Origin of the sequence: Tepidibacter sp. Z1-5 (assembly GCF_037844525.1) — a bacterium.
Taxonomy (GTDB): domain Bacteria; phylum Bacillota; class Clostridia; order Peptostreptococcales; family Peptostreptococcaceae; genus Tepidibacter_A.
In genome coordinates this window covers 173014-230684 of the sequence record NZ_JBBMMD010000035.1, presented here as the reverse complement: position 1 = coordinate 230684, position 57671 = coordinate 173014, and the positions used below count along the sequence as shown (strand labels likewise).

53 protein-coding genes (2 of these 53 only partly in view) are annotated in these 57671 nt (G+C 28.0%); 46 read left to right on the top strand and 7 right to left on the bottom strand.

The features are described 5' to 3' along the window. From WJW32_RS08370 to WJW32_RS08345, 6 genes are all read left to right on the top strand, one after another. Positions 1–558, top strand: the 3' portion of a protein-coding gene (locus WJW32_RS08370; RefSeq protein ID WP_340257274.1) for a 2-hydroxyacyl-CoA dehydratase family protein. Its footprint begins 627 nt before the window's first position; 558 of the gene's 1185 nt are visible here — the last part of the coding sequence; the start codon falls outside the window, past its left edge; its stop codon occupies positions 556–558. Then, positions 559–2004 (top strand): 2-hydroxyacyl-CoA dehydratase family protein, encoded by a 1446-nt coding sequence (locus WJW32_RS08365; RefSeq protein WP_340257272.1) that lies wholly within the window; start codon positions 559–561, stop codon positions 2002–2004. Positions 2005–2025: 21 nt separating this feature from the next. Next, the gene (locus WJW32_RS08360; protein WP_340257271.1) at positions 2026–2829 is read left to right on the top strand and encodes an acyl-CoA dehydratase activase; all 804 of its coding nucleotides are present in this window, start codon (positions 2026–2028) and stop codon (positions 2827–2829) included. 14 nt (positions 2830–2843) lie between these two features. Then, positions 2844–2999, top strand: coding sequence for a hypothetical protein (locus WJW32_RS08355; RefSeq protein WP_340257269.1), 156 nt, complete (start codon positions 2844–2846; stop codon positions 2997–2999). Beyond that, positions 2999–3718: a hypothetical protein gene (locus WJW32_RS08350; RefSeq protein ID WP_340257267.1), complete on the top strand. Its 720-nt coding sequence runs from the start codon at positions 2999–3001 to the stop codon at positions 3716–3718. Before WJW32_RS08355 ends, WJW32_RS08350 begins: the two co-directional genes overlap by 1 nt. A gap of 419 nt (positions 3719–4137) precedes the next feature. Then, on the top strand, positions 4138–5856 hold the full coding sequence (locus WJW32_RS08345; RefSeq protein ID WP_340257265.1) for a methyl-accepting chemotaxis protein: 1719 nt from the start codon (positions 4138–4140) through the stop codon (positions 5854–5856). A 198-nt stretch (positions 5857–6054) separates the two neighbouring features. On the opposite strand, the gene WJW32_RS08340 is transcribed toward WJW32_RS08345, so the two are convergent. Together WJW32_RS08340 and WJW32_RS08335 are read right to left on the bottom strand one after the other, a co-directional pair. Then, a complete protein-coding gene (locus tag WJW32_RS08340) occupies positions 6055–6279 on the bottom strand; it encodes a helix-turn-helix domain-containing protein (protein ID WP_340257263.1) in 225 nt (74 codons plus the stop codon). Positions 6280–6293: 14 nt separating this feature from the next. After that, entirely contained in the window at positions 6294–6782 is a 489-nt protein-coding gene (locus tag WJW32_RS08335; RefSeq protein ID WP_340257261.1) for a DUF2975 domain-containing protein, read from the bottom strand. A gap of 459 nt (positions 6783–7241) precedes the next feature. Here WJW32_RS08335 and WJW32_RS08330 point away from each other — a divergent pair, with 459 nt between their 5' ends. After that, on the top strand, positions 7242–7451 hold the full coding sequence (locus WJW32_RS08330) for a heavy-metal-associated domain-containing protein (RefSeq protein ID WP_340257259.1): 210 nt from the start codon (positions 7242–7244) through the stop codon (positions 7449–7451). Positions 7452–7520: 69 nt separating this feature from the next. Here WJW32_RS08330 and WJW32_RS08325 read toward each other — a convergent pair whose 3' ends face one another. After that, on the bottom strand, positions 7521–7946 hold the full coding sequence (locus WJW32_RS08325; RefSeq protein ID WP_340257257.1) for a SoxR reducing system RseC family protein: 426 nt from the start codon (positions 7944–7946) through the stop codon (positions 7521–7523). Positions 7947–8253: 307 nt separating this feature from the next. Between WJW32_RS08325 and WJW32_RS08320 the strand changes: the two genes are divergently transcribed. From WJW32_RS08320 to WJW32_RS08295, 6 genes are all read left to right on the top strand, one after another. Beyond that, positions 8254–8484, top strand: a complete 231-nt coding sequence (locus WJW32_RS08320) for an SHOCT domain-containing protein (protein WP_340257255.1) — start codon at positions 8254–8256, stop codon at positions 8482–8484. A gap of 116 nt (positions 8485–8600) precedes the next feature. Beyond that, the gene (locus WJW32_RS08315) at positions 8601–9359 is read left to right on the top strand and encodes a tRNA threonylcarbamoyladenosine dehydratase (RefSeq protein ID WP_340257253.1); all 759 of its coding nucleotides are present in this window, start codon (positions 8601–8603) and stop codon (positions 9357–9359) included. 14 nt (positions 9360–9373) lie between these two features. Continuing rightward, complete coding sequence (larE, locus tag WJW32_RS08310; protein ID WP_340257251.1) at positions 9374–10195, top strand: ATP-dependent sacrificial sulfur transferase LarE; 822 nt, start codon at positions 9374–9376, stop codon at positions 10193–10195. A 329-nt stretch (positions 10196–10524) separates the two neighbouring features. Next, positions 10525–10878, top strand: a complete 354-nt coding sequence (locus WJW32_RS08305) for a NusG domain II-containing protein (RefSeq protein WP_340257249.1) — start codon at positions 10525–10527, stop codon at positions 10876–10878. A gap of 124 nt (positions 10879–11002) precedes the next feature. Continuing rightward, positions 11003–11764, top strand: coding sequence for a peptidoglycan-binding domain-containing protein (locus WJW32_RS08300; protein WP_340257247.1), 762 nt, complete (start codon positions 11003–11005; stop codon positions 11762–11764). Between the two features lie 81 nt (positions 11765–11845). Next, positions 11846–12382 (top strand): TIGR01906 family membrane protein, encoded by a 537-nt coding sequence (locus tag WJW32_RS08295; protein ID WP_340257245.1) that lies wholly within the window; start codon positions 11846–11848, stop codon positions 12380–12382. Between the two features lie 104 nt (positions 12383–12486). Here the strand turns inward: WJW32_RS08295 and WJW32_RS08290 are convergent, their stop codons facing one another. Continuing rightward, entirely contained in the window at positions 12487–12690 is a 204-nt protein-coding gene (locus tag WJW32_RS08290) for a DUF1657 domain-containing protein (RefSeq protein WP_340257243.1), read from the bottom strand. A 170-nt stretch (positions 12691–12860) separates the two neighbouring features. Here WJW32_RS08290 and WJW32_RS08285 point away from each other — a divergent pair, with 170 nt between their 5' ends. From WJW32_RS08285 to WJW32_RS08195, 19 genes are all read left to right on the top strand, one after another. Continuing rightward, positions 12861–13313 (top strand): spore coat protein, encoded by a 453-nt coding sequence (locus WJW32_RS08285; RefSeq protein WP_340257241.1) that lies wholly within the window; start codon positions 12861–12863, stop codon positions 13311–13313. Positions 13314–13381: 68 nt separating this feature from the next. Next, positions 13382–14080 (top strand): YetF domain-containing protein, encoded by a 699-nt coding sequence (locus WJW32_RS08280; RefSeq protein ID WP_340257239.1) that lies wholly within the window; start codon positions 13382–13384, stop codon positions 14078–14080. Positions 14081–14091: 11 nt separating this feature from the next. After that, complete coding sequence (locus WJW32_RS08275; protein ID WP_340257237.1) at positions 14092–14805, top strand: DUF421 domain-containing protein; 714 nt, start codon at positions 14092–14094, stop codon at positions 14803–14805. Positions 14806–14819: 14 nt separating this feature from the next. Further along, positions 14820–14990: a YgaP-like transmembrane domain gene (locus WJW32_RS08270; RefSeq protein WP_340257235.1), complete on the top strand. Its 171-nt coding sequence runs from the start codon at positions 14820–14822 to the stop codon at positions 14988–14990. 224 nt (positions 14991–15214) lie between these two features. Then, positions 15215–15499 (top strand): hypothetical protein, encoded by a 285-nt coding sequence (locus WJW32_RS08265; RefSeq protein WP_340257233.1) that lies wholly within the window; start codon positions 15215–15217, stop codon positions 15497–15499. 54 nt (positions 15500–15553) lie between these two features. Beyond that, the gene (locus WJW32_RS08260; RefSeq protein WP_340257231.1) at positions 15554–17011 is read left to right on the top strand and encodes a two-component system sensor histidine kinase NtrB; all 1458 of its coding nucleotides are present in this window, start codon (positions 15554–15556) and stop codon (positions 17009–17011) included. After that, positions 16986–18332, top strand: a complete 1347-nt coding sequence (locus WJW32_RS08255) for a sigma-54-dependent transcriptional regulator (protein WP_340257229.1) — start codon at positions 16986–16988, stop codon at positions 18330–18332. Before WJW32_RS08260 ends, WJW32_RS08255 begins: the two co-directional genes overlap by 26 nt. Before the next feature lie 395 nt (positions 18333–18727). Continuing rightward, a complete protein-coding gene (locus WJW32_RS08250) occupies positions 18728–20479 on the top strand; it encodes an urease accessory protein UreH domain-containing protein (protein WP_340257226.1) in 1752 nt (583 codons plus the stop codon). A gap of 80 nt (positions 20480–20559) precedes the next feature. Beyond that, the gene (locus WJW32_RS08245; RefSeq protein WP_340257225.1) at positions 20560–20838 is read left to right on the top strand and encodes a metal-sensing transcriptional repressor; all 279 of its coding nucleotides are present in this window, start codon (positions 20560–20562) and stop codon (positions 20836–20838) included. Positions 20839–20899: 61 nt separating this feature from the next. Continuing rightward, a complete protein-coding gene (locus WJW32_RS08240) occupies positions 20900–23344 on the top strand; it encodes a heavy metal translocating P-type ATPase (RefSeq protein WP_340257223.1) in 2445 nt (814 codons plus the stop codon). Positions 23345–23697: 353 nt separating this feature from the next. Next, positions 23698–24753 (top strand): ACR3 family arsenite efflux transporter, encoded by a 1056-nt coding sequence (gene arsB / locus WJW32_RS08235; RefSeq protein WP_340257220.1) that lies wholly within the window; start codon positions 23698–23700, stop codon positions 24751–24753. Between the two features lie 86 nt (positions 24754–24839). Next, positions 24840–25151 carry an ArsR/SmtB family transcription factor gene (locus tag WJW32_RS08230; protein WP_340257218.1) on the top strand — a complete coding sequence of 104 codons (312 nt, stop codon included), beginning with the start codon at positions 24840–24842 and terminating at the stop codon, positions 25149–25151. A 15-nt stretch (positions 25152–25166) separates the two neighbouring features. Further along, a complete protein-coding gene (locus WJW32_RS08225; protein ID WP_340257215.1) occupies positions 25167–25877 on the top strand; it encodes a metallophosphoesterase family protein in 711 nt (236 codons plus the stop codon). 164 nt (positions 25878–26041) lie between these two features. Beyond that, entirely contained in the window at positions 26042–27190 is a 1149-nt protein-coding gene (locus WJW32_RS08220) for an aminotransferase class V-fold PLP-dependent enzyme (protein ID WP_340257213.1), read from the top strand. A gap of 26 nt (positions 27191–27216) precedes the next feature. Beyond that, positions 27217–27747, top strand: coding sequence for a (Fe-S)-binding protein (locus WJW32_RS08215; RefSeq protein ID WP_340257212.1), 531 nt, complete (start codon positions 27217–27219; stop codon positions 27745–27747). A 146-nt stretch (positions 27748–27893) separates the two neighbouring features. Beyond that, positions 27894–29153: a PocR ligand-binding domain-containing protein gene (locus tag WJW32_RS08210; protein ID WP_340257210.1), complete on the top strand. Its 1260-nt coding sequence runs from the start codon at positions 27894–27896 to the stop codon at positions 29151–29153. A gap of 12 nt (positions 29154–29165) precedes the next feature. Continuing rightward, positions 29166–29810 (top strand): corrinoid protein, encoded by a 645-nt coding sequence (locus WJW32_RS08205; protein WP_340257208.1) that lies wholly within the window; start codon positions 29166–29168, stop codon positions 29808–29810. Between the two features lie 173 nt (positions 29811–29983). Further along, entirely contained in the window at positions 29984–31423 is a 1440-nt protein-coding gene (locus WJW32_RS08200; RefSeq protein WP_340257206.1) for a trimethylamine methyltransferase family protein, read from the top strand. Positions 31424–31461: 38 nt separating this feature from the next. Beyond that, positions 31462–32370, top strand: a complete 909-nt coding sequence (locus tag WJW32_RS08195; protein ID WP_340257204.1) for a DMT family transporter — start codon at positions 31462–31464, stop codon at positions 32368–32370. A gap of 56 nt (positions 32371–32426) precedes the next feature. Here WJW32_RS08195 and WJW32_RS08190 read toward each other — a convergent pair whose 3' ends face one another. Beyond that, positions 32427–32879 (bottom strand): L,D-transpeptidase, encoded by a 453-nt coding sequence (locus WJW32_RS08190; protein WP_340257203.1) that lies wholly within the window; start codon positions 32877–32879, stop codon positions 32427–32429. A gap of 294 nt (positions 32880–33173) precedes the next feature. Here WJW32_RS08190 and WJW32_RS08185 point away from each other — a divergent pair, with 294 nt between their 5' ends. The 3 genes from WJW32_RS08185 to WJW32_RS08175 are packed head-to-tail and all read left to right on the top strand — an operon-like array spanning position 33174 to position 40239. Then, positions 33174–34946, top strand: coding sequence for a helicase-related protein (locus WJW32_RS08185; RefSeq protein WP_340257200.1), 1773 nt, complete (start codon positions 33174–33176; stop codon positions 34944–34946). After that, entirely contained in the window at positions 34939–37329 is a 2391-nt protein-coding gene (locus WJW32_RS08180; protein ID WP_340257198.1) for a sacsin N-terminal ATP-binding-like domain-containing protein, read from the top strand. Before WJW32_RS08185 ends, WJW32_RS08180 begins: the two co-directional genes overlap by 8 nt. Continuing rightward, complete coding sequence (locus tag WJW32_RS08175) at positions 37330–40239, top strand: sacsin N-terminal ATP-binding-like domain-containing protein (RefSeq protein WP_340257196.1); 2910 nt, start codon at positions 37330–37332, stop codon at positions 40237–40239. Between the two features lie 236 nt (positions 40240–40475). On the opposite strand, the gene WJW32_RS08170 is transcribed toward WJW32_RS08175, so the two are convergent. Continuing rightward, positions 40476–41951: a recombinase family protein gene (locus WJW32_RS08170; protein ID WP_340257193.1), complete on the bottom strand. Its 1476-nt coding sequence runs from the start codon at positions 41949–41951 to the stop codon at positions 40476–40478. A 335-nt stretch (positions 41952–42286) separates the two neighbouring features. Here WJW32_RS08170 and WJW32_RS08165 point away from each other — a divergent pair, with 335 nt between their 5' ends. After that, positions 42287–42472 (top strand): hypothetical protein, encoded by a 186-nt coding sequence (locus WJW32_RS08165; RefSeq protein WP_340257191.1) that lies wholly within the window; start codon positions 42287–42289, stop codon positions 42470–42472. On the opposite strand, the gene WJW32_RS08160 is transcribed toward WJW32_RS08165, so the two are convergent. Next, positions 42473–42883, bottom strand: coding sequence for a helix-turn-helix domain-containing protein (locus WJW32_RS08160; RefSeq protein WP_340257188.1), 411 nt, complete (start codon positions 42881–42883; stop codon positions 42473–42475). A 277-nt stretch (positions 42884–43160) separates the two neighbouring features. Between WJW32_RS08160 and WJW32_RS08155 the strand changes: the two genes are divergently transcribed. The 10 genes from WJW32_RS08155 to WJW32_RS08110 form a co-directional block, all read left to right on the top strand. Then, positions 43161–43964 (top strand): RecB family exonuclease, encoded by an 804-nt coding sequence (locus WJW32_RS08155; protein WP_340257186.1) that lies wholly within the window; start codon positions 43161–43163, stop codon positions 43962–43964. Between the two features lie 23 nt (positions 43965–43987). Then, positions 43988–44170, top strand: a complete 183-nt coding sequence (locus WJW32_RS08150) for a hypothetical protein (RefSeq protein WP_340257184.1) — start codon at positions 43988–43990, stop codon at positions 44168–44170. After that, positions 44151–45731 (top strand): recombinase family protein, encoded by a 1581-nt coding sequence (locus WJW32_RS08145; protein ID WP_340257182.1) that lies wholly within the window; start codon positions 44151–44153, stop codon positions 45729–45731. The genes WJW32_RS08150 and WJW32_RS08145 overlap by 20 nt, the downstream gene beginning before the upstream one ends. Further along, complete coding sequence (locus WJW32_RS08140) at positions 45649–47304, top strand: recombinase family protein (protein WP_340257180.1); 1656 nt, start codon at positions 45649–45651, stop codon at positions 47302–47304. Before WJW32_RS08145 ends, WJW32_RS08140 begins: the two co-directional genes overlap by 83 nt. A gap of 169 nt (positions 47305–47473) precedes the next feature. Continuing rightward, complete coding sequence (locus WJW32_RS08135) at positions 47474–47929, top strand: hypothetical protein (protein ID WP_340257179.1); 456 nt, start codon at positions 47474–47476, stop codon at positions 47927–47929. A gap of 637 nt (positions 47930–48566) precedes the next feature. Beyond that, positions 48567–48767: a helix-turn-helix domain-containing protein gene (locus WJW32_RS08130; RefSeq protein WP_340257177.1), complete on the top strand. Its 201-nt coding sequence runs from the start codon at positions 48567–48569 to the stop codon at positions 48765–48767. Between the two features lie 36 nt (positions 48768–48803). Further along, on the top strand, positions 48804–51974 hold the full coding sequence (locus WJW32_RS08125) for a helicase-related protein (RefSeq protein WP_340257176.1): 3171 nt from the start codon (positions 48804–48806) through the stop codon (positions 51972–51974). 10 nt (positions 51975–51984) lie between these two features. After that, positions 51985–52710: a DUF4391 domain-containing protein gene (locus tag WJW32_RS08120; protein WP_340257174.1), complete on the top strand. Its 726-nt coding sequence runs from the start codon at positions 51985–51987 to the stop codon at positions 52708–52710. Continuing rightward, on the top strand, positions 52703–54700 hold the full coding sequence (locus tag WJW32_RS08115) for a site-specific DNA-methyltransferase (protein ID WP_340257172.1): 1998 nt from the start codon (positions 52703–52705) through the stop codon (positions 54698–54700). The genes WJW32_RS08120 and WJW32_RS08115 overlap by 8 nt, the downstream gene beginning before the upstream one ends. 12 nt (positions 54701–54712) lie before the next feature. Beyond that, a protein-coding gene (locus WJW32_RS08110; RefSeq protein WP_340257170.1) for a restriction endonuclease crosses the window boundary here: on the top strand, positions 54713–57671 show its 5' portion. Its footprint extends 200 nt past the window's final position; only the first 2959 of its 3159 coding nucleotides appear in the window; it begins with the start codon at positions 54713–54715; its stop codon lies off the right edge, out of view.

The window sequence follows — 57671 nt, the reverse complement described above, 5'->3', positions numbered from 1 at the left end:
TGTCCAAAGCATCTTATTAAGAATTATTTAATAGAAACATTGGAAGAAATAAAACATCGTATTCCTGATGATAAAAAGTATAGAGCTAGAGTAGTAGTTGTAGGATCTGAAATAGATAATCCAGAGTTTATAAAATTAATAGAAGACCAGGGAGCTTTAGTTGTTGCAGATAGATTCTGTTATGGAGCTTATCCAGAAATAGAGCCTATTAAATTAACAACTGATGACCCATTTGAGGATGTTGTAAGACATTATATTGAAACCTGTCAATGTCCTAGAATGATGGATGGAGTTAAAAGAAGAGAAGCTTATACTCTAAAGCTTGTAAATGATTTTAATGCAGATGGAATAATTTATGAAACAATGAAATTCTGTGATTACTGGGGATATGAGAAATCTACAGCCTCTCACGACATGATAAATAAACACAATATACCAGCTGTTACAATTGAGAGAGAGTATACTATGAGTTCTGCAGGTCAGCTTAGAACTCGTGTTCAAGCATTCGTTGAGAGTCTTGAAATAAAAGAAATTCAAAAAAAAGGTAAGGTGAAATAGATGAGAGAATGGCGTGGTATTAAAGATACTATTGTAGATTATCACTATTGGCTTGCTAACTGGAAAGCATTGTTGGTTTTCGTTTTAAAGAGCCCAATTCAATTTTTAAAAGCACTTAGCAAATACCGTTGGTTATTTAGTTACTTGCATACACATGAGTTTGTTGATAGACATACTCAAGGATTAAGAGGAACAGCTTTAAAGGTAGCACATCTACATTATTCATCTATTGTAAAACATTTAACTGAAATTCTTCATAATACTTTCAATCACCAAGATGAGGTAGTAGTAATAGATGAATTAATTCCTCCTCAAATAGTTGTAGGTATGGGACTTAAAACATGTCCACTTGAGCTTGCTCCGTACTTTATATCTTCAATGGTAGACCAACAAATTACTAAGTATTATATAGATGCTGTTGAAAATTATGGAGTTCCAGCAGATGTATGTCCTCTTCCATCGGGAAGTGCAGGGGTTGCAATTGAGGATGATTATCCTAAAACTGGTAAATGTGCAGTGGTTAGTAACATGCCTTGTGATGGAAGTGCTGCTACAACAGCTATAATAGATAGAAGAATTAACCTTCCAACTCATATACTAGATGTTCCTTTAAGATATGATGAAGAAGGCGGTAAAGAAATAATGGTTGAAGAACTTAAGGAAATGATAGCCTTCATTGAAGAGAATACTGGAAAGAAAATGGATTGGAATAGGCTTAGAGAAGTATGTGAAACATATAATAAGCAGTCTGAATACGAGATAGAAAAGTGGGAAATAAATAGAACAGATTATCCACAGGTAACAGGAGCATCTTTATGGCTTTATAGAATTTACTATTATCAAATGGGTGCAGGCCATCCGTTGTTTGTAAAAACAGATAAAAAGGTTAATAAATTAATTAAAAAAGCTTATAAAAATAAAGAATTATGTACTAAAAATCCTAAATATAGAGCAATCTTATGGAACTGTCCTTCAAACTATTATACTCATTTATCCTTATGGACAGAAAATGCATGGGGAGTTAGTGTATTAAATGACCTAGAAACTCATACATCAGTAGATCTGATAGATACATCTACACCAGATACTATGTTAGAGGGAATTGCTCATCAGTATTCAAGAGCTACTATGCGTAAGCATACAAAAGGTGGATACCCACATGCACTTGATGAATTATGGCAGTTATGTGAAGAATACAATGCAGATTTCGTATTGATGACAGATCAAATTTCTTGTAAAGGAATGGATGCTTTAGGTGGAATTTACGAGGAAGAAGCTCGTAAGAGAAATATTAAAATATGTTGGGTACAGCATGACTTAATGGATCCAAGAACTATAAGTAGACAACAAATGAGAGATAGTGTAAATAAATTTATGTACAATATTATGCAAGCAGAGCCTGTAGACGAGAGCTTACTTGAGATAGAAGATCACCAAGCTTGGTAAATATAAAAGGAGGTATATGTTATGAGTAAATATTTTTGTGGTTGTGATGTAGGTTCAACTTATGGAAAATGTGTGATTTTAGATGAAAAGGGTAAACTGATTTCAAGCGCTATAGTTAGAAGTAAAATAGATCCAGAAGAAACCTCAAAAGAAACTATAAGACAAGCTCTTGAAAATTGTAATGGAATAGATAGCGTAGAAGATTTTAATTATCTTGTTGGTACGGGTTATGGAAGAAATAAAGTTCCGTTTGCAGATGAAAATGTTTCAGAAATAAGCTGTCATGCTATGGGAGTACATGTCACTAATCCTAAAATCAAAACTATAATAGATATTGGTGGACAAGATGTAAAGGGTATAAGTGTTGATACTGACGGAACGGTTAGAAACTTTGCTATGAATGATAAGTGTGCAGCTGGAACGGGAAGATTTTTTGAGTCAATGGCTAATGCTTTTGAGTTAAGTCTTGATGAGTTTTCAAAGCTTTCATTAACTACAGATAAAGTTATTCCTATAACTGCTCAGTGTAGTGTATTCGCAGAAAGTGAAGTTATAAGTCTTGTAGGAGAGAAAAAGCCTAAGAATGAAATAGCAGCAGGAATACAAGTTTCAGTTGCAAAGAGATGTTTCGTAATGTGCAAAAAGGCAGGTATGGAGCCTGAGTTTACTTTAACTGGTGGATGTGCTAAGAATATAGGACTTAAGAAAGCTATAGAAAAGGTTCTAAAGATAAAAATCACTGATTTAACTACAGACCCTCAATTAATGGGAGCATTAGGAGCAGCAGAATACGCTAGACAAAAAGGTTTGGCTCAAGGTAAATAAGGAGGGGGATTCATGTGGATATATTAATATCAATCATTAAATTTATTGTAGGTGCATATTTTACTTTATTCATAGTGTATATATTTAATTTAGATATGAAGCTTATAAAATCACTTCAACCTATTGCAGATAACTATTATGATAATATAAAAAGGGATAGGAAGTTATAATGAAAGTTTTTGATAATTTCATACAAAATATAAAGACTGATATAAAACGTTTTGAAAATAAAGAGTATGAAGTAAACAAAAATTCTAATTGGGATAAACTAAAATCGAGTGATTTAATACTACAATCAGATGTTGGTGTAGAACTAGGGCATCCTAAAACGAAATCTGCATCATATATAATGTGGACAAATAACGACAGTATAGTATGTGATAATAAAATTACAGTTATAGGTCAAGACTTAAATGAGATAAAAAACTCTCCAATAGATTATGCAAAAATAACTTTAATAAAAACCAAAGATTATGATGAAGAAAAAGCATATGAAATATTTCAAGAAATGGAAAGTCTAAGACTAAATATAAATCTTAAAGGATATATGTTAAGGGCTACTAATCAAAGAAATAGAGAGTGGTGTAGAGTAAGTAAAGAGGCTTTAAAAAAAGGTTTTTCTTTTAATACACTAGGTAGTGAGCTAATTAATGCTTATAAAGAGAAAGATTTTGTAGAAGAAGTAGAAATTATATTTATAGTAGGAAATAAAGAATTAATAAATAGTATTTCTCAAGTAGGCCTAAAGGTTACTGAAATAATTAAAGCTCTTAACACAATATTTGATGATATAGACTTTGATTGTCATTCATGCAATTTCAGTGATATATGTGATGAAATAGATGGAATGAAGGAAATGCACGGAAAAAAAGTACAAGGTAAGAAATAGAGTGAAAAGGGAATTGTATAAAAATATACAATTCCCTTTTTTGGTGTGCGCAGAATGTGTGATGACTTGGTTGTGAAAGTCCGGCTAATTCAACAAGCTATAGCATAAACTCTAACAAATATATTTGAGCGGTAATATTATTATTTGAAACTATATTATTTAATATATATACATAATTTGGACATTTATAGGAAAAAATAGTATAATATAGTAGATGATTACAGAGTTTGTAAAAATAACTTAGAATCTGTAGATAAAAAAACAAAGCACTATATAGTTTCATTTCTAATATGTTAAAATTCAGATAAGGTATTTGAATATGAATAAATATTAAAAAGTCTTTACTTTAAAGATTTTAATTGTAGACTTTTTTGAAATTCGTAACGGAAATTATAGAGGAAATAGGGAGGAATTTATAGGTGATAAATAACTTAAGAATTAGATTTAAAATCTTAGCATTTTCAATTACCATGATATTGATATTATGCATAATGGGGGCTACAGGATATTACTATCTTTTAAAGGCAAATAAAGAAATGACATCATTGTATGAAGATAGGTTGCTGGCAATACAGTACTTAAATGACAATCGAAATCAAGCGAGAGCTGTAGAGGCAGATATATATTGTATAATGCTAGATACGCAGGATAAAGAAGTTCAGAAAAAGAAAATAGAAGATATAGACAAAAGAATAAAGAAATCTTCTGAGAATTGGCAATTATACAAAAAAACTAAACTAGATCAATATGAAAAGGATAGAATTAGTATTTTAGAAAGTAATCTTGAAAAATACAGAGAAGGTAGATTAATTGCTATAAATTTGGCTTTAGAGGGAAAACAAAAGGAAGCATTAGAAGCATTTGATTCTATTGAAAATTTTGAAGTAGAGTTTCAAAAAAATTTAAGAGATTTAGCAAAATATAATATTGAGACAGCACAAAAAGTTAATGTACAAAATGATAAAAATTATTCTAAATCAATAAAATCATTTGGGATTCAATTATTATTTTCTATAATTATAGCAATTATTTTAACTTTAATTATTTCAAAATCTATATCAAATCCAATATTGTTAGCTATAAATCATTTACAAGTTGTTGCTGGAGGTGATTTTTCATTAGAAGTTCCAGAGCAATTTAAAAAAAGAAAAGATGAAATTGGAGATATTGCAAGGAGTATACATGGAATGCAAGCCTCTTTAAAGACTTTAATTATTAATGTTAAAAAAGAAGGTGATGACATTATAACAATAGTAGATCATATTTCGCGAAATATGGATAATCTAGATAGTAATATAGAGGGTGTATCTACTACAACAGAACAATTATCAGCAGGAATGCAGGAAACAGCAGCATCTTCAGAAGAGATGAATGCAACATCTGTTGAAATTGAAAATGCAGTCCAAGCTATCGCAGAAAGAGCCCAACAAGGCGCTATAGAAGCTGGACAAATTAGTAAAAGAGCAGAAAATATCAAAAACAATTTTACAGAATCTAATGAAAAAGCTTTAAATATATTTTTAGAAACAAAAGGTATTTTAGAAAAAGCAATAGAAGATTCAAGCGTAGTAAATCAAATAAATGTTTTATCAGAAGCAATTATGCAAATAACAGAAAAAACTAATTTGTTAGCTTTGAATGCAGCAATTGAAGCGGCAAGAGCAGGAGAGGCTGGTAAAGGATTTTCGGTAGTGGCAGATGAGATAAGAAAGCTAGCGGAACAGTCTAAGGAAACTGTAGTAGAGATAAAATTTATAACAGAAAAAGTAATGAAATCAGTAAATAATTTATCAAATAGTTCTAATGATATATTAAACTTTTTATCAAAGGATGTAGATAATGATTATAAGATAATGCTTAATGTAGTACAAAAATATAGTAAAGATGCAGAATTTGTAGATGCACTTGTAACAGAATTTAGTACAACTTCAGAAGAATTATTAGTATCTATTCATGGAGTATTAAAGACTATAGAACAGGTAGCACAGGCTTCAAGTGAAGGAGCAGAAGGTACAGTTGATATTGCTGGAAAAATAAATGATGTAACTAAACAATCATATAATATAATTGAGAAAACAAATGAAGCTAGAGAAAATGCAGATAAATTGAAAGAAGAAGTATCGAAGTTTAAGTTATAATAACTGATAAAAAAGAACATAGGAAATGAATAATATATTTTTAACATAATAAAATAAGTATATGAAGCCATGAAGTTATTTATACACTCTAATATTATAGATAAAAGTTATATCACAAAAGCAAAGACTTTAGTTATAAAGTCTTTGCTTTTGTAATAATAAGTAGGAAATTACATACCCTAATTGAGGATAAGTATATTATTTTAATCTTTCATCATCTTCATCTACATATTCTAGAATATCACCAGGCTGACAATCTAAGATTTTACATAATAATTCTAGTGTAGAAAAACGAACTGCTTTTGCTTTGTTATTCTTTAGAATAGAAAGATTAGCCATAGTTATTCCCATTTTTTGTGAAAGTTTGGTAGAATTAATTTTTCTTTTGGCCATCATTACATCTATATTTACTATAATTGGCATATCAACATCCCTTTCTAAATTGTTTTATCATTTTCTTCCTTAATTTCTATAGCTATCTCAAATAATTGTGATAATACTAGGCACAAAAAACCTATTGTTAGACAAACAACAGTTAATGCAAGCATTGGAAACGCTAATGGGATATTATTGAAGTCTTTAACTGAGTGGGTTAAATATGCTTTACATCCAATAACAAGAATAAGTTCACTAAAAGAACATATAGAAATAACTTTTAGTGATTTAACGCTTTCGATAGAAAAAGGATTATTTTTCACAACTAAACTAGAAAGTTTTTTTAGCTTAAATAAAGCGATAACATATGGAGCTTCAAGTAAATAAAGATAACTTGAAATAGTCATTACTAAGCCATGATCTAACAAAGAAAATTGACTTTTCAAAAATGCTGTAACAATAGGTGGAGTTCCTAAAAAAAGGATACATGTAATAGATACTCCTAATGTTACAATGATATTTAAAATTTTAGGACTAAAATTATTTTTCATTTTATCAACCTCGATTCTTTTTATTTACTAAGGGATTATAAAAAATTCGTTCTGTGGATAATATTGATGGAAGAACTACACTTGCAACTATTTTTGAGCAACGGAGCCTGTAGGGATCGTTGGCGATATGAGTCAGTGCGTTAGCGAGTAGACGAATTTTTTATTTGTATTATTATAATAAATGGAAATTTATCGTTTGTCAATAAAAAATAAAAATAATTCGATATGATTATTTAAAAACTATTTCATCATTATTCATAAATTTCAACTTAACATCTTCTATATTAGTAGAAATTATTCCTAAAAAAGTGCGAATTTACTAGTTGTAAAAAATATAGATTGATGAGTATAAAGTAACTTATTAAGAGAACAGTAAGAATGAAGTGTAATTTAATTCTTATAAAATTAAACAGAAATATAGTGTAAATAATTAGATAGTATTTAAAGGAGGTTATTTAAATGAAAAAAGTTATCAATATTGAAGGAATGAGTTGTGGGCATTGTTCAGGTAGAGTAAAAACAGAGTTAGAGGGTATAGTTGGAGTTAAAAGTGCTGAGGTGAGTGCTGATGAGAAAAAAGCAGTAGTAGAATTAGCGCATGAAGTAGATAATGAAACGTTAAAAGAAGCAGTTATTGAGGCTGGTTATGAAGTAGTATCAATAGAATAAAAGTTAAAAAGTAATAAATTTAAAAAAGATGCAGCTAATTTAAATCTTTAAATTAGCTGCATCTTTTTTTTATAATTTTTTTATCATTTTATACTGAAGTGTTCCTTTAGATTGATACATTAAGTCTATAATTTTAATTATTATATAGGATACACCCATAAACAGTAATCCAACTAGGAAACTAAATATTTCTGATGAGAAGGTGATGTTAAATTGTTTATAAATAAAAGAACTAGAGAAAATACCTAATATAAGCATAAATAAAGGAAATAGGTAGACTATAAATGCTACCTTCATAATAGATTTTGTTTCTGTTTCGATTTTGACAAAATCACCAGGTTTAGCGTTTATAGTATTGTCTATATTTATATATATTCCAGTAGTACTGCATCCACCTTTACAGCTAGAGCATTTTTCACCACATGCGCTTGTTCTTCTTACTTCTAGTTTTGCAAAATTATCTTTTGTTTCTATAATTTTTCCTATGTTTTCCATAAAAACACCCCTTTCTATATAAGTTTATATGCAAAAATTATACCAAGTCAATAAAATATAAAAAGAATGTATGGAATGAAGAATATACCACAAAAATTGTGTCAAAACCTACAATTATTAAAAATAATCTCAAGTGTTCATTTAATAACTAAAATATACTTACTTATTTTGACGGATTAATATAAAGATAATTAGCAATCGTAAAATTAAAATTTCAATTTATTGCTTGGTAAATTAAATATACTATAACATTTGGCATTATTATTGCTATGTATATAAAGTGAAACTAATATAAGGAGGATTAGATATGTTTGGATGTGGATTTGGATATACATTAGGAGGGCCATGGAGTTTTTTATATATGGGAATAAGATTTTTATTTATTATAGGAGTTGTTTGGTTTATTGCAGATATGATTAAAAAGAATTATAAAAAAAGCAATACTGGTATAGAAATATTAAATCAAAGATATGCAAATGGTCAAATAGATGAAGATGAATATAAAAGAAAGAGAGAAATTCTTAATGGGAAAAGGTAAGAATTAAATATAGGAATATAATTACGATGACATATTGTTGACTAAAGTAATTGAATATGATAATCTTTTTCTATCAAAATGATAAAAATACAGAAGTTAAGTTAAGAGGTGTTAAAATGTTACATGAATTTTCTAGAACAGAGATGTTAATTGGTACAGAAGAATTAGGTAAACTAAAGAAAAGTACTGTAGCTGTATTTGGAGTAGGAGGAGTAGGAACTTTTGCAATAGAAGGATTAGTTAGAAGTGGTGTTGGAAGATTTATATTAGTAGATGATGATGATGTTTGTCTTACAAATATTAATAGACAGATTCATGCTACGAGAAAGACTGTTGGAAAGTCAAAAGTAGAAGTGATGAAGGAAAGAATGTTAGAAATTAATCCTAAAGTAGAAGTGACAATATTTAAAGAATTATATAATAAAGACAGTGCTGAAAGGTTACTTTCTAATGAATATGATTATGTTATAGATGCTATAGATATGGTTTCTGCAAAATTAGATCTAATAGAAAGATGTAATAACAAAAATATACCGATTATAAGCTGTATGGGAGCAGGAAATAAGTTAAGTCCAACTAGGCTTGAAGTTACAGATATATATAAAACATCAATGTGCCCACTAGCAAAAGTTATGAGAAGTGAACTAAGAAAAAGAGGAATAAAGAAATTAAAGGTTATATATTCTAAGGAAAAGCCTATAACACCAAAAGTAGTAGGTGGAGATTGTAAAACAAACTGTATTTGCCCAAATAAAGATAGAACATGCTTAGAAAGAAGACAAATTCCAGGAAGTGTATCTTTCGTTCCGTCTGTTGCGGGGTTGATTATTGCATCAGAAGTTGTAAAAGACATAATAGGATATACAGAAGATTAAAGGTGGGGTAGACATTGAATTTAGAACAGAAATATACAAGACTTAAGGATATTATTAAAAACTTAGAAAGTGTAGCAATAGCTTTTTCTGGTGGAGTAGATAGCACTTTTTTATCTAAAGTATGTAAAGATGTACTAGGAGACCAAGCGATAGCTGTAACAGCAAAGTCATCCACTTATCCAGAAAGAGAATTCAAAGAATCACAAAAACTGGCACATGAAATAGGTATAAAGCAGATTGTAATTGTGTCAGAAGAAACTGAAATAGAAGGATTTACAAAAAATCCTTCAAATAGATGTTATTATTGTAAACATGAACTTTTTTCTAAAGTGGGAGAAGTAGCTAAAGAACATGGGGTAAAATATGTTCTGGATGGGTCTAACTTTGATGATTTAGGAGATTATAGACCAGGTATGAAGGCTGCAAAAGAATTAGAAGTAATAAGCCCTCTTAAAGAAGCAGGTTTAACTAAAGACAACATAAGAAATTTATCTAAGAGATTAGATTTAGCAACATGGGATAAACCAGCTTTTGCTTGTTTATCTTCTAGATTTCCATATGGGCAAGAAATTACTTTAGAAAAGCTTTCAATGGTAGATAAAGCTGAAAATTACTTAAGAGATATTGGATTTAAGCAATTTAGAGTAAGACACCATGGCGATATTGCTAGAATAGAGATAGCACAAGATGAAAGAGCAAAGATTTTTGATGTGAAAATAATGGATGAAATAGGTAATGAATTTAAAAATATAGGTTTTGATTATGTAACTTTAGATTTACTTGGTTATAGAACTGGTAGCATGAATGAAGTTTTAAAAGAAGAAGATAAAATATAATAATAAAAAGTCGTTAGTTATGTAAAGCTAGCGACTTTTTGATATAAAACACAAAATGGTATATATATTGCTTAATATAAATAATTATTTAATATATTTAGTACATAAAGGAGGCATTGGGATGCAATACCAAAAAGAAAGTAATTATAATAAAATCATAGGTCTTTTAAAATTCACATTATTAGCTACGGGAGTAATGATAACTTCTATTTTTCATTTTATGAGATAAAAAATATATTCAAAATAAGACTAGTCTTTATAGGGTGTGTAGGATATAAAACAATTAATGTTGGAAAACTTACAAACATAATAAAAAGGAGTTATACAGTATGAAAAAAGGAGATATAATTATTATTTTATTAGTGGTAATTATTAGTATTGGAGGGATGACATTTGTTAACAAAGTAAGTATAGATATGGATAAAAAATATGTAGTAATAAATGTAGAAAATAAAATTGTAGACAAAATTTTGATTGATAATAAAACAGAAGGAATATATAAGTTTGAGTTCAATAATGAGGATGGATATGTTGAAGTGAAAAATGGGAGGGCAAGGATGCTTGAGATGGATAAAAGAATATGTCCACGAAAAATTTGCTCTGAAATTGGCTGGATAGATAAAAAATACCAAAGTATTGTTTGTTTACCGAATAAAATTTTAGTAAAGATTGAGAGTGTATAAGAATGCTTTATAAGTAAGCATTCTTATTTTTTTTGTTATATTCAGAAAAATTGGCATAATAATTGCTTTAATTTAATTAGAAAAAACGACACAATTAAAATGAAATGTCAACAAGGAGGAAATAATGAATAAGAAAAAAATAATTACAGGAATTATAGGATTAAGTCTATTTATACAACCTCTAACCGGAAATAGTATTTATGCGGATAATGAAATTAGCATAACACAAACATTAAAAGCTGGAATGAGGGGTGAATCAGTTGTATCACTTCAAAAAAGGTTAGAAAATTTAGGTTATTTTAACTATAAGGCAACAGGTTATTTTGGAAATATAACTAAAGAGTCTGTAAAAAAATTTCAAAGAGATAGAAATCTCTATGCAGATGGAATAGCAGGAAAGAATACAATAGCTGAATTAAATAAAATAAAAGAAACAATAACTCCTGTGAGTAGAGGGGTTGTAGAGAATACTGTTTCTAATTGGACTTGGTTTGGAAAGATAACAAATATAATTCCAAGAGGAACTACTTTTAAAGTTATAGATGTATATACAGGAAAAGAATTTAATGCAAAGAGAACTTATGGAACTAACCACGCAGATACAGAAACATTAACCAAAGAAGATACAAGAATTATGAAAGAATTGTATGGGGGCAAATGGTCTTGGGATAGAAGACCTATTATTGTTGAAGTTGATGGTATAAAAATTCCAGCATCTATGGATGGTATGCCTCATGGATCAGATTTTATAAGTGATAATAATATGGAGGGCCATTTTGACATTCATTTTTTATTAAGTAAGACTCATGGTAGTAACAGAGTAGAACCTAATCACCAAAAGGCAGTTAAGATAGCAAACCAGTATTTAGGACAATACAATAAATAAGTAAAAAGGTATAGAGAGCAGTATAGAGTTAAATTTTGTAGTAGATACAACTACAAAGTTTAACTCTATACTACATATTATATGGACATTAAATATTTAGATATTGAAAAACAGTCCGATTTAAAAAAAGAAGAAATTATAGAAAATTATAATTATGTTATTGATTATTTGGAAAACAAAGAAAAGGAAGATTTTCATCTTCCATCATTGAGTTACTCTAAAAATGGAAAAATTCATTTTAAAGAAGTAAAAAAAATATTTCTTATATTAGAAAGACTGTTATGGGTTACTTTAGTTCTAAGTATTTTAGGAATATATATGAAATATAAAAAAAAGGAATTTTATTTTATAAAGCAAGTATCTACTATATTAATGACTACTCCTTTGGTATTATTGTTGATTTTTAATATTAATTTTGATATAAGTTTTACAATATTTCATAAAATATTCTTTGGAAATGAGTATTGGATTTTTAATCCAAAAACAGATCCTATTATAAGATTATTACCTCAAGAATTTTTCTTTCATTCAGCACTAATGATACTAATTCTATGTATAATGAGTGGGATTCTTTTAAGAATTATCTATGAAAAAAATTTAAAAAAGATAATAACGTAATAAAAAGACATTCTAATCTTTGCTCTTAACATAGAGGAGCATAAGAAGTACAAGATAAAATAAAGCAGTCCAATATTTGAATAATGGACTGCTTTATTTTATACTTATTCTCTATATTGAGGTTCTTCAGATTTTACAAAATCAAGTCTGCTTTGAAGTGATTGAGCTGTATTCTGAGTAGTTTGTGCTAATTGATTAAAAAGTTGTTTAGCTTGTTGATCATTTGTATCCATTGAAAATGTTTTAAGCTGTGCCGATAATCCTTGAGCACTTGCTAAAGCTTGTTCTAGTTTATTAACTGTAGCCATATAAAACCCTCCTATATAAATCTTATGATTATTATATGCAAATATAATTATTTGATTATTCAAAATGAGATGAAATTTATTACATGATAAACAGTTTCACTGCTGTTAAAATTCGCTGTACGAGAATAATATATTTGTTTTTGCTAAAAATATAATAAGGAGGTGTAATTATGCAAATACAACTTAGTCAAAAAGAAAGAATGTACTTAGAAGATGGAAAAATTCAAGAGGGGTTATGTGTTCAAAAATATCAAAAATATGCTCAACAAGCTCAAGGTCAGCAATTGAAACAGGTTTTCAATAAAATTGCTACAGAGGAGCAGCATCATCTTGACATGATTAATCAGTTACTTCAAGGTCAGCAGCCAAATATGGCACATCCTCAACAGCAACAAAATCAAACTGCTTCTCAAGATACTATGAATAATGAAAATGATAAAAATCTTTGTGGAGATTTACTATCTACAGAAAAATATGTTTCAAGTACTTATGATACAGCTGTTTTTGAATCTGCAAATCCAGCAGTTAGACAAGCTTTTCAACATATTCAACAAGATGAACAAAAACATGGAGAAGAACTTTTTAATTATATGAATAGCCATGGGATGTACAATGTTAAATAAACTTAAAGATAAGCTTAATATTTTTATTAAGCTTATCTTTAAATAAATTTTATACAAAAGGTGATTTTATGGATATACATACTATTTTCTTTGAAGGAGAAAAATTTGGTATATTAGAGTTATTTATCAGAACATCCATTTTATATTTTATGTTGTTTGGATCAGCTAAAATGATGGGGTTTCGACAACCAGGAATAGTAACTCCATATAATTTTTTAATGGCAGCTGGAATTAGCCATATTGCAGCTGCTCGTATGGTAAATCCAAAAGCAAGGTTAGTAGATGCAATTTTTATAATTATTGTATATACTTTGATTAATTTATTTATATCATATTTATATTTTAAATTGCCATCCATTGCTTCTCAAAAACCAACTATATTAATTAAAAATGGGAAAGTGATAAAGGATAATCTTTCAAAAACAAAGCTAACAATTGATAATATATTTTCTATATTAAGACAAAAAGATGCTTCTAATATTGAAAAAGTAGAATATTTGATATTCGAAGCAACAGGTGACTTTAGTATAGCATTAAATAACAATACTCTTCCTGTAATTAAAAAAGATATGGGAATAGAGCCGTCTCAAGATATTTTATCTGAAATTGTAATTTATAATGGAAAAGTAGATCAGAAAATTCTTAACAATAATAATCTGAATTATGATTGGATTATTGGTGAGCTTAAGTTTAATAATATAAATAACATAGAAGATGTTTATCTAGGGATTTTAACTCCAAATAAAAAGTTATATATAAATATATAGGAGGGAATTTAATGCCACAGATTTTTGGAGTTATAAAAGAAATATCATTAGTTGGATTTATTATAAGAACTTTTATAGTAGGTATTATAGTTTTTTTAGTAGGAAGAAATATACCAAAACGAACTATAAATCAGCTAACTGCATATGATTTTATACTTGCATGGATATTAGGTGCTCTTACAGTTGCACCTTTACTAGATGGAGAAATTTCATTTACATATATAATTATACCATTATTAACTTTATTTTTATGGCACTTTATATTTGATTATATATCTTTAAAAAATAGAAAAATATCTTTATATTTTAATGGGAAACCTGCTATTTTGGTAGATAATGGAAAGATAATGAGGAAAAATATGAAAAAACATTTTATAAATATTGATTTACTTTTGAGTGAATTACGAATTAAAAATATTTTTGATATCTCAGAAGTTAAGTATGCAATTTTAGAGCCAAATGGTCATTTTAGTATTATAAAAAAAGAATCACATAGGCATGTTACTCCAATAGATGTTAACTTATTTGCTAAACCTGTAGATTTACCTTTAGTTATTATAAATGATGGCAAATTATTTGAAGAAAATTTAGCTAGATCAGGAGTAGACAGAATGTGGCTTATGAATAATCTGATTATGTATAATATAGATGATATAAAAAATGTTTATCTTTGTACTATAGATAGTTTTAAAAAAATATATGTTGCTAAAAAGAATAATAACTAAAGAGGTGCAAAAATTTGAAATTAAATTTTAAAAAAAACTTAGGAAATACAGATAGAATTATAAGGACAGGATTAGGATTAGTATCAATATGGTTAATGTATTATAAAATAATAACAGGATGGATAGCTAATTTTGTTATAATATTTGGGGTATTACAATTTATAGAAGCGTATTTAGGATATTGAATCGTATATGATTTAATGGGGTGGTCAACTTCAAAAAGATAGATTTATATATTAAAATTCAGTTATGATTTTAAACAATAAAAATTAAGTAAAAATAAAAAATGCATTGATATGCATTTTTTTTATTTTATATTATATTTAAAATTTATATTTTTGGTTTTGTAATTATAGAAATGGCATGATTATTGCTTTAATTACAGATTATAGACTAGGGAGGGATAACTATGAAAAAAAGAAAATTTATAATAGGAATATTTATATGCATTATTTTATTATTTATATATTTGTATTATAATCAAAATAATTTTTTATATAGTAGGGGCATGTGCGGTAGTGGTATGCATGGATTGAGATATATGGGATTGTATTATTTAGCTGTAATGACGATTATAGCATTAGTCTTAATAATGTATTTTAAAAAAGAAGAAAAAAAATGTTCCTTTTGTAAATCAAATGTGCATGAAACATGGAAGGTATGTCCTTATTGTGAAAATAAGTTAGATAAGTAGACTTGTTCTAGTGATAAAATAGAAATAAATAGTAAATTTCAAGGAGATATAATTATGGTAAATGAAAATAATAGAAATGATATAATTTTTATTGGATTAAATATAGTTATTATAACATTACTTCATTATTTTACTACAGCTACAAAATGGGACATTCATGATTTTTATAGACGACTATATTACATTCCAATCATTGTATCAGCTTATAAATTCAGGCTAAGAGGAGGTATATTTGCTTCGTTAATTGTCTTCTTATTTTATGCTCCTCATATGCTGATTTATTTTACAGAGATTAATATGGCAAGTTTAAACCAAATTTTAGAAGTTGTAATGTTTGTTATTATAGGAAGTATAACAGGTTTTTTAGCAGAATCAGATTTCAAAAAGAAACTGATGCTACGAATTCAAATAAAAAAAGTAACAGATCTTGAAAAGTACACACAAAATATACTTAATAGTATAACGAATGGACTTATTGCTATAGATAGAGATTTAAAGATAAAATCTATAAATAAAGAAGGTGAAAAACTATTTAAATTAGATGAATACTATTTAGGAAAGACACTAGATGGTTTATTTATTGAGTATAAAGAAATTGAAAATTTTTTAATAGATGTACTTGAAGAAAATAAAAAAATGCTAAATATTGAAACTAAGTGTAAGAGTAAAAATGGAAATATTTTGGATGTGGAATTATTGGTGTATCCTCTTAAAAATATTACAGAAAAAATAGAGGGTTTAGTACTTATAATAGAAGATATATCAGAAATTAAAAAGCTTGAAAATCAAGTAAGAAGAGCAGATAAACTTTCGGCTGTAGGAGAGTTAGCATCTGGCGTAGCACATGAAATTAGAAATCCATTAGGTATTATAAAAACTATATCTCAAACAATTAATGAAGATATTAAAGCTAACAATATGGAAGAGGAAGAAATAAAAGAAGGTATTGGTATTATTATTCATGAGATTGATAGAGCCAACTCTGTAATTAAAGGGTTGTTAGATTTTGCAAAACCAAGTGTATGTCAAATCAAAATTCAAAGTATTGATAAATTACTAAAAGATATAGTATTAATTACTAATAAATATGCAAAGCAACAAAATGTGAAAATAAACTATATTTGTAAAGAAGATAAAAATATATTAATAGATGGAGAAAAACTAAAGCAAGCTTTTGTAAATATAATATTCAATTCTGTACATGCTATGCAAAGTGGAGGAAATCTCAATATAGATTTATGTATACAAAAGGATTGGGTCAAGATATCCTTTGAAGACGAAGGAATTGGTATACTTAAGAATAAATTAGAAAAAATATTTGAGCCTTTTTATACTACAAAAGATATAGGAACGGGACTTGGATTATCTATTACCCATAGAATTATAGAAGAACATAAAGGATATATAAATGTAGAAAGTGAAATTGGAAAGGGAACAAAGCTTGATATTTATATTCCGTCTAAGTATCAGGAAGGAGACGAAAAAATTGAAGAAGATATTAATTGCAGATGATGAACAAAATATGCTTTGGGCTATAAAAAGAGCATTAAAAGGGAAAGAATATAAAATTATTACAGCATCAGATGGACTAGAGGCACTAGAAAAATTTAAGACACATGAACCTGATCTTGTATTGTTAGATTTTAAAATGCCACAAATGGATGGTATGAACGTTTTAAAAGAAATAAAAAATATAAACTCAAAAATACCTGTTATTATGATCACAGCCCATGGCACAATGGAATCTGCTATTGAGGCTATGAAAATTGGAGCTCTAGATTACATTTCAAAGCCATTTGATATAGATGAGTTGAAAATTCAAATAAAAAAAGCACTCGAAATTGGAGATATGAAGGAACAAATAGATTTTTTTAAAGAAGAAATAAGAAATATTACAGGCAAACCAATAATAGGTGATAGCTCTCATATGAAAAGAGTAATGCAAATAGTAGAGCGTGTTTCAAAAACTAATGCAACGGTATTAATAATGGGAGAAAGTGGAACAGGAAAAGAGTTAATAGCAAGTGCTGTGCACTATAGTAGTGATAGAAGCGATAAACCATATATAACAGTAAATTGTGGAGCTCTTCCGGAAAACTTGATTGAAAGTGAGTTGTTTGGACATGATAAAGGATCTTTTACTGGAGCTGTAAGCAAAAAATTAGGAAGATTTGAAAGAGCAAATAAAGGAAGTATTTTTTTAGATGAAATAGGAGAATTAAGTCTATCTGTTCAAGTGAAACTTTTAAGGGTATTACAGGAAAAAGAGATAGAAAGAGTAGGTGGCACGGAAACTATCGATGTAGATGTTAGAATTATAGCTGCAACAAATAAGGATTTAAAAAAAATGGTTGAAGACGGTACATTTAGAGAGGATTTATATTACAGATTAAATGTGATACCTATACAACTACCTGCTTTAAGAGAACGAAAGGAAGATATTAAATTATTAGTTGAGTATTTTTTAGAAAAATACTGCAAAGAAATGGGTAGAGATAGTATGGACATCAGTACAGAAGCAATAAATATTTTTAGTAATTATAGCTTTAAAGGAAACATAAGAGAACTTGAAAATATAATTGAGAGATTGGTTATCTTGAGTGAAGGTACATTGATTGATAAAAATGATTTGCCTAGAGAAATACTATATGAAAGCAGTAAAGAGTTTCAATTCAAATTACCTTCAAACGGAATAAATTTAGAAAAAATAGAAAAAAGCTTTATACTGCAAGCTTTGAAAATATGCGATCATAATCAAACAAAAGCAGCTAAACTTTTAGGAGTTACAAGACATACCCTTATATATAGAATGGAAAAATATAATATAAATTAGAAATGAGAATTCTACTATTAGAATTCTCATTTTGATTTATAAGGAAATTATACAATTCTTAATTTGGGCTAAAAAACACATCTTGTGTAGCATATAACACATATCAAATTACAATCAAGTCAAACTTACTTAAAATAGATGTATGCTCTGAGCGATTATTCATACAAGATGAAAGTCTTAGAGTTATTTGTAATCGTATTAAAATGGATTTATACGAAAGCTAAAAGTTCTAAAACTCCATCTGAATTAAGTTTCACTTTATAAAGGGTGATAATCAAATTATTACAAAAAATTGGAACTATCTAAGTTAAAACTTAAAGGTTGGCACACAAATTGCTAATAATATTAAATATATAACAAATAGAAAGGATATTGAAAAATGAAGGAGAGAGGTTATGAAATTAATTAAGCTGTATGTAGATGGAATTGTTTGCAATAGCTGCGAAAACATTATACAAGATGCTTTGATACAAGTTGAGGGAGTTATTAAAGTAAATGTAATATTTAAAGATTCTAATGTTGAGATAACTTATGATGAAAGCAAAGTAAATGAGAATATTTTAAAGCAAACAATTAAAAATAAAGGATATGAAGTTGTTGAAAAATCAAATAGTTCAAGAAAATCTACTTTTGGACTATTAATATTAATTTTTAGTATTTTTTATATTATAAAAAATACAATAGGATTCAACTACATTCCAGAGGTAAATGAAGAAATGGGATATGGGTTGATTTTTATAGTTGGACTGTTGACTTCAATTCACTGTATTGCGATGTGTGGAGGAATTGCGCTCTCTCAAAGTGTGAATAGCAATTCAAAAAATAAATTAAGAAACTCTATACTTTATAATGCAGGAAGAGTAATTTCTTACACTTTAATAGGAGGTATAGTTGGTGGATTAGGACAAATAATAACGCCTTCAGGTCAACTTAAAGGCATTGTTGCTATTTTTGCAGGAATATTTATGATTTTATTAGGTATGAAAATGTTAAATATAATTCATATTCCTAGATTTTTTAAATTTAAACTAGTAACTCCTAAATTTATAAGTAACAATATAAAAAAGAATAATGCTTTAACACCTTTTTTTATAGGTATAGCTAATGGATTTATGCCTTGTGGACCTCTTCAAACAATGCAATTATATGCTTTAGGAACAGGAAGCTTCGTAAAAGGAGCTCTATCAATGTTTTTATTTAGTTTAGGAACAGTTCCTCTTATGCTTGGCTTTGGCGCGATAACTTCAATACTTGGAGCTAGACTTAATAAAAAAATATTAAAAATTAGTTCTGTATTAGTTATAGTATTGGGTATAATAATGGCAAATAGAGGGTTAGCTTTATCAGGAGTAGAATTAGAGGTGCCTATATTTGAAAATTCAACAAAAGATATGAAAGTAGCAAAAGTAGAAAATGGAAAACAAGTAGTTAATTTAACGGTTAAGAATAGTGAATATGTACTGGATTCTAAAGTTGTTAAAGTAGGAGAACCGGTAAAAATAAATCTGAAGGTAGAAAGTTTAAATGGATGCAATAATCCAATTGGGATTTCGAAATATGGAATAAAAAAAGATTTAACCAAAGATAGGACTATTGAATTTATACCTGATACAGAAGGACCTATAACTATAAGCTGCTGGATGGGAATGGTTACAATAAAACTGTATGCTGTTAATGATTTAAATAATGTTGATAGTAGTACACTTGATTCAAAAGAAAACTATAATGAAGAATTTAATAGTTCGGGATATTGTAGCATTCAATCAGAAAATAAAGCTGCAATTGCAGATATAAAAAACAATAACCAAGTTGTCGAGATGAATGTAAATTCTAGTGGTTATAGTCCCAATATTTTAGTTGTACAAAAAGATATACCTGTTAATTGGGTTATAAATGGAGAGGAAATTACGTATTGCAATAATTCAATTATAATTCAAGGAACGGATTCAAAAATAGAAGTTAAAGAGGGGAAAAGTGAAGTGAAATTCACACCAAATGAAATTAGTGAAATTGAATTTACATGTTGGATGGGTATGTTAAGTGGCAAAATAGTTGTAGTAGATGATATAAATGATGTGGATTTAAAATCATTAGAAAAAACAGCAAATCAAAATATTCAAAATCGTAGAGGTGGCTGTGGAAATTAAATTTTAATTAATGATATTGACAAGAATATTTGTATATGTTTAAATAAAATCATAATCACCCCGCATAGGGGGGTGGGGTAATGGAGGTGGTGCTTTTGAATAAGAATCAAGAAATTGCTGTGCATAATCTAAAGACTGCTAGAGGGCAAATTGATGGAATTTTGAAAATGATAGAAGATGAAAGATATTGTATAGATATATCAAATCAGATAATATCATCTCAATCTTTATTAAAAAAGGCGAATTTGATTATACTAAAAAATCATTTAAATAGTTGCATAAAAAATTCTTTTAAAGATGATGAATATGAAAAAATAGAAGAAGTATCTAAAATAATAGAGAGAATAATAGGAAAATAAGTGTAATTATATTTAAGAAAATAAAGCCAAAATGAAGTTTAAAAGGAGTTGAAATCTAGCTATGAAAAAGAATTTTAATATAGAAGGATTACATTGTGCTTCTTGTGTAAGTGCTCTAGAAAAAGCGATGCATAAATTAGAAGGAGTACAAGATGTTAGTGTGAATTTAGCAACACAGAAAATGGAAATAAGATATAACGAAGATATTCTTTATGAACAAGAGGTTATAGACGCTGTAAGTAAGGCTGGTTATAAAGCAACTGGGGATGAAGATATAAGAGAAATTACTATTCCAGTACAAGGAATGACTTGAGCATCTTGCGTAAGTGCTGTTGATAGGGCTATCAACAAATTAGAAGGAATAAAATCTGTAGATGTGAACATTGCTACTAATAAAGCAAAAGTAATTTATGATGCAGATAAGGTAAGAATTTCAGAAATAAAAAACGCAATTAAAAAAGCTGGATATACACCTTTAGATATAGAAAAACAAGAAACACAAGATCAAGATAAAGAAAAAAGAGAGAAAGAAATAAAGACATTGTTTAAAAAGTTTATTGTATCTGCTATATTTACAATCCCTCTTTTTTATATTGCAATGGGACATATGCTTGGATTCCCGTTACCGAGTATTATTGAACCTATGTATAATCCACTAAATTTTGCATTAGTTCAAATTATTTTAACTGTGCCTGTAGTAATAGCTGGATATAAGTTTTACACTGTAGGATTTAGATCACTGTTTAAAGGAAGCCCGAATATGGATTCGTTAATTGCTGTAGGAACAAGTGCAGCTATTATTTACGGTTTATATGCTATATATCAAATTATTAATGGGAATATAGAGTATGCAAAAGATTTATACTTTGAAACAGCAGGAGTTATCATTACTTTAATACTTCTTGGAAAATACTTAGAATCTGTTTCAAAAGGAAAGACTTCAGATGCAATAAAAAAGCTTGTAGGTATGCAGCCTAAAACTGCTATAGTTATTCAAAATGGTGAGGAAACAATTATACCTATTGAAGAAGTAGAAGAAGGAGATATAGTACTAGTAAAACCTGGAGAAAAAATTCCTGTTGATGGAGTTGTAATAGAAGGGCATAGTTCTGTTGATGAATCTATGCTTACAGGAGAGAGTATCCCTGTTGAGAAAAAAACAGGAGATAATGTAGTAGGAGCAAGTATTAATAAAAATGGTGTAATCAAATTTAAGGCAACTAAAGTAGGAAAAGATACAGCGCTTTCTCAAATTATTAAGTTGGTAGAAGCAGCACAAGGAAGTAAAGCACCTATTGCAAAACTTGCAGATACAATATCTGGGTATTTTGTTCCTATAGTTATGGGAATTGCTTTAATTTCAGGAATTGCCTGGTATATTTCAGGTGAATCTTTAATATTTTCTTTAACTATGTTTATATCTGTTCTAGTTGTAGCTTGCCCATGTGCTTTAGGACTTGCAACTCCAACAGCTATAATGGTTGGAACAGGAAAAGGAGCAGAAAATGGAGTTTTAATTAAAAGTGGAGGGGCACTTGAAACTGCTCATAAAATACAAACAATTGTATTTGATAAAACGGGAACTATAACAGAAGGAAAGCCAAAAGTTACAAATGTAATTACTTTAGGTAATTATACAGAGGATGAACTAGTTCAAGTGGCAGCTTCAGCTGAGAAAGGATCAGAGCATCCATTAGGAGAAGCTATTGTAAGAGAAGCAGAGGAAAAAAGTATTTCTTTATTAAATTTAGATAAGTTCTATGCTATACCGGGTCATGGTATAGAAGTTGAGATAAAAAATAAGAAAATATATTTAGGTAATGAGAAATTAATGAAAGATAAAAATATAAATATAAGTTTGAAAGAAGAATCTGATAAGCTTGCAAGTGAAGGAAAAACACCTATGTATATGGCTGTAAATGATAAACTAGAAGGTATTATTGCTGTTGCAGATGTAGTAAAAGAAAGTAGCAAAAAAGCTATAGATATTCTTCATAGAATGGGAATAGAAGTTGCTATGATTACTGGTGATAATAAGAAAACTGCTAGTGCTATTGCCAAGCAAGTTGGAATAGATGTAGTTTTAGCAGAAGTACTTCCTGAAGATAAGGCAAATGAAGTAAAAAAACTCCAAGATAAAAACAAAGTTGTAGCTATGGTTGGAGATGGTATAAATGATGCTCCAGCTCTAGCTCAAGCAGATATAGGTATTGCTATTGGGTCTGGGACAGATGTTGCAATGGAATCAGCAGATATAGTACTTATGAAAAGTGATTTAGTAGATGTTGCTACTGCCATAAAACTAAGTAAAAGTACTATAAGAAATATTAAGCAAAATCTATTTTGGGCATTTGGATATAATACAGCAGGAATACCTCTTGCAGCAGGAGTGTTTTATGCACTAGGTGGACCTAAGCTTAATCCAATGTTTGCAGCAGGGGCCATGGCTTTAAGTTCTGTATCTGTAGTAACGAATGCTTTGAGATTAAGAAAATTTAAACCATAAAATTCGCTTCATGTTACCGCATGGCTCATGTCGCCAACGAGTCCTACGGGCTCCGTTGTTCAAAAATAGTTGATATTGTAATTCTTTATCAATGCAATTTACAGATTGAAAATTATATAATTGCCTTATGTATAAGAAATAGTCCGATATGCAAAATATTGGACTATTTTCTTTTTTGGACTAATTGGAGCCGTAATTCTTAACAAAATCATGTATATTTAAAAGATAATATTGACACATTAAAATGTATATGTGTATATTATATATAGATATATTTAAATATATCTATATATAATGTACTTTTACAAAAGATAAATTTGATAAAAGCAACAAAAGAAGGAGGCATTTTTATAATGAAAGAAAAAAACAAAAAAAATGTAGGTCTAGATTTTTTTGGTAAATATCTTACGCTATGGGTGACTATATGCATAATAGTAGGAGTAGGTATAGGTCAAATATTTCCTGATTTTCCTAGAGTATTAAGTAAATTTGAATACTCAAAAGTATCAATTCCAGTAGCCATACTTATCTGGATTATGATTTATCCTATGATGCTTAAAATTGATTTTTCAAGTATTGTAAACGCAACAAAAAAACCAAAAGGACTAACAGTAACTTGCGTTACAAACTGGTTAATAAAACCATTTACTATGTATTTAATAGCAGGATTTTTCTTGAAAGTAGTTTTTAAAAATTTAATTCCAGCAAATCTAGCATCTGATTATCTAGCTGGAGCAGTACTTTTAGGAGCAGCACCTTGTACTGCTATGGTATTTGTTTGGAGTCATTTAACAAAAGGCGATGCCGCTTATACAGTAGTTCAAGTTGCTATAAACGATCTGATTTTACTATTTGCATTTACACCTATAGTTGCATTTTTACTTGGAGTAAGTGATGTAGTTGTACCGTATGATACATTATTTTTATCAGTGGTTTTATTTGTAGTTATTCCTTTGGTAGGTGGATATTTATCTAGAAAATATATTATAAAAAACAAAGGAATAGAGTATTTTGAAAATATATTTCTTAAAAAATTTGACAATATAACAATAATAGGGTTGTTGCTTACTTTAATTATAATATTTTCTTTCCAAGGAGAGGTAATACTTAACAACCCAGTGCATATTGCATTAATAGCTGTACCGCTTATAATTCAAACAGTTCTTATATTTTTTATTGCATATTTTTGGGCTAAAGCGTGGAAACTACCTCATAATATAGCGGCACCTGGAGCAATGATTGGAGCAAGTAACTTTTTTGAATTAGCAGTAGCTGTTGCAATATCTTTATTTGGTTTACAATCTGGAGCAGCTCTCACAACAGTCGTTGGAGTATTAGTTGAGGTTCCATTAATGCTTGCGCTTGTTAAAATAGCAAATAAAACCAAACATTGGTTTGGTCAAAATTAATAAAAAAATGATATTGACATATTAAATTGTATATGGATATACTTCATATAGATAGATTTAAATACATATATGGAGGTTAAAAAAATATGGACAAAATGGTTGAAATATTCAAGGCTTTATCTGATAAGAATAGACTCCTTATTTTAGATATGCTTTCATGTGGAGAATTATGTGCTTGTGATATTATAGAAGGATTAAATTTAACTCAACCGACTATATCTCATCATATGAAAATTTTGCAAAAGTCAGATTTAATAAATGTTAGAAAAGAAGGAAAGTGGATGAAATATTCTTTGAATTTAGAAGTTATAAAAGAATCAATAGGTTATATAAATATACTTGCATCACCTAAAGAGAATTGCATTTGTAAGGGAATAAAAAAAGATTGTAATGAGTAAATGGAGGGAATGAATATGAAAATAGCAGTAATAGCAGACGTTCATAGTAATATTTATGCATTAGATGCAGTAGTGAATGATATAAAAGAAAAAAACTTAGATTTAACAGTTTGTGTTGGAGATTTAGTAGGATATGCTACATTCCCAAATGAAGTTATAAATTTAATCAGAAGAGAAAACATACTAACTGTAATGGGTAATTACGATGATGCAGTAGGAAATATGAGAATTATATGTGGATGTGATTATCCTGATGCTAAGGATGCTGAAAATGCTGCAAGATCTCTGCAGTATAGTATTGAAAATACAAGTGAAGAAAATAAAGAATTTTTAGCGAATCTTCCAAAAGAGATGACTTTGACATTTGAAGGAAAGACTATTACATTCGTTCATGGAAGTCCAAGAAAATTAAATGAATACTTGAAAGAGGATTCTAAAGAAGCTAAAGAAGTTATGGAAGAATTCACAGAAGATATATTAGTATGCGGACACACTCATAAACCGTATTACAAAATGTATGAAGATAAAATGCTTGTGAATAGTGGAAGTGTAGGAAAGTCTAAAACAGGAAGTCCAGATGCAAACTATGTAATAATAGATATTAAAGAAGATGCAAAAGTAGATATAGTGGAAGTTTCTTATGACTTTGAAAAAACAGCAAAGGCTATAGAAGAAAGTGTTTTACCTAATGAATTTGCAGAGATTATAAGAACAGGAAGAGCATAAGGTTATAGGCAAGAGATAAGGAAAAAATATCTGAATATTATATTAAATAAAAATGGTAGAGATTTAGTTTTCTCTACCATTTTTATTATCTTTTCATTGGAAAATTATAGTAAGTATGGGCTTGAATAGGTATAATAAAAGTAATGACAAAAGGGGGAGTTCATATGGGAATATATTTAGACAATGCAGCAACTTCTTTTCCAAAGCCAATACAGGTATCAGATGCAGTATATAATTTTATGGTCAATATTGGGGCAACATCTGGAAGAGGGGCTTATGAAAAAGCTATGGAATCAGATAGATTAGTTTATGAAACAAGAAAACGTATTGCTTCTTTGTTTAATCATGATGATCTTAAAAAAGTTATTTTCACATCAAATGTAACAGAATCATTGAATTTAGCTATAAAAGGAATCTTAAAAAAAGGAGATCATGTAATTACAAGCTCTCTTGAACACAATGCAGTATGGAGATGTCTTAAAACTTTAGAAAGAGATATTGAAATAAGTATTTCTACGGTACCATGTAATGAAGAAGGATACACGAATTCAAATGATGTTGAAAAATACATAAAAGAAAATACAGCACTTATTATTTTCACACATGCTTCTAATGTTATAGGAACAATACAGCCAATAAGAGAAATAGGAGTTATTGCTAAAAAATATAAAATTCCTTTTTTAGTAGATGCAGCTCAAACAGCAGGAGTATATCCTATAGATGTAAAAAAAGATAATATTGATTTATTAGCTTTCACAGGACATAAAAGTTTACTTGGACCTATGGGAACTGGAGGACTTATTGTAAATTGGGACAAAGATATAAATCCTTTAAAATCTGGAGGAACAGGTGGAGATTCATCTTATGAATATCAACCGAACTACTTTCCAAATAGATTAGAAACTGGAACACCTAATGTTAGTGGTATAGTGGGTCTTTTAGAAGCTATAAAATTTATACAAGAAAAAGGTATAGATACTATTTTAAATAAAGAAAAAGAAGTGTTATCATATGCATTTAAAAGATTAGAAGAAGTAGAACATATATCTATTTATGGTCCAAAAAATACTGAAAAAATAATAAGTGTAATTGCATTTAATTTAAAAGATAAATCTGCAGAAGAGGTAGCTTATGAACTTGACCAAAATTATGGCATTATGATAAGAGCAGGTCTTCACTGTGCTCCAAGTGCTCATAGTGTAATAGGAACACAAAAAATAGGAACAGCAAGAATAGGAATAGGTTATTTTAATGAGAAAGAAGATATTGATTTATTTGTAGATGCACTTAAAAAAATAAACAATCAAAATTAGGGAATTGAAATTTGGGGGGAGATTTTGTGTACTTAGAAGAAGTTAAAATGACTTTTATACAACCTTGTACAGCTGATGCTGAAAGAATAAGGTTTAAGGCTAAATTTTCAATAGATATTTCAGAAATATTACCTTATATAAATTCTGTTGTAAAAGATGCTATATATAATAAAAAGATTCAGAGTTTAACAATAAGAAAAGAATTTAGGATTATTACAATTTATGGAAATGACTTGGCTGTATCTAAAGCAGTTAACGAATCAGAAGCTTATGAAATAATGGACTTAGTAAAAGATTTAGTTAATAATACATATGAAAGAAAAGATGAAATAGAACCTTTATATGAAATGAGAGAAAAACCTGATATTTTAGAAGTATATAAATATTTACCAAAATTAAACTGTAAAAAATGTGGAGAAGCAACATGCCTTGCATTTTCATCAAAACTTTTATCGGGTATGCAAAACATAAAAAAATGTGGACCTATTCATGAAGAAGATAATAAAGAAAAATTATATGAAGTAGAGAACATGTTACAAATTATGGGATATGAATAAAAAAGTAACTTAGAATTGTACTTAAAAGCAAGGTTAATAACCTTGCTTTTTTTAGTATATAAAGTTAAATTTTTGTTTTTGAAATATTTTCAAATTCTATAAATATAATTTATAGAAACAAGTTAAAATTTAGAAAGGTGATATTCATGAACGAAAGTTTGGATAAAGACTACTTATTGGATGTTATGGGAAGTTTTTCTAAGGCTACGGGTTTATATATTGAGGCTGTAAATAATGAAGGAGAAAGCTATTTTGAACCAAATAATGTAGAGCGAAGTGAGTTTTGTAAGTTTATTCGAAGCTATGGCAAATGTAATGAAAAGTGTAAAGAATCATATAGAGTAGCAAGTCTTGAAGCCGGGAAATGGGAAGAACCATATTTTTTTAGATGTCATGCCGGAATAGTAATTTGGGCTGTACCTATTATAGTTAGAGGAGCTAGTGTAGGAAGTATTATATGTGGGCAAGTGTTGATGTGGGAGCCTGATGAGTTTTTTTTTCAAGAACTAAAAGAATTTAACTCAGGGATTAAGGAATTTGATACATTAAAAGAAAAAGCTATGAAACTTGAAATTATATCTCCAAACCGAATTCAAGCAGTAGCAGATACATTATTTATAGTAGTTAATTATTTAGTTAAGAGAAATATTTGTATCTTAGAAAATAAAGATGCTTCACGGTTATTAATGCAAAAAATCAGACAGGATTTAGAGGATAGAAAAAAATCTAATCTTCATGAAAAAGATGATTACAATAGTTATTTAAAAAAAGAAAGGAAATTATTAAGCTATATTCGCTTGGGAGATAAAATGAAAATAAAAAATACTATACTAAATCTTTTGGGCGATCTTTATGTTAAGGCAGGAGGAGATAAAAATATAATAAAGTTACGTACTATAGAATTAGCATCTTTGATTTCGAGAGCTGCAGTGGATGGAGGACTAGATGGAGAACTTGCAATGAGTATGATGGAAGACTTTAATAAAGAAATTTGTAAAGTTGATAATATAGAATGTTTTTTTTATGAAATATATGATGTAGCTAGAGATTTTTTAGATAAAATATTTATTTTAGGAGACGAAAAGCACATTAGTTTATTAAAAAAAGCACGAAATTTTATTATTGAGAATTATTCTAAACCAATAAAAATAGATGATGTAGCACAATATCTTTTTATAAGTAAATCTCACTTAAGTAGATTATTCCGTAAAGAACTAGATTGCACAGTGAATGATTACATTACAAGAGTGAGAGTAGAAAAAGCAGTTGAATTAATGAAAAAGAGAGAATTAAGCATAAAAGATATTTCAAATAGAGTAGGGTTTAAAAGTCAAAGCTATTTTACAAAGGTCTTTAAAAAACATATAGATGTTAAACCAGTAGTATATAGAAATAAATTATTTTAAGGGGGAGCATGAGTGTACTATAAAAAGATAAGGGAAGGGATAATAAATGGAGATACTGATGCTGTAATAGAATTAACAAAAGAGGCTTTAGCAAAGAAATATACACCTGAGCATATATTAGAAAAAGGCTTGATTTCAGGAATTGATGAAATTGCTAAAAAGTTTCGTAAGGATAAAGTTTTAGTTCCTGAGGTACTTCTTTCCACTAGAGCTATGAATGCAGGAATTTATATATTGCAGCCATATTTTGAAAATCATAAAAGAAACAATAAAGTGAAAATTATATTAGGAACAGTTGCAGGAGATCTTCATGATATTGGAAAAAACATTGTGAAAAGCATACTTATAGCTACTGGAGCAGATGTAATTGACTTGGGAATAAATGTATCTACAAAAGAATTTATAGATACAGTATATAAAGAAAAAGCTAATATGCTTATGATGTCAGCTCTAATGACTACAACCTTACCAGCTATGAAAGAAGTTATAGAAGAACTAAAAAATAAAGGATTAAGAGAAAGTGTAAAGGTCTTTGTTGGTGGAGCACCTGTAACAGAAACTTTTGCAATCAGAATAGAAGCTGATTATTACTTTGAAGATGTGTTTAAATTGAGAAGTTTTTTAGAAAAAAATTTACATAAATTTGTGATTGAATAATTACCCAATTTAAAGGGTATTTTTTTTGTTATTTTTTAATATATTTTGAATAGAATTAATAAAAGCACATTAGAGCAAAAAAAAGCAGAAATAAGCTATTAAATATCAAGTTATATTTTCATAGTATTAAATAAATAAATTTATAAAAAAACTAAAGGGGATGTGAAAATAATATGAAACCAGTATTAAGATTTCTTTCTGATGAAGATTTAAAAAATGTTCATAATATGGCTTTGGATATGTTAGAAAACATGGGGATGCAGCTATGTTCAGAAGAAGCACGTGAAATATTGAAAAAAGAAGGGGCAGAAGTTGAAGGGGAAATTGTTAAAATTCCTAGGGAATTAATAGCTAGAGCACTTGAAACTGTTCCAAAGAGAGATGAATTTGTACTTTATGGAAGAACACCAGAAAATGACGTAAAAATAAGTGAAGCTCCTCCAACATTAGCAGCTATGACTATGGCAACAGCAGTTATTGATCCTGATACAAGAGAAAGACGTCCTGCTACTAATGAAGACTTAGCTAAACTTACTAAAATACTAGAAACTTTAGATAATGTAACAATTGCAAGTGGACTTGTTACACCTCAAGATGTACCCCTTCAAGCATCTGATTGGTATACTTGGGCAACAACAATAAAGAATACTACAAAACATATAACTGGAGGAGTTGTTGGTAAAGAAGGAGTTAGAGATGCAGTAAAAATGGCATCATTAGCAGTAGGTAGTGAAGAAGAATTTTTAAAAAGACCGTTTATATCTGTTTGGGTATTAACTATGCCTCCAATGAAAGTAGATGAGAATACTTTAAATGTACTTATGGAAGCTAGTAAATATAAAATACCTTCAGTGATAAGTTCTGGAGGAATACTTGGAATATCTTCACCTATAACTATAGAAAGCGCAATAATTCATACTCATGCGGAAACACTCGCTTGTATAGCACTATCTCAGATGGTTAATCCTGGAGCACCTGTAATATATTCAAGCTATGTACGTAGTATGGATATGAAAACACTAAGCGTTGCAATGTCTAGCCCTGAATCAGCTATAATGAAGAGTTGTATGGCAGAATTAGGACTTTACTTAGACCTTCCAACAAAGATGCCATGTAATTTACGTGACTCAAAAGTTCTAGATGCGCAAACTGGATTTGAAACAGGTATGGTTGGAACTATTGGGGCTTTAACAACAGACTTCTTGGTAGCAATGCAATTAGACATGGATTTAGTAGTAGATTATGCAGATCTACCATACTCTAATGAATGTATGTCTCAGTTACAAAGATTAGTAAGAGAATTAAATTTTAATGAAAAGAGAATAGATTTAGATAATATTGAAAAAACTGGACATGGCGGAAGTTTCTTAGGTTCAAAACATACAGTGCGTTACTTTAGAAAAGAGCTATGGAGAGGTGAATTAACGGAAAGAGGAAATTATGGTTCTTGGAAAGAAGAAGGAGAAAAAGATATAGCACAAAAATCTTTAGAAAAAGTACGTCAAATTCTTGAAGAAACGAAAGATGTAGAACTGTTAGATAAGGAAATACAAAATAAAATAGATGCTATAGCGGAAGCTGCTATAGAGAAGTCAAAGAACATAGTAAGATAAAAAGTATAAGCAAAAAATATTAAGGATGTGAGCAAAATATGAATAAAAGCAAAATCCTTGGTTTAATTAGTATAATTATAGTTGTAACAATATACGGAGTTTCATATATTTCTAGAGATGTTATTGATAATTATATGCATGCAACAGTGATAGTTGGATTTCAACTTACTATTATGGCTGTTCTTTTTACTATATACAATATTGTTAAAAAGAATAATTTTAAAATAGAGAAATCAGATATATTCATTATATGTTTGTCAGGATTGTTTGGAACAACATTTTTTCATGTATTAACTGTTCTAAGTATAACTGCTATTGGACCTACTGTATCATCTTTATTATTTGGATTTGCAGCAGTATTTTCATTAATAATAGATATAATATTCTTTAAAAGACCAAAAACAAAATTGAGTATTTTTAGTGTTATTGTTTCACTAATAGGAGTATATATTCTTATGGGAATAGACTTTAAAGACTTAGCTTCAACTAACTTTAAAGGATATTCACTTACTATTCTTAGCATAATATCATGGGTAGTTTATTGCTTCTTGTCTGATAAGGTTTCAGACAAATATGATAAGACAGTAATGTTAAATTATCAAGCAATAGTAGGTGCTGTAACAACATTACCATTTATATTTGTTTATCCAGTAAGTATGCACAACTTAATGATGGGAAAAGTTATAATAAATCTGATCATTTTAGGTGTATTTAATTCTACCATAGCCTATTTCTTAAACATATATGCAATAAAGAATATAGGAGTAACTTTATCGAATTTATTTATGAATTTCTTGCCAGTAGTCACTATAATATTATCTTTATTATTATATGGAACAATACCATCAATGAATCAAGTTGTAGGAGGTATTATAATAATAGGTTCAGTGTTGTTGTTAAATAAGGATCAAAATAATATAGAAATAATAGAAGAGTTAAATAACTAAAACACAGTTTAAGCCCCTTTATTTTAAGGGGTTTATTTTTTTTCTTTTACATATAACTAATTTATAATCACAACTGTTCCAATTCGAACAATATTATAAAGCTCTATAACGTCTTTATTATACATTCTTATACATCCATTTGAAATTGCTTTTCCTATTGATGAGGGGTTGTTTGTGCCGTGAATACCGTAATGAGGCTTGCTAAGTCCTAGCCATCTTTCGCCAAAAGGTCCTCCTGGCTTATAAGCTTTGTTTACTATTGTGAACGTGCCTTTTGGAGTAGGGGTGGAAGGCTTACCGAGTGACTTGATACCCACATAAAATAAGATGCTATTAAAGAATTTGATAAGGATATTTTTGCACAGATTGTGGAGCAGGTTAAGGTTATAGATTTGGTTGAGGTAGCGTTTATTTATAAAATAAGAGTGTGATAACAGAGGTATTGTAAATGATACTTTATTAATGCGTTGAGTGAATGCATAATATGGTTTGATTAGCACATTTTCCATACATGCAAAAGTTGAGGATATTAAATTATGAACTATAAAAAAAGTAGAAAAATGGAAAAACAAGGTATATAATTATAGATAAGATTAGATAGAGAGTATGATATAAGTTATATTTTAGGTCAAAAGGAAATTGGGTGTTAAAAAAACTTTATAACTGGAGATTTTATAAAGTTTTGATAAATAGCTAGATGAAAAAAGGTATGCTATTTGAGGAAATTAAATTTAGTTTGATTAATGAAAAACAGAGATATATAACTAAAAGGAAATAAATAAAAGTTAAGGGGTAATGTTGATATGTGTAATTTTTTATTGAATACAGACATATACGATAAATATGAATTGCAAAAAACAGCAAGTAGAATAGTTAAAAATAAGAGATATTGTTTTGTTTTCGATGAACCAGGTTGTGGAAAAACAATTTCTGCGGGTTATTCAGTGGCAGATATTTTGAACGAGAAATCTCAACCTAAAGTATTAATTATATGCCCTACAAATAAAAGAGTGGATTGGTCGTTGGAACTATATAAGGCATTTGGTATAAGTAGTACAATAATAAGAAAAAAAATAGATATTTATAAATTAAAATCTTTACTTTATTCGGTATGTATTATAAGTAATAAAAGTGGAGAAGTTTTTAATAGTCTGACAAAATCAAAAGTAATTTGGGATCTGATTATAGTTGATGAAGCTCATGAAGCTTTAAACAAGTGGGGATTAATAAAAATTTGTGAGCCTGATGATACCCATAAAAATGATGAGGTTGAGACGGAAATGGAAGAGCAGGATTATAAGAATGCTCTAAATAGTAAAAAAGTAATGATGTTAACAGCTACTCCTATAAAAGGCAACTTACTTAATGAAGCAAACAATGAACTTGAAATTTTATGCAATGTTGTTAGCGATATTTTAGTAATAGATGAAACATTAGATGTAGAAGAACGTTCATTTTCTTTTACAAGTAAAGATATTGCTTGTTTACCACAGTATATGATTTATAACAGTGGTAAAAATGCTTATAAAGATGATTCTTGTACAAGACTTAAAGAAAATGTTGATTTTACTTTATTTTTCAAGGAGGATTTCAAAGCAGATTATAAATGCGATAGAGTAGTTATACCAATAGAATATGAGCAGTCAGATGAAAAATTTAATGATGAAATTAAATTTTTAGAAAGTGATGGATTGTTTTCACAATTTAAGAAATTCCAGTATAATGAAAAAAAAGCTGAAATTATAATGGAAAAAATAAAAGAAGAAGTGATAAAAAACAATAATCGATGTATAGTTATTGCGGAAGTAAAAAGTGATTTGAAAAAGCTCTATCAAAAAGTTATAAGTGATGCTAAGGGGCTGTTAGTAAAGCAAATTGACACGGATAATAGTGATAATATAAGTAGAGATATTAATAGTGTAGATAAAGATGGAACTATTTCAGCATTGTTAATCACAGATAAATCAGGCTCTACAGGTGTCAATCTTGGTAATTTTGATGTTGTAATTAATCTATCACTTCCGTGGACATCTGCCAATCTTGAACAACGCTTTGGAAGAATAGATAGAATTAATAATAGTATTAAAACAAAAAAAATGTATTATTTTTTAGAAAAAAATAATAGTGATTTAAGTAAATATTTATTTATAAAATGCGTTTCAAAAGCACAGATGATTGCTGAATTTATGCCTATAAGAAATACTGTACTAATTAATCAACAAGTTCTTAAGACAACTTATGAAGCAGTTTTAGAAACTATAAACATGTACCAAAACATTCTAGATAATATAAACTCAGAGGATTTATATAATGCTAAGAAAGAAAAAGAAAAAATTGAGATAAATATAAAAAATACTATAGTGATTCTAAATAAAATATTGGGAATAGAAAAAATATACGAAAATTTTAGGGATGTTATTGTTAATAAAAATCTAGAAAATATAAAAATCATGATTGATAAAAGACCAGAATTATCGATTAATTGTGGAGATGTGTACTACTTAAAAGATAATAAAATAATAAGTAGTAATGTTGTAAATATTCGCAATGAAAGGAGCAAAGCGAATAATGGATAGAAGTGAGATTAAAAAATATTATAATATAGTTTGCAATGATTCAGAAAATAATGAAGATATAGCCATATCAAAAATTAATAAAATATTGTTTGGAAATAATATTAATGAAAAAAATGATATTGTGAATAATTTAAAAGAAATTATGGGATTTACTGTGAAAACAGATTTGATAAATCTTATAAGTAAAGGAAATGAACAAGATGTTCAACAAACAAAAGGGTATGATAATCGATTTATTAGCGAATTTATGCAAAATTGTGAGGATGCAAGAAAAAAACAAAACTTTGAAACAGATAAATGTTTTAATATAGCAATCGTAGACTGTGAAGAGAATAAATTTAAAGTTACAATTTCATATGATGAGAAGGGATTTGATTTTAAAGATATTATTGGATTTGTTAATACAAATTTATCTTCAAAAGAAAATGATAGTGAAGCTATAGGAAAATATGGAATTGGTTTAAAATCTGTGTTTAATATAACAAGATTTATACAAGTTTCAACTTCTAACGGTATTATAATTAAAATGGGTAAAGATGAAAATGATAAGGCTATATTTGATATATATTTAAATGAAGATAATACAGGGACTACTAAAATATGTTTTAATGTAGATAAAATTAAAATAAAAGAAGTTTATAATAATGAAGAAATGTTTATTAAAGGTGGAAGTCTTATAGACTTTAGAAGTCTACTTTTTACAAAATATATTAATGAAATCATTTTAAACTTTGATGGAACACAAACTATTATAAAAACATTAGAAGTGAATGAAAATAAAGTAAAGTTGGATAATCTTAGTTATAAATATTTTTATAAAAACATTTTAGTAGGAAATAAATTATATAAATACATTGTAAGCACAATTACTGAAGATAATAAATTAACGAGTTTTGCATATAGTTATGAATTAAGTGGTAACAGTAAAATATATTACTGTATATTTCCATTAGTTAAAAGTATTAACCTGATAAATGATTCTGTTATTTGTGTAACGAATGATTTAGCTAATAGTGAAAGAACGGATATTTCGGCAAAGGATAAAGAAAGGCAGTTCATAAAAAAAGGTTTATTTAATTTAAAAAATAAATTTTTTGATAATGCAAAATGCGCAATAAAAGATAGTGAACTTACAATAAAAAAAATGTTAGCAAATTTTTGTTATCTATGCAAAAGTGATTATAAAGAAGATATACAAGTAATAAATGATGATGACCAAGCTTATATAATGCTGTATAATAATCCGTTTAATGAACTCTTTGATTCAAAAGAACAATTTAAAGAAGCAATAGAAATGTTTCAGATAAATGAAAAACCTATTTATCATATTTTTAATCATGACTATGATAATGCTTTGTATATTTATGGAGAACAGTGTGAAAATGTAAATATTACAGAAAAATTACTTGTTGATCAAGATATATTGAAAAAAAGAGTTAAACATAGTATAGGAAATATAATTATTGCAAAAGAAAAGTTTAGTACTTTGGAGTTGTTTAGTAATAATAATGATGTAGGTATTTTAATAATAAAAATACTAGAATTAGATGATAGATATCAGAAGTTTCCAATAAAGAGTAGTTATAACATTTATACGAGAGAATTAGGTAAAACGAAAGGTGGTCAATTTAAAAGTTTATTATCAAGATTACTTAGAAAAAAAATAGATAAAAGAACTATCAAATATATCATAAGTAATATATTTGATAGTGACTATTGTGATGAAATCGATTTTTTATATGACTTTGGATATTGTTTTAAGGAAACGGATAAAGACGAATATGCAAATGAGATTATACTATTTAATGATGTAATTAAAAAATTTAATTGTATTTCTACAGTAAATAGTCTTAATGTAAAAGTTGAAAGTTTAAAAAATTGTATAATAGCATTGTATATTAATAGTGAAGTTTATTGCTATAAATTTGTTAGTAAGAATAAAGAAAGAAGTACAGTAATGAATTTTACTGGAGATGAATCTAATAATGATATTTTTAAGTTGGCTATGACTGACAAAACTATATTGAAAAGATGTAATATTGAAATTGAATCTACAGAAAATGAATTTGTTAGTAAGATAAAAGAAATATATAAATATCTTATTAAGCTAAAGGCTGAAAATTGCATAGTAATATCTAGAGATAAAAGAGTATTTAATTACGAAATTTTTAGTACTATTGGGAAAAAGATTGTGGAAGTGGAAGCTTGCTTGAAATGTGAAATTTGTGGGAAAGTAAGTTCTGACTGTAGGCTAGTCTTAGATTTGTATAATGAAAAAAAAGAGATTAAAAGTTGTAAAAACTGTCGTAATAAACTTATGTATAGAAAAGTAGGTTCTAATAAAAATATTTCATATTCATTTAAAATCAGAGGTGAAAAGTAAATGTGCAATTTCGATGATTTTTTAAATTTTTATATGTTAAATGAAGAAGTTGAAGGTGTTAAAGATAGTATAATTAATGCAAATAGAGACCTCTCTATTATTGTAGATGGAATAAATAAATCGGAAAATTTAAAATCTAAAGTATTAAAGGATTTCGCTACAATTAGAAGAAAAAATAATCAAATAAAAGCGTATAGTGACCGATTTATTTTTGAGATTATTCAAAATGCAGATGATGCTATGTATAACAAAGGAAAGAAATTAGATGATAAACTTGATATAAAAATAAAGAATAATAATGATACTTTTTCTATAGAACTTAATTATAAAGGCACTCCATTTGATGTTAAGAGTATCATAGGAATATTAGTATTAAATAAATCAACTAAGGATGGGGTAGATACTACAGGAAAATATGGTATAGGATTAAAATCTGTTTATAATTTAGCAAATGGATTTACTATTTCTAATTCGGGCATAGAAATTAAAACAGACAAAACAAATAACTCAGAACCGTATAAAATTAGTTTGGTTAAATTTGAAGATGAAAAACAGACAAGCATGAATGTTATTTTATCAAAAAGTAATAATAAAAAATTTGTTGACTCATTTAATAATATTGAACACTTATTTGAACCTTTACAGTTTTTTGATAAAAATATGCTATTATTTACTAAAGCTATAAAAACAATAAATCTTAATATTAATGGTATGGAAAAAACTATAAATATAGATAACAATAAATATTATGAGATTATAAATACAAATATATATAAGATCTATTATCCTAAAAAATTATTATTTCAGGATAATAAAAAATGTTATATGTATAGTACATTCCCATTAGAAGACAAGATTTTAATTGATGAAAGTTTAGGATTATTAGATGGTGCAATTATTGATACAAAATATTCTAGTAGAACTCGAGATAGCGTTGCACCGAATCAGAAGAATTATGACGCTATATTCAAAGGGGTTATTGAAGAAATAGATAAATCAATAAAAAATAATTTATCAAAAAAAATATACCAAGAGGATTTTAGTGAATTTTTCTATACATATTATGACAATTTAAAGTATTTATATTCGGAAAATTATGTTTCTTTTACACCTTGGATTGAACGAAATGATATTATTATTTTTTATATTGATAAAAATGATTTAAATATAAAAGAATACTTTAATACAATTGAAAAGTTAATAAAAACTAAAATAAGTAATAAGACTATTGTGCTTCTATATGAGAAATTGGTATATTATATTGATGCTGAAAATAAATTATATTCATGTGAAAATAATAAATTAGATTATCTCAATGATATAATAAAAAATCATATTAAAAATATGGATGAGGATATATATAGGTATGGTAGTATATACAATCTTAAAAATTATATAAAAAAAGAATTTGAGAAGTTTTCTGTAGTAGACGTATTGTCGAAAAATTTTGATGATAGCAAAATTACAGATATTTTTAGATGGGCTGGAGCTGAAATAAAACAATGTAATGATAATAACAGAAAATTAGAAGCATTATTTAAATTGAGAGAAAAATATAAAATAAACAAAAATGTTGATGAATATTATAATGCTTTGAAAAAATTGAAAATTATAATAAATAATGATGAGACGAAGGAATTTAAGCAATTATTGAAAAGATTTTTAGAATCCAAATTGGATGAAACAACTATCTATATGTTTGATTCGTATTCAAATGTTAACGATTCATATTACTATTACTTCGTGGATAAAGACAACCGAACTATTTATTATAATTCGGATATCCTTTATAAAAATCTAAAAGAGTTATGTAATTTACTAAATATAAAGTTAAAAAAATCCAGATCAGATAGAGATAAAACTAAATATCAAAAATATCAACAAAACCAATCTGAATATCCTTATAATATTAATTCATATGATGTTTTTTGGATAGATTTATATGGTTTAGAGGGTTGTACTAATAAATATGACAACAAGAGGAAAGCTATTGCATTTGAAAGAGTGAGATTTAATAGTTTTGAAGAATTTTCTAGGATAGAAGATGAAGATAGTAAACTGAATTTTTTTACTAATCGATATGTAAATAGATTTTTAGAGCTTTTGATTGATTGTAATAACTTTGAAAATATAGATATATTATATTATATTGCAGAGAACACAAAAAAATTTAAGCAATTTTGCAATAGTAAAATACATATTTTGAAAAATCTTAATATCGATAAGTATAGGTCTGAAAATATACTTTTTAATACGCTCTGCAATTTTGTACAGGACCAAAAAAACATAAATGTAATTCCACTGGAAATTGATTACAAGGGTGGTTCGGGAAATCCAAAATGTGGTGGGTATATAAAAAAAATAGATGATAAATGGGAATTGACATGGATTTCAAGTGATAAAAATAGAATTAAATTTAGACTCGATGAATTTAATGGTAAAAAAAATTGTAGATATGTTATTTTTCCAAAGTCAACAGGGTTTAAAGCACATGAATTGGTGGAAGAAGCATATGATAATACTTTTTATAGATTCTTTGAAGTTTACTATAATCAACCACAAAAAGAGGTTAACGAAACTCATTTAGGTTATGATTTGAATATAGCAAACAAATTTAATGAACAAATTGCAACGGAATTGATTAAAGAAATTCTTCTTTTTTCACCATCACCAACTGAGGATTTATTAGAACTTTTATTTTTTGGAAATATAAAAGGAATTGACGGATACAATAGAGTGTGTCCTAATTGTGGTAGAAAAATAGTTGAAAAATCAAGCATGGACTTGTATAAAAAAGGAGAAGTCTTAGTTCCATTATGTGAAGATTGTTACAAATTAAAAGACTTTGATGTTAATTTATCAGAAACAAACAAATTGTTAAATGTATTGTTAAATGGATTCTACAGGTGATTTCTATAAAATATCTAAATAATATGTGATCTTATATTAATAAGGTTTGATTCTATCTAAGTTGAATTTTAAGTTATTAAAATATTTTTGTTATAAAATGTAGCTCCCACAAGTGATTGTGGGAGTTTTGCTATAATATAATGTGTATTATGTATTAGAGGAAAACATGTAAGGTTTTCCTAAGTATATTTAAGTTGCTGAATTATACAAAAATCACCATGTATAACTGGATTAAACTACCATGGCAACCTATACTCAATCTTCACATCCGACTTATTAAGTACCTCAATCTTATGAATCCGTTCTTTTAACCATAGTTTTATAGCTGTAGGATCATTAGACTCTATAATTTCATCAATATCATTAAATTGAGGTTTAAGCTGTTCTCCTAAGTCTTCATTAACATGTTTATTCTTTATCTGATTAATTTGTTCTTTAATTTCAGCTTCTTCTAGTGACACTCTCTTCTTAGCTTCTTGAAGCTCTTCTAAAGATATGATCTCTGCTTCAAATGCTTCTAACTGCTTTTGAAATTTGTGTTTTATTTTTTTTAGTCTATTTTCCAACAGCTTTAGTTCATCGGTTGAATCATCGGATTTAGTAATTATAACTTTACTAGGGTCAATATCCCCATCTTTAAGAATCTTCCTTATATCTTGAAATACAAGGTATTCAATGGCTTCCTTATGTACAAAGTTAAAAAAACACATTCTATGACTAAGGTAGTTACCGCAAACATAGCGTATATATACTTTACCGCTAGTATGTTTTTTTCGTTCTCCTATCATGTTATGACCACAATGACCACACTTTATAATAGAAGATAGTAGGTATTGGCTTTTTACAGCAGCTCCTTTCATGGTTTGTTTAGCCTTGAGGATTTTCTGTACTTTATCAAATAATTCTTGATCGATTATAGCTTCATGCGTATTTTTTAGTACAATCCAATCGCTAGGATCGTTGTTAGATCTATTTGATCTCTTGGTTTTATTCCATATATATTGCCCTGTATAAACAGGATTCTTTATAATTCTTTTTACCGATGATGAATCCCAAAATTTATTATTACATGTTAATAAACCATTTAAGTTTAGGTATTTTTTAATAGTCCCAAAACTATCACCTTTTGAATACATTTCAAACATAATTTTAATTGTTTTTGCCTCATCATCATTTATTTTAAGGCGTTTAGTTTCTTTATTCAAAGAATATCCAAATGGAGTTCTGCCAATGTAAACTCCTTTACTAGCTTTTTGTTTCATACCTTTCATTACTTCTTGTGCAAGGTTTAAGGAATGAAATTCAGCAATTACCTCCATCATACCTTCTAATAATTTTCCTGTAGGGGAATCATCAAAATTCTCTGTAATACTTATAACATTTACACCACATTGTTTACTAAGTAAAGATTTATATATTACAGAATCAGACCGATTTCTAGCAAATCTATCTGTTTTATGGACAAGAATCATTGAAAATTTCTTATCTTTTTTCTTTGCATCACTAATCATTCTTTGAAATTCTGGACGATCAGCTGTTCGTGCGGATTTTCCTTCATCTAGATACTCGCCTATTATTTCTATACCATTACTCAATGCAAATTTTTTTATTGCATTAATCTGAGCAGGGATAGAATTATCTTTATTAGCTTGTTCTTCGGTACTGACGCGAGAGTATAGAACTGCTTTAGAATTTGGTTTATAGGATACCATAACTATCACTCCGTAATATAGAATTAGAAATTTTTATATGTTTAGTAACAAGGTAAACATAGAGTTTAGTTATAGCTAAATGAAATTTGTATTATTTGATTTGCCCAATCTAATTATAGCATTATAGTCTATATTAGGTAATGTTAATATATGGAGTGAATTAGTACAGATAGTAGTAGTTATTATTTTACAGAACTGTAGTTTACCATGAACAGTATATATTTACTGAACAAGGCTTTAAAATATACATGAAATTATTATAAATAGATACAAGAAATGCTTTGTAATAGGACAATACCTCTGTTTCATATGTTTTTTATCAGGGGGGAGTTAAAATGTTAGGAAGAGATTTGCTTAAAATTTCAAAAGTATCCTTTATAACTAAAGATGGAGAGGAGTTAGAAGAAAACCAACTTCCTAATGAAGAATATCAGGCATTTTGTAATGAGTTTGAAGAAGCAAGACTGCAACATAAAATAAAGTGGCCTGAATTTGATGAAAGGTATGCTAAAGAAAAATAACTATATAGAGTTATTATCTAGTTCTAAAGCATCTATAACTCTTATTAACTTATTAACTGAATTAGATGATAAGTCTTTTAGTTTTTTAGAGATGGCATGCAGATCACTTCTATATGTAAGTTTTTCTATAAAATCAATGAGCTCAGGATCATCTTGAATAGATTTATAGAGATTATTAACTATAGATTCAATATGTACTGGATTGCGAGAATCTGTTCTACCTAATAGATAGTCTATAGAAACTTCGAAAAATGTAGCAAGGTTTTGGGTAGTCATAAGTTCTGGGATTCTGCTGCCAGATTCCCAAGAGGATATCGTAGTTCTAGGAATATTCAATTCTGCACTCAAATCTTTTTGAGACAGTCCTTTTTCTTTTCTCAGTTTTTTTAATCTTTCCGATAATTTGTTCATAACACACCTCTATTTAATCTAAAGAATTAGTTATTTCATAGTTATTCTATATCAAGATATAAGCTAAATCAATGGTTATATTGGAATTGTTGCCATAAACTTCTATTGATAAACCAATGAGTCAATAATATAATTTAAGTGACACATAGAGTGTCTTTGATTATAAAAAATGACACATGAATTAATAGCTAATGTAGAATAATTTGAAAATTATATGGTTTGCCCAAAGCCATGGTTTAATTATTAAAATCAAGATTAAGAGAGGAGTATTGAAACTATGTCAGGTAATAAGCTTTATCTCAGTAATTCAGGTATACAAGTGTTCTTAAATTGCAAAAGAAAATATAAGTTTAAATATATTAACAAAATTAAGAGCAAACAACAAAGTCCAAGTAAATATTTGGCTTTTGGAAACAGCATGCATATGACTTTAGCTCAATTTAATATGCTTACAGATAAAAAATACAGAACTATTGATAATTTACACATGCTACTGAGGAAAAATTGGAAGAGAGAGGGTTACCAGTCGTTAGAAGAAGAAAGAGAGTATGGTTTAAAAGCTTTAACTATGCTTTCAAATTACTTTGATGACCAAAAGGATCAAGGAAAACAAAATGTATTGATTGAAGAAATGATAAATAAGAATATGGATGGAAAATTTACTCTATGTGGAAAATTGGACAAGGTATATCTTAGAAATGATGGTCTTATAGAAACAATTGACTATAAGACTGGAAGGAATATAGAGACATTTAATAATATGCAACTACCAATATATATACTTCTGACTAAAGAAAAATTAGGACGTTACCCTAATATAATTAGCTATTATTACATGGCTTACAATAAAAAAATTGAACAGGAAGTAACTGCGGAAGTTATTGAAGATGCTTTAAATAATTTGTGGAATATTTATGAAAAGATTTCTACAGAAAAAGAATTCCCAAGTAATCCAAATACTAACTGTAAGATGATGTGTGAGTACTATGATATGTGTAATTCAGCTAAGGATTCAAATTTTATAATGACAAATATTCTTGAAAATTTAAAAAATGAAAAAAGAACTGACACAATATTTTAATGAACAGAAATTAGGAGGTACAAATGAAAAAACAAGGTAAAGAAACTAATGTCAGAGTAACTTTTAAAGATAATACAAGTTCTATGAATAAATTGGTTAAATTCATAATAAATAAGATATTGGAAGACTATGATAAGCTTGGGGGAATAGTCAATGGAGATGAAAAATTTGGCGAAGGAGGATATAGTGAATCGGTTAGTAAATGATCCTTATCAATATGCAGCTATATATGCAAGAGAATCTAATCCAAATGCTCCAAATGCCATAGATACACAGATATATACTTGTAAGAACTATGCTCACAACGAAAATATTCTTGTTTATGATGTGTATAGTGAACTTGTTTCAGCTACAAAAGTATCATATAAGCAAAGAAAAGCATTTATGAGGCTGATAGAAGATGCTAAGAAAGGATATTTTAAAAAGATAATATTAACTAGAAGAGATAGACTAACAAGAGTTTTTGAAGAGTTTATAGAGATAAAGAAGCTTTTTAAAAAATTAGATATAGAAATTTTATACAGTAACGATATACAAATAGATGAGAAAAAAGATTATGCTTGTAATTTTCTTGAAAATATACTAATGGGACTAGCTGAAATGGAGCCTAGAAGAATTGCTCATAGAACCAGAGAAGGACAAAAAACTAAAATTGAAAAAGGAATATACGATAAAAGAGCACCATATGGATTAGTGTATGACAAAAAAGAAAAATTCTATTTTCATGATGGAATAAAAGTAGAATTAGTTAAAGATATATTTGAAATATATTTAAAATACAAAACTGTAAAAAAACCAAAGGATATTATTAAAAAACTAAATAAATATGCTGATACAAAAGAAGAAAAATCGGAATATATCGCTTTGGTAAATAAACTAAAAGATAAAGATATAAACAGTATTTTGAGTAAGTCTATTTATGCAGGAATTTATATTAATAATATTGATTTTAAGTATAAAGATTTTTATATTAACTATTATGGTAAGATTGAAAAAGTGAATACTAAGTATTTTCATAAATATCACAATATCCAACCTATAATAACTCCGAAACAGTGGTATGACACTGTAGAAAAATGGTATGAAAACAATCCTAATAAGCTACAACCTAAAAGAGAACAAAAAAGAACAAATAAAATATTTAAAGACTTATTTATTTGTACTAAATGTGAAAAAGTACTCAAATATAAAAATGGAAAATTTTCATGTGAGAGCAAAGGCTGTAAAGGGATAAATAAAGATGTTTTAATAAGAGATACAATAAGAGATTTAGTAAGATTTTTAATTAATAAAGAAGAGAGTGATAAGAATAAAGGTAAAGATACACTCGATAATATAATAAAAGATAGTGTTAAGAAACTGAGTAGTAAAAGAGGTGATTTAAAGAAAATACTTGTTGATAGTATTAATAAACAAGGAAAGTTAATTGAGGAATATATTGAAAATTCAACAGATGAGTATATAAGAAAAAAAATTACGAAAGAAGTAAAAAATCAAAAAAATATTAAAGAAAAAATAAAAGAATTAGATGAAAAAATCATTTTTTTAAATAATAAGTTTAAAAAAATAATTATTCCTTTAGTTGACTCGGGATATATACACTTAATTTCAGATGAGTTGGAGAAGAATCAATCTGCATTACTTGAAGTATTTATGTATGAGAACATTAAGGAGTTGGAGATAAATGGACATCCAATCAGAATCGATGATGGGACAAAAAGAAAAAAAACTAACTGCAGCGGCATACCTCAGAGTTTCTTTAACTAGACAGAAGAAAGAAGGTTACTCACTTGATGCTCAAATGGAAAGAATTCAAAAATTTGTAGAAAAAAAAGAATTTTATCTACCTGAAAACTTGATTTTTAAAGAAGAAAAACCTGCTACTAAGGTTTACGGTCATGAAAGAGATGAGTTAAGTATTATAGATAGTTTTACAGAAAGACCTATTCTAACTCAACTTTTACGTAATGCACAGCAAAGAAAATTCAAACACCTTATAATTTATTCAAGAGACCGATTATCAAGAGTTGTCGAAGATACTATTGCATTAGAATTGTTTTTTAAACGATGTGGTATAGATGTACATTATATTAAAGATGGTGAAAATATAGAGGATACTGATTCAGAAGTAGGAAGACTAATTCATATAATTTTCACGAGTTTAGCAGAAATGGAAGGGAACCTTCTATCTAGTAGAGTTAAAGATGGAGGAAGAGCGTGTATAGGAAAAGGCAGATGGGCTGGAGGCAGAATACCATTTGGTTATGTACCTGCATATAATAAGAATGAATCAGAAGATAAGAAGAAATGGGATACAATACTTGAAAAAGATGATTTTGATAGTAAACTTGTTGAACAAGTATACAAGTTATATTTAAGAGGTATGGGATATAGAAGAATTGCAAATGTAATGAATCAAAATTATGGATTTATAGAATGGAGTAAAAATAAAGTAGAAGGAATTATAAAGAATCAGACTTATACAGGTCAAATAGCCTGGGATAGACGAGGTGGAAGACGTGATCCTAGAAGAAAAAATAAGAATCCTTTGCTATCACCACTTCAACCTCAAAACTCTATAATTGATACTAAAATATGGAATGAAATTGTAGATCAAAGACAAAAGCGAAGCATTAATAAAGATCCTTATTATCACGATACTAAATTTATTTTGAAAGATAAGTTAGTATGCTCTAAATGTGAAAGAACAATGAAACCAAAGAACCCAGGAAAGAACAAGTCAAATATATATAAATGTGCAAATACAAAGGATGAAAGAAAAGCATGTAATACAATAATTCCTATTAAACTTGTTGAAGATGAATTTATTAAATATATGCAAAATGATATCTTTAAGATAAATGATAAGGAAAAGAATAAAGATATATTTTGGAATGAATATGATAAAAAATTTGATAAGAGGAAGAATGAGATTTTATCTATGATTGAAGAAGTAGAGAAAAAAATATCTAAATATAAAAACATATTAGACAAAATAGAAAAACATATACTTATTGAAAATGATGAATGTATTAAAGAAGCACTTAATACTCAACATGTAATATATAATACTCTTATAGATAAATATGAAGAATCACGAGATCTGTTTAAGAAAAAATCTGAGGTTGTTAAGAAAGATAGAGAAGAGCTATATGAGGTTGTACAACTGTTTTTGCCAGGATTATTTATTAAACGAGATTCTAAAGATTTAATAAGGATTAGAAGAGAATTTATAATAAATTTTATTGATAAAATCAGTGTTGCTTATGATAAAAATAATAAAAAAGTTACTATTGATGAAATAGTATTTATGCCACCTGAATTTATAGAATCTCCCTAGAACCATTGGGAGATTTATATTTTAGCCAAAGGTAGGTAAAGAGTCTATCACGGTATACCGTGATAGACTCTTTACCTACCTTTTATGATAGATTAGAAAATATGAATATGCAATATTAGATATAAATATAATTTAAAAGAGTGGATTTTTTGGGGGGAGGGTTTATTGTTTGGAATCTAATAATGCAGCAGTATCATATGCTTTACAAAAGATTTACTATAAAACTGTAAAGAACTTGATGGAAAAGAATACATCACTGAAGGGTATATTAAAACAACTAAAGATAGTTGGGCTAGAAAGCGAAAAAGCAAATACAAATAAGGTTGAACAGTACATTAATAATCACTTTAAAATGGAATGGGATGAAGAGGAGAATATATGGAAAACAGCATCTCAGATGAATATGTTTACTTATGATTATGAAGTTGATGAAGAAATGCCATGGGATGATGTATTACTAGTATTATCAGAAAATGATACTAAGAGTATGTTAAAGGATATGAAGTACATATTATCAAATGTAAAGAAAATTACAAATGATGTTGATAGAATAGTTGGAGATATTGATACAATTGTTGCAGCTATTAAACCAAAATATAATACAGAAAAAAACGATGAAAAATAAATGTACATATTAACAGTATTGCAAAAGATATTTAAATTTAAATATCTTTTGCAATAAAAACAGTAGTTTATTGAAACTACTGTTTTTTTACATATACATACAAAATTATACATAAATGAGAAAAATAGATTTATATTGTGGTAAAATATACCTATATTAATTTATTGTCTTCTAATAATTTTGTAATATGGTGTAAATATTAAGTTTTTATAAGGTATACAAAATATTAAATAGATAATATCTTTATTTTTTTATGTATTACATAATATCTATAATGGGAAGTTAAATGACGAAAGCAAAAATGAGTTAATATTAAATAAAATTTATTAAGGTTTAGAATAGGGGATATTGAAGTATATCATTAAGTAACGGCAGTTTTGGAGAGCTATGTTTACGCATACAACACATGTGGAGACGTGTGTACTACTATATAAAGAAAATTATAAGAATGGAAAGGAGAATATTAAGGCTTAAATGAAAACTGAAATGTAAGAGAATGTTTAGGTATTATAAAGGGCATCTGACTGAAATGGTTAGGTGTTTTTTTAGTTCATAAATGAGAAAAATTTACAAAAATCTTTGATGAATGCTATAGCATTTGCTATAATATACACTAGATAAGTGGAGGTGTTGAGTGATGCTGACTTTTGCAGAAACAGTTAAAAAAGCTAGAAAAGAACTGAATATGAGTCAAGAGCAACTAGCAAGAGAATTGCATGTGAGTTTTTCTACTGTGAATAGATGGGAAAATGAGAAATCAAAACCAAATAATATTGCAAAGAAAGTATTTTATGATTTTTGTAAAGAAAAAGGAATAGATTTAGAAGAGGCTAACTAATAGAGCATCAAAATTTTTGAATTGGGGGGGCGGAATATGGGTGAGTTTGTTAATTCAAATCATGAATTAGTAAATAAAATAAATCAAATATTGAGACAGAAGAAGAATTGTTCAGTAAATATAGTTAATGATAAGTTAACATTATCGGTTTTTTCGTTACTTGAAAATAACTTGAAAAATGTTAATGAGATTAATTTTGTGATAAGAGATACAAGATACATTCCAGAAAATGATGAAATATCACGAGAATTTGAAATTGATATTAATCCCAATAATATGTTATTTAATTCTTATGATATTATTGAAAAAAATAAGCTTCAACATTTCTCAAAAGCTAAATCAATGTATGATTTTATTGGAAACCATGTAAATGTTAGAAAAACTAATCCTAAGTATCAAGTAAAAAGTAATTTGCTAACCATTAACAATGATTTTATGATACAAGGGTCATCGTCATTAGAACTTTCTAGCAAAGCATTAGCATTAAGACAAAATCAAATAAATTTTGATACTGTAATGAATGATATCATGGATCAAAGTCAAATAATTGGAGCAAATAATATTTTTAATCAGATTTGGTATGGAGAAGAAGTAACATCTGATTTTAAAGAAGAATTGATGAGAAGTTTGAACTATGTGTATAAAGAGCATTCACCAGAGTTTTTATATTATTTCACAATTAATGAACTTTTCGGGAATCAACTTGACTATGGTGTGGAGCGTTTTGAAAAGGACAATAACAGCTTTAAGAAAACAAAAATTTGGAATATGCTTTTTGATTTTCAAAAGGACGCCGTGTTATCAGCAATACAAAAAATCAATAAATACAATGGTTGTATAATTGCAGATAGTGTAGGACTTGGAAAGACATTTGAAGCACTTGCAGTTATTAAATATTTTGAACTCAGACAAGATAATGTATTAGTATTAACTCCAGCGAAGCTATATGATAACTGGAACTCTTTCCGTGGAGCTTATAAAGATAGTATAGTTGATGAAATTTTTAATTATAAGATTATGTTTCATACTGATTTGTCCAGATATAAAGGGATGTCAAAAAGTGGCTGGGATTTATCACGATTTGACTGGAGTAAATTTGATTTAATTGTTATAGATGAATCTCATAATTTTAGAAATAGAACTGAAAAAGAAGATGGACAAACTCGTTATCAAAGGTTATTAGAAGAAGTAAGAAAGAGTGGAAATAATACAAAAGTGTTGCTATTATCAGCTACTCCAGTGAATAATTCACTTACGGATTTAAAAAATCAGATAAGTATCATAACAGGTGATAGAGATTTTGCTTTTGAGGAACAAGGCATTTCTAGTGTAGAGAGTGTATTGAGAAGAACATCGAAACAGCTTAATGAATGGGAAAAACAGAGGAAGAAAGATAAGGAAGCATTATTTAATGATTTACCATCTGATTTTTATAAACTCCTTGAAATGATGACGATTGCTCGTAGTAGAAAGCATATAACCAATTACTATGGAACAGAAAAAATAGGAAAGTTTCCTGAAAAATTAAAGCCTGAGACTTTTAAACCTAAAATAGATAAGAAAGGAATACTGCTTAATTTTGAAGAAACCAATGAAATACTTGAAGAATTAAAACTTGCAGTTTATGCTCCTTTGAGTTATTTAAAAAGTGAGTATAAGCAATATTATGCAGAAAAGTACCAAAGTAAAAGGGCTGATGGTAGAGTATTGATGACTACTGATGTCAGGGAATCAGGTATGAAAGTGTTACATAGATTCAATTTATTTAAAAGACTGGAAAGTTCTGTATTTTCATTTGGGGAGACGATTAGAAGACTGATGGAAAGAATAGATAATTGCATTAATTTAGTAGAGCAAGAATCTGCCAAAATCAATATTGACGATAACATGGAAGATGATTATGAAGCAGTTTTAGATTACAAATACGAGATTAAAGTAGCTCATTTAAATAAAGTAGAATTTCTTGAAGATTTGTATTATGACAAAGAAGTTCTTGAAATGTTATATGCAGATATAGAAAAAATACTAAATGATGATAGAGATCAGAAACTTGAAACTTTGACAGAGTTTATAAAAGAAAAAGTGACTACACAGCCTTATAATAAAGGAAATAAAAAAGTTCTTGTTTTTACTGCATTTGCAGATACAGCAAGTTATTTATATGACAAAATAGCTTATCCAATGAAATCGTTAGGATGCTACACTGGAGTAGTAACTGGTTCATCTAAACCTAAAACGAATAATAAGACCGTTGAATTAGAATTTAATAGTTTGCTATCAGCATTTTCTCCTAAATCAAAGATCAAGACTCCTTTGAATGAAAAAAATCAAATTGATATATTGATAGGAACAGATTGTATTTCTGAAGGACAAAATTTACAGGATTGTGATACGGTAATAAATTATGATATACAGTGGAATCCAGTATCTCTTATTCAGAGATTTGGTCGAATAGATAGGATTGGAAGTAAGAATACTGCTATTAAAATGGTTAACTTTTTTCCAGCTCTTGAGCTAAATGAATATCTGAATTTAGAGCAGAGGGTTAAGAACAAAATGAATGTGACCAATATTGTGTCAACAGGAGACGAAGATTTATTAACACCTGAAATGAATGATGTAAACTTTAGAAAAAAACAACTTGAGAAACTTAAAGATAGAGTTATAGATATTGATGAAGCGAGTGATAGTATATCCCTTACTGATTTAAATATGAATGAGTATCTATATGAATTATCAGAGTATATAAAAAGAGTTCCTGAAGTGAAAAAAATACCTAGAGGAATTTATTCAGTGACTGATGGAGAAAGCAAAGGTGTAATCTTTTGTTTCAAACATAAAAATGATTTATCAAAGCCAGAAAATGATAGTTCTCTCTATCCTTACTACTTGCTGTATATAGATAGAAACGGTGAGGTTGTATATCAGAGTAATAGCACAAGAAATGTATTGAAAGAATTTAGAAAGGTTTGTTATAAAAAGGAAGAACCACAACTAGACATCTTTACAGAATTTTTTGAGGAAACAAATAATGCTAAAGATATGAGTGAGTATTCAATGCTGTTAAATAAATCGATTGATTCCATACAGGGACAAGAGGAAGAAAAAGCAGAGCAGACTATATTTGATTTTGGGGGTTTTAATAATTCCTTTGCAAATGAAAGTGCAGATGATTTTGAATTAATTAGTTTCCTAGTTGTGAAATAGGGGTGAATTTATGCTGGGGTTTCCTAAAAAATACAAACAGAAAAAAAAATTTAATAAAAAACTTTTTATACCAAAAGATGCGAATGTGACTGTAAAAAAAAGAATTAGAGAAAGTTTACAGAAAGCTGAACTAATAGGACAAATTCAAGAGGAAGAAATTCCTTCAATTGCAAATGACACATATAATGCAAGTGTAATAATGCTATTAAATATTGAAATTGATGACCTGAAAAATGCCTATTTCATTAATGGTATTTTACAAGAGTTGCTAAAGGCTTTTGCTATAATACGGTACATTGATACTAAAGGAAATACGGCTTTAGGATTTGGTTATAAAAGGCTTAGCAAGGTAGAACAAGGTGAAATTGTAATTGAAAATCATTTTGTTACAGGCTCATTTACAGAGCATTTATTCGATGAAATAAATAGTTTATTTGAAAATTATATTTATTTTGATAGATTAACAAATACAACTAATAAACTTGCATTGTATAGCGAGATTATGGTGAAAGCTTATGTGATTTCAAACAAGAATCTGTGGTCAAAATGGCAGAATATACTCGACTCAAATATATGGTATAATCAATCAAATACTATGAAGATATTTGATATTTTAAAAGAAATAAAAGATATTAAAAATAAGCAATCAAAGATAAACAATACAGCAGATAATATAAAGCTAAATAAGCAATTAATGAAATTATATAAAGATACGGAGGAATTAATCAATGGATAATTTTGAAAAAGTACCAAAAGGAGTATTTGATAAAGTTGCAAATAACAAGGAACTCTTTATATCAGAATTCAAAGAAAAACTTGAAGAAGTATTTCCAGCAGCAGTAAAGGATGGTATCGTTGATTTTGAAGCTCTTTTAAATGAATTTGGTCAATATGCTGAAACTGACGAAAAAGAAAAATATAATATGACGTGGGTTGGAAAGAAAGATGCAATTCGAAAGGCTAATGAAGACATTGTCGGTAAGACATTAAAGTATGTTCCAGAAGATGGTAAAAATCCAGATACAACTCAAAATCTGTATATTGAAGGGGATAATCTTGAGGTATTAAAGCTTCTTAGAAATAGTTATTATGGAAAAGTTAAGATGATTTATATTGATCCTCCTTATAATACAGGGAATGATTTTGTTTATTCAGATAATTTTTCAATGAGCGAGAAGGAATATAGTAATATTTCTGGTGAAATGGATAGTGATGGAAAAAGATTGGTTGCAAATAATAAAGAAAGTGGAAGATTTCATTCTACTTGGTTAAATGAAATGTATCCTACTATAAAAATAGCAAAAGAATTATTGACTAATGATGGAGTAATTTTTATTAGTATTGATGATAATGAAGTATATAATTTGCGAAAAATTTGTAATGAAATTTTTGGTGAGAGAAACATCATTAACAATAGATGCTTTATTAATCATATTCCAAATGGTACCAATAAAGGTTTTATTGCAAGAGCTCATGAGTATATTTTAGCATATGCTAAAGATATTAATTTCTTAAAACCTTTTATTCGTGTTGGTTCTGAGGCAGTTTCAGAAGAAAGATGTACGAATACACCTACAGAAAAAAATCCTAAATCAGAAATAAGTTTTAAAAAAGGTCTAAGATATCAAGGTGATAATAATGTAATTACTGGAATAATTGGTAATAAGGAACCGATTTATATTAAAGGGGAAATGAAATTTGAGAATGGTGTTTTGGCTGAAGATGTTATTTTAGAATCGAGCTGGAGAAATAAAAATCAAATTCTTGAATACATGAAAAATGGTATTTCATATGATGAGAGTGGTCAAGAACTTTTTGAAATTTATTTTACAAAAGATGGTAAACCCAAATATAGAAAAAGATTAAAATACTTTTCTCCAAAATCCGTTCAACAATTTAAATCATATAGCTTTGAAAAAGAATTTGATATTTTAAACTTTGAAAATCCTAAACCTGTCAGCTTAGTTGAGTTTTTGGTAAACCTAGTTTGTAGTAATGATGATATCATTCTAGATTTTTTTTCAGGATCAGCAACTACTGCTAATGCTGTGATGAAGATTAATTCAGAAAATAAAACAAAATTAAAATATATTATGGTACAGTTACCTGAAAATCTTGATAAAGAGGTAAAAAAGAGAAGTGGAAAAGCATTGACATTTACTAGGAACATGATTTCGTATTTGGATGAGATTAATAAGCCACATTTATTAACAGAAGTAGGAAAAGAACGAATTAGAATGGCAGGGGATTTGATATCAGATGATAATGTTGATTCTGGATTTAAAGTCTTTAAAGTAGCTGATACAAACATAAGATGGATCAGCGATACTTTAAATAAGAATATTAGATTAGAAGATTATAGAGGAGACCTATCGGAAAAGGATAGATTAGATTTTAATCCTCATTTTACAGATATTGATGTTGTTTATGAAATGATGCTAAAAAGACAAGATATAGAGCTAACTGAAAGAATAGACAACCTTGATGATATTGGAGGTAGAACCTATCTAGTTGGATATACTGTTCTTGTTTGTTTAGAAGAAGAAATCACAGAAAAAATGGTTAAGAAAATAAGTGAGATAGATACTTCTTTATCATGGATTGTATTTAGAGATAGTGCCTTTGGAGATGATATCAATCTAAAAACAAATACAATGAATTTACTTAGAACTTTGATAAAGGAAAAGAATCCAAAAAGTAAAAATCAAAAAATTCTATGGATATAGGGGTGATGTGGTATGGCTAAAACGGTTAAATTTCAATTTGAAGATTTAGATTATCAACAAGAAGCAGTAACCTCTATAGTAGAACTTTTCGGAGATGTGCAAAAAAGTATAGATAATTCAGTCTATGGTGGTACAATTAACGCAATCAGAAAAATTATGCAGGGTTCTGATGTTAAAAGAAGAAATGTAGAAGTTTCTAAAGGAAAGCAATTAAGAGAGAATTTAAGAAAAATACAGTCTGAGAATGGACTTATTCTAAATGATGATTTAGAAATAGATAATGATACATTAAACTTTACTATAGAGATGGAAACTGGTACAGGAAAAACCTATGTGTATCTAAAAACGATTTTAGATTTATACACAAAATACGATGGGAATTTTAAAAAGTTCATTATAGTAGTTCCTACAGTTCCGATTAGAATGGGTGTAGAAAAAAGTGTTCAAATGCTTAAAGAACATTTTGCCAGAGATTATGATGGACTAGATATAACAAAGCATGTTTTTGTTTACGATTCAAAGCTAAAAGATGTAGCAGGTAGCGTGAGATTTAATTTTGTAGATAAATCGGATTTGAGTATTTTAGTCATGAACACTCAAGCCTTTAACAGAGATACAAATGTACTTCGAAATGTTGACCATGAAAGCAATATTGAGGATATGAGTGTATGGGATGAAATAAGACAGCTTCATCCAGTGGTTATAATAGATGAACCACAGAAATTTGATGGAGGAAAGAAAAGTAAAAAAAGAACAGCTTCTCTATCAGCTATAGATGATATTAAGCCAGCATTTGTATTGAGATATTCTGCTACACACAATGAAATTATTAATCCAACATATAAATTAGATTCTTATGCAGCTTATAAAGATAATCTGGTTAAAAGAATAAAGGTGAAGACGGTCAACAAACTTATTCCAACGGATTTTCCATATATAAGATATTTGGAATTTACAAGTGATTTATTTGCGAAGATTGAAATATTTCATGCTGAACAGGGAAAAGAAGCTGTAAAAAAAGTTTTTAGAGTAAGAAAAGATAACAACGGTAACATTTATGAATTATCAGGAGAGTTACCTCAATATAGAAATTTTAGAATTGCAGAAAATCCTTTCAAAGGACATAGCCTGAAAGTAGATACTCTAGATGGGCTTGTTGAAATTAAAGAAGGCGAGGCATTAAGTCCATATGATGAAAAGGATGCTGTAAGAATTCAAATGAAAATTGCTATACAATCTCATTTAGAACAACAGTATAACTTGTTGAAAAATGGCAAAAAAGTTAAAGCATTATCTTTGTTTTTTATAGATAGGGTAAGCAAAGTAAGAGGCGAAGACGGTGAAGATGGCGAATACCTAAAATTGTTTGATGCAGTATACAAAGAGGTCATAGCAGATTCTAATTATAATAAAGTGTTTAAAGAATTCCCTGAATTATTCAAAGGGTATGAAGATACACAAAAAATTAGGCAGGGATACTTTGCTATAGATAAAAAGAAAACAAGTACAAAAATTATGGAAATCGAGGGATGGAACGAAGATAGTGAAGATTCCTCTGTATCAGTAAAGGCAAAACAGAAGCAGTATATTGAACAAGGTATCGAGTTGATTTTAAAGAAAAAAGATGAATTAATATCTTTTGAAACACCGCTTGCATTTATTTTTTCTCATTCTGCTCTTAGAGAAGGATGGGATAATCCAAATGTATTTACGCTGTGTACGTTAAAACATAGTAGTAATTCAATTGCTAAAAAACAAGAAATAGGAAGAGGATTAAGACTTCCAGTTGATATATATGGAAATAGATGCCATGATGAAAGTCTAAATGTACTTACTGTAGTAGCAAATGACAGTTACGAGCATTTTAGTGAAAGGCTTCAAAAAAGTTATAATGAAGAATCAGGCTTCAACAAAGATGAAGTGACAAATGATATTATTATGAAAGTATTTGTAGCAGCAGGAATTCCAACAGAAAAAATATCTTCTGAGCTTACTACAACATTTATGAATGAACTTAAAAGTAATGGTTTAGTTACTAGCAAGGATATACTTAAAAAAGATCATGAAAATAAATTTAAAGAAATGGAATTTTCTGATGAAATTTTAGCAGAGCATGCAACTAAAATCAAAGAAGAATTCGTAAAACAAATGAAGAAAAAAGGTTCTAAGAAAATTACTATTGAGAATGGTGATTTAGAGCCAGTAGAAAATAAAATGCAATCATATGTTAGCGAAAAAGATTTTAAAGAACTGATACTTGAGCTAAATAGCAGATTGTCTCATAAGACTGTTTATAAAGTAAATGTGGACAAAGAAAAATTTGTAGCTGAATGTATAGAAGCTATTAATGATTCACTTAAATATAAAGATATAAATGAAGTAATTCAGCAAAGTGTTGGAATGCATTATATTGATGAAAATAACAAAGCTCAATATGAAAAAGCAAAAGAAACAACTGCTAAGCATGGTTCTATGGTAATAGAAACTAGAAGTGATTTTGAAATTGTGAATTACATTATGGGTGGAACAGATTTACCTAGATTAACAATTCAACAAATTCTTAAAGGCATTGAAAAGAGAAGGTTACTTGACAGTCAGGATTATTTAGATGATATGTTGCTTTTGACCAAAAAAATATTTTTGAAGCATCAAGCACAACCATCTATTTCATACGATATTTTACATGGATATAGATTTGATAGTAAGACGATTTTTGCTCTTGACGAAGTCAATGCAACTGAGCTTAACGATCCAGAAATATATACCTATAAAGCAAAAACACTGAAAAGAAAAGCTGTAAATGAATATTATAAGTTTGATAGCAAAGGTGAACTTGAATTTGCTGAATTTCTTGATGATGACCCAAATGTGCTTTTGTTTACAAAAATAAAAAAAGGTGGATTTGTCATAGCGACGCCATATGGTAATTATTCACCAGACTGGGCGATTGCCTATAGGAATACGGAAGGAA

Bases quoted from the DNA above. Each gene is read 5' to 3' on its own strand.
- WJW32_RS08365 (WP_340257272.1), top strand. From the start codon at position 559: ATGAGAGAATGGCGTGGTATTAAAGATACTATTGTAGATTATCACTAT.
- WJW32_RS08360 (WP_340257271.1), top strand. From the start codon at position 2,026: ATGAGTAAATATTTTTGTGGTTGTGATGTAGGTTCAACTTATGGAAAA.
- WJW32_RS08350 (WP_340257267.1), top strand. From the start codon at position 2,999: ATGAAAGTTTTTGATAATTTCATACAAAATATAAAGACTGATATAAAA.
- WJW32_RS08340 (WP_340257263.1), bottom strand. From the start codon at position 6,279: ATGCCAATTATAGTAAATATAGATGTAATGATGGCCAAAAGAAAAATT.
- WJW32_RS08335 (WP_340257261.1), bottom strand. From the start codon at position 6,782: ATGAAAAATAATTTTAGTCCTAAAATTTTAAATATCATTGTAACATTA.
- WJW32_RS08330 (WP_340257259.1), top strand. From the start codon at position 7,242: ATGAAAAAAGTTATCAATATTGAAGGAATGAGTTGTGGGCATTGTTCA.
- WJW32_RS08325 (WP_340257257.1), bottom strand. From the start codon at position 7,946: ATGGAAAACATAGGAAAAATTATAGAAACAAAAGATAATTTTGCAAAA.
- WJW32_RS08320 (WP_340257255.1), top strand. From the start codon at position 8,254: ATGTTTGGATGTGGATTTGGATATACATTAGGAGGGCCATGGAGTTTT.
- WJW32_RS08315 (WP_340257253.1), top strand. From the start codon at position 8,601: ATGTTACATGAATTTTCTAGAACAGAGATGTTAATTGGTACAGAAGAA.
- WJW32_RS08305 (WP_340257249.1), top strand. From the start codon at position 10,525: ATGAAAAAAGGAGATATAATTATTATTTTATTAGTGGTAATTATTAGT.
- WJW32_RS08300 (WP_340257247.1), top strand. From the start codon at position 11,003: ATGAATAAGAAAAAAATAATTACAGGAATTATAGGATTAAGTCTATTT.
- WJW32_RS08295 (WP_340257245.1), top strand. From the start codon at position 11,846: ATGGACATTAAATATTTAGATATTGAAAAACAGTCCGATTTAAAAAAA.
- WJW32_RS08290 (WP_340257243.1), bottom strand. From the start codon at position 12,690: ATGGCTACAGTTAATAAACTAGAACAAGCTTTAGCAAGTGCTCAAGGA.
- WJW32_RS08285 (WP_340257241.1), top strand. From the start codon at position 12,861: ATGCAAATACAACTTAGTCAAAAAGAAAGAATGTACTTAGAAGATGGA.
- WJW32_RS08280 (WP_340257239.1), top strand. From the start codon at position 13,382: ATGGATATACATACTATTTTCTTTGAAGGAGAAAAATTTGGTATATTA.
- WJW32_RS08275 (WP_340257237.1), top strand. From the start codon at position 14,092: ATGCCACAGATTTTTGGAGTTATAAAAGAAATATCATTAGTTGGATTT.
- WJW32_RS08265 (WP_340257233.1), top strand. From the start codon at position 15,215: ATGAAAAAAAGAAAATTTATAATAGGAATATTTATATGCATTATTTTA.
- WJW32_RS08260 (WP_340257231.1), top strand. From the start codon at position 15,554: ATGGTAAATGAAAATAATAGAAATGATATAATTTTTATTGGATTAAAT.
- WJW32_RS08250 (WP_340257226.1), top strand. From the start codon at position 18,728: ATGAAATTAATTAAGCTGTATGTAGATGGAATTGTTTGCAATAGCTGC.
- WJW32_RS08245 (WP_340257225.1), top strand. From the start codon at position 20,560: ATGGAGGTGGTGCTTTTGAATAAGAATCAAGAAATTGCTGTGCATAAT.
- arsB (WP_340257220.1), top strand. From the start codon at position 23,698: ATGAAAGAAAAAAACAAAAAAAATGTAGGTCTAGATTTTTTTGGTAAA.
- WJW32_RS08230 (WP_340257218.1), top strand. From the start codon at position 24,840: ATGGACAAAATGGTTGAAATATTCAAGGCTTTATCTGATAAGAATAGA.
- WJW32_RS08225 (WP_340257215.1), top strand. From the start codon at position 25,167: ATGAAAATAGCAGTAATAGCAGACGTTCATAGTAATATTTATGCATTA.
- WJW32_RS08220 (WP_340257213.1), top strand. From the start codon at position 26,042: ATGGGAATATATTTAGACAATGCAGCAACTTCTTTTCCAAAGCCAATA.
- WJW32_RS08210 (WP_340257210.1), top strand. From the start codon at position 27,894: ATGAACGAAAGTTTGGATAAAGACTACTTATTGGATGTTATGGGAAGT.
- WJW32_RS08200 (WP_340257206.1), top strand. From the start codon at position 29,984: ATGAAACCAGTATTAAGATTTCTTTCTGATGAAGATTTAAAAAATGTT.
- WJW32_RS08195 (WP_340257204.1), top strand. From the start codon at position 31,462: ATGAATAAAAGCAAAATCCTTGGTTTAATTAGTATAATTATAGTTGTA.
- WJW32_RS08190 (WP_340257203.1), bottom strand. From the start codon at position 32,879: ATGGAAAATGTGCTAATCAAACCATATTATGCATTCACTCAACGCATT.
- WJW32_RS08185 (WP_340257200.1), top strand. From the start codon at position 33,174: ATGTGTAATTTTTTATTGAATACAGACATATACGATAAATATGAATTG.
- WJW32_RS08180 (WP_340257198.1), top strand. From the start codon at position 34,939: ATGGATAGAAGTGAGATTAAAAAATATTATAATATAGTTTGCAATGAT.
- WJW32_RS08175 (WP_340257196.1), top strand. From the start codon at position 37,330: ATGTGCAATTTCGATGATTTTTTAAATTTTTATATGTTAAATGAAGAA.
- WJW32_RS08170 (WP_340257193.1), bottom strand. From the start codon at position 41,951: ATGGTATCCTATAAACCAAATTCTAAAGCAGTTCTATACTCTCGCGTC.
- WJW32_RS08165 (WP_340257191.1), top strand. From the start codon at position 42,287: ATGTTAGGAAGAGATTTGCTTAAAATTTCAAAAGTATCCTTTATAACT.
- WJW32_RS08160 (WP_340257188.1), bottom strand. From the start codon at position 42,883: ATGAACAAATTATCGGAAAGATTAAAAAAACTGAGAAAAGAAAAAGGA.
- WJW32_RS08155 (WP_340257186.1), top strand. From the start codon at position 43,161: ATGTCAGGTAATAAGCTTTATCTCAGTAATTCAGGTATACAAGTGTTC.
- WJW32_RS08150 (WP_340257184.1), top strand. From the start codon at position 43,988: ATGAAAAAACAAGGTAAAGAAACTAATGTCAGAGTAACTTTTAAAGAT.
- WJW32_RS08140 (WP_340257180.1), top strand. From the start codon at position 45,649: ATGGACATCCAATCAGAATCGATGATGGGACAAAAAGAAAAAAAACTA.
- WJW32_RS08130 (WP_340257177.1), top strand. From the start codon at position 48,567: ATGCTGACTTTTGCAGAAACAGTTAAAAAAGCTAGAAAAGAACTGAAT.
- WJW32_RS08125 (WP_340257176.1), top strand. From the start codon at position 48,804: ATGGGTGAGTTTGTTAATTCAAATCATGAATTAGTAAATAAAATAAAT.
- WJW32_RS08120 (WP_340257174.1), top strand. From the start codon at position 51,985: ATGCTGGGGTTTCCTAAAAAATACAAACAGAAAAAAAAATTTAATAAA.
- WJW32_RS08115 (WP_340257172.1), top strand. From the start codon at position 52,703: ATGGATAATTTTGAAAAAGTACCAAAAGGAGTATTTGATAAAGTTGCA.